The sequence below is a fragment of the Bifidobacterium catulorum genome, assembly GCF_003129925.1.
In the GTDB taxonomy this organism is placed as follows: Bacteria; Actinomycetota; Actinomycetes; order Actinomycetales; family Bifidobacteriaceae; genus Galliscardovia; species Galliscardovia catulorum.
Genome location: NZ_QFFN01000015.1, coordinates 1 through 55,359 on the forward strand (window position 1 = coordinate 1; position 55,359 = coordinate 55,359).

Genomic DNA, 55,359 nt, shown 5'->3' on the forward strand with positions numbered 1-55,359 from the left:
ACAGCTCCCCTCAACCTTGCGGGGAGCCGGTTGGGGTGGGAGCGGCTCGCTGCTCGGCTCCCCTCCGGGGGGGGGGCTATTGGATGGACGCCTCGCACACTGCGGCGGCGATATCGCCTGCGGTGAGACGGTAACGTCGGCATAGGTCCGGCAACGTGATACGGTCCGTGACCTCCTTGCGCGCCCCGAAATTCAGCACGCGCATCGGTAAGCCGTCATGATGCGCGGCATGGTTCGCGTCACCGTGCACATCACTATGCGCGTCACGATTCGCGTCACGATGCACGTCGTTATGAGCGTCACTATGCGCACCATAGTATGCGGCGATCTTGCCGCCCCAGCCACCTTCCAGTTGGCCGTCCTCGACGGTGACGACGAGCGAATGCCCCTCCCGCAGCGCCTCCAACGTGCCATGGTCCAACGTCGAATACTGGTGCGGGTCGATGACCGTGGCATGGATGCCGCGCGCGTCGAGCTCCATGGCGGCGTCCTCGGCCAGCGGATACGCGTTGCCGAGGCCCATGATCGCCACTTGCGAACCGTGCCTTGTGACGGAATACCTCGCCCACGGGTTGCCGGCGTCCGACGTGGCCGCGATGCCGTCGACGCTGATGCGGGCCCCACGATCGCCGCAGGCATCGTCGCCGGCCGTCGCATCGGTCGTCTTATCGGTCGTCGCCCCGTCAAGGTCGCCATCGCCATCACCGCGACCGCAGCCGCCCGCCGTCGCCGTGAACCGCGGATACGCGCCGCCGCGTTCCCCGGCCAGCACCGCCTCGCCCGGCATACGGATCGCCACCGGCCGCTGCGCCGGCCCCGTCGTCCATGCCAGCATCCGCAGCATCTCGTCGCCGCTCGTCGGCGCCAGACAGGTCAGTCCCGGCACATTGCCGAACATGGCCACGTCGCCGGCCCCCGAATGCGTGTTGTCGGCGCCCGCGAGCCCTCCTGCGAACACGAGCAGCGTGCCCGGCACGTTGTTCAACGCGAACTCCTGATGGATCTCGTCGTAGGCGCGCTGGAAGAACGTGGCGCTCGTCGCCAGCACCGGTGTGCCCCCGGCGCGCGCGATGCCGGCCGCCATCGCCACCGCATGCTCCTCGGCGATGCCGGTGTCGAGATAATGCCGTCCGGCCGCGGCACGCCATTGACGCGTGATGCCGTTCGACCCTGGCGTCGCCGGCGACATCACGATCAGCCCGGGTTCGTCGTCGAATCGGGCGGCCAACGCGTCCATCGCCATGCCGCCGTATGTCTTCCGCGCGTTCGGCAACGCGGGCGCGGCGCCGGCCGGACGGTCGGGATCATGCCAATGGTTGCCCTCGACACGTCCCTCCTCGTCGGCAGGCAATCCCTTGCCCTTCAACGTATGGATGTGCACCACCGTCGCATGGTCGCAGCCGCGCACGTCCTCGAACGCCCGCACCAGCGCCGACGTGTCGTTGCCGTCTTCCACATACCGGTAATCCAATCCCATATCCCGGAACAGGTTGTGCGGCGACGTCCCCTTCGTCGCCCGAAGTTCGGCCAATCCCGCATACATGCCGCCATGGTTCTCGGCGATCGACATCTCGTTGTCGTTGACCACGACGATGAGATTGCCTCCCAGTTCCGCGGCCTCGTTCAATCCCTCGAACGCCACCGCGCTCGACAACGACCCGTCGCCGATCACCGCGACCACGTCGTTTTCGCCGCCCATGAGGTCGCGCGCCTTCGCCATGCCGCACGCCAACGATATCGACGTGCCCGTATGCCCCAAAACGAACGGATCGTGGTCGCTTTCGTCGGGATTCGTGAACCCCGTCGCAGACCCGAACAGGGCTTCGTCGGTGAACGCGCGGCGACGGCCGGTCAGCATCTTATGCGCATAGCTCTGATGCGAGACGTCGAAGACGATGCGGTCATTGGGGGAGTCGAACACATAATGTAGGGCGATGGTGGCCTCGACCATGCCGAGATTGGACCCGATATGGCCGCCCTCCGCGGCGCAGTACCGCAGCAGCGCGGCGCGGATTTCCTGGGCGAGATCGGGCAGCTGCGCCACGGAAAGACGTTTCAGGTCGTCGGGCCCGTTGATATGTGCCAGAAAATCGCTCATCGTGCTCCCTTGCGATCGTCCTTCGTATTGCCATTCGTATGGTCATTGTTTCCGATGTTCCAACGGCGAAATCATAGTCGACGATGCGTCACGTCGTCGGATGGGCCGACGAATGCCCTCAACATCTCCGTATAGACGCATGTCGATCACCGTATGGACGCATCGTGCCTCCTGTTGCGCGTGTCCTGTTGCGTGGTCATATGATTCCGCCGCACAATAAGACGGATGGAACAGACGGGGCGGGAACCATACAGCCGGCCGTCACGATCGAAAGGAACGCCGATGAGGGCAGCATACGCAAGCAGCGTGAACCATGACGACCCGATATCCGTGCTGGCCGTGGGGGAGCGGCCCGAACCCGAACCGCGCGAATACTGGTCCACGATATCCGTGAGGTCGGCCAGCGTGAACCACCATGACCTGTGGTCGCTGCAGGGCGTGGGACTCTCCGACAAGCAGACGCCGATGATCCTCGGCACCGACGCCGCCGGCATCCTCGACGAGGACGTGCCCGCGCGCAAGGGACTCAAGGCCGGCGCGGAGGTCGTGCTCTACACGTTCATCGGCACCGACGGCAACGGCGTGGCCCCCGGCGAACGCCGCACCATCCTCTCCGAGAAATACCCCGGCACCATGGCCGAGAAGACGCAGGTGCCCAGCGCCAACGTGTTCGCCAAACCCGCGAACCTGAGCATGGACGAGGCCGCCGCGCTCGGCACCAGCTGGTTGACCGCCTACTCGCTCGTGTTCTCCGCGGCGGGCGTGAAACCCGGCGACACCATCCTCGTGCAGGGTGCCGGCGGCGGCGTCTCCACAGCGGCGATCATGCTCGCCCACGCGGCCGGACTGGAGGTGTTCGTCACCTCCCGCAGTGAAGGGAAGCGCGCCAGGGCGCTCGCCATCGGCGCGGACGGCGCGTTCGAGCCGGGCACGAGGCTGCCGCGCAAAGTCGACGCGGTCATCGAATCCGTGGGCGCGGCCACATGGTCGCATTCCGTCAAGTCGGTGCGTCCCGGCGGCACCATCGCGGTCTGCGGCGCCACCACCGGCGACCAGCCCGGCGCCGAACTCACCCGCGTGTTCTTCCAGGACATCCGCGTGCAGGGCGTGACCATGGGCACGCGCGACGACTTCGCCCGTCTGCTGCGGTTCGTCGAGCACGCCGACATCCATCCCGTCATCGACTCCACGTATGCGCTCGCCGACGCGCCGGCCGCCTTCCGCCGCGTGCTCGACGGCGACGTCTTCGGCAAGGTCGTCCTCCACGTGTGAGCGTGGCGGGGGCGGTTGGTTTTTCTTGGCTCCCCTTCCGTGGGGAAGGGGAGCTGTCCGCGTAGCGGACTGAGGGGATGGGGCCTCCGTTCGGGGTTGTTGTGTTTGGTTTATCGTGTGTGGGCCCCCTCAGTCAGGCTTCGCCTGACAGCTCCCCCACCGTTCGTGGGGGAGCCTTTTGGGTGGGTGTTGCTGGATGGGGCAGCTCCCCTCACATGGCGAGGGGAGCCGATTGGATGGAGGTGTCTCACTAATCGGCTCCCCTTCCGTGGGGAAGGGGAGCTGTCCGCGTAGCGGACTGAGGGGATGGGCCTTCCGTCCGGAATGGATGGAGGGTCGTCATCGTCGTCATCCCTTCGCATTATCTGATCGTCGTCTACAATCCGCGCTTATATCAACGTCGTCAAAACGTTGCAATCACGGTCGCATACGATGACCATCCGTCCGATTCCCACGACGCCTCCACCGACATTCCGGCCGATTCGCTGGAAACGGCCGGAAAAGTGCAATACGCTTGTGAGGCAGTATGGAACAGCGTATGACTGACGACGCCCGGCCGCGTCGACAGGACGGCGGGAGGTAGACGACCGATGACCGATGACATCGAAACGACGCGGGCCGATGCGCCAATGGGCGACGAGCCACGGGCCGATGCGGCGATAACGTTCCGCGACGTCACCAAGACGGTATTGACCGCCGATGGGCCGAAATCCCTGATCAAGAACGTCACCCTCGACTTCGAGGAGGGCGGCGTCTACGGCGTCATCGGACTCGGCGGCGCCGGCAAAAGCACGCTGCTCAAACTCATCGACGGCACCATCACGCCCACGTCCGGCATCGTCGACGTGCTCGGCGAGAACGTGGCCGGGCTCGACGACCGCGGTCTCGCCAGGCTGCGTTCGCGGATCTCGCGCGCCGGCGTGTTTCCCGACTTCGACGAGGAACGCACGATTCTGGAATCCGTGGCAGTCGCCGCCGGCGAGGCCGAGAACGCGGAACGGCCCGATGAGGCGGCCCGTGCCAAGGCCCTGCGGCTGCTGCGCGAGGTGAGCCTGCGCTCGCAGAAGGACGCCCACCCCTCGCAGCTCTCCGGGGGCGAACTGCAACGCGCCGCCGTGGCCCGCGCGTTCGCGTCGGCGCCGCGCATCCTACTGTTCGACGAGGTCACCGCCGCGCAGGACCATATCGAAGGCCGCGAGATCCTGCGGCTCATCCGGCAGTTCGCCAAGGAGTCCGGCGCCACCGTGGTGCTCGCCACGCATGAGATCGCCACCGTGAAGGAGATCTGCGACCATATCGTCGTACTCGACCGTGGTTTCGTGGTGGAGGAGGGACCAACCTATGCCGTCATCTCCGACCCGCAGACCGACCAGACGCGCGTGTTCCTTGAGGCGGCGTCGAGCCTGGGCAAGGTCGATGCGCTGCTCGCCGGTCATGATCCGGTGGTCGACCTGAGGCCCGGGCAGAAGCTCATCGCGCTGCGCTACGTGCATGAGGACGTCTCCGAGCCGCTGGTGTCGCTCGTGACGCGCAAGTTCGGCATTGACGTGAACATCATGCTCGCCGACGTGCAGATCGTGGGCAAGTATCCGATCGGCGGCATCGTCGGCGTGTTCGAGGGGCCGGAGCGCAACATTCGCGACGCCGTCGCCTTCCTGCGTTCCAAGAAGGTGCGGGTGGAGATCCTCTCCGAAAACTGATCCGCCCATACCGTTTCGTGTTCTGTGTTTCGCAGTTCGTATTCCCCGCGTTTTCCCCGCTGTTGCGTACAGTTGTATCTGTTCGGATCAACGGAGGTTAATGATGGCTGAAAACGCACCGCTCGTAGCCGTGGTAATGGGGTCTTCCAGCGATTGGGAGACGATGAAGCACGCATGCGAGATGCTCGACAGATTCGCGGTACCGTATTCCAAGCAGGTGGTCTCCGCCCACCGCACGCCGGAACTCATGGCCGATTTCGCGCATTCCGCACGGAGCAAGGGCATCCACGTGATCATCGCCGGCGCGGGCGGTGCCGCCCATCTTCCCGGCATGATCGCCGCGCAGACCACGCTTCCCGTGATCGGCGTGCCTGTGCGCTCCCACGCCCTGTCCGGCTGGGATTCGCTGCTGTCCATCGTGCAGATGCCCGGCGGCATCCCGGTGGCCACCACCGCAGTCGGCAACTCCGGCGCCACGAACGCCGGCCTGCTGGCCGTGCAGATTCTCTCGACCACCGACGAGCGTCTGGCCAAGGAACTGCAGGAATACCGCGACGAACTGAAGAAGAAGGTAGAGGAGTCCAATGCCCAGCTTGTCTGAGGAAACCAACGGCGCCGTCAAGATGCTGCAGCCCGGCGCGACGATCGGCATCGTCGGCGGCGGCCAGCTCGGCCGCATGATGGCCATCGTGGCGAAATACCGCGGCTTCCGCATCGGCGTGCTCGATCCGACGCCGGACTGCCCCACCGCGCAGGTGGCCGACTTCCAGGTCGTGGGCGAATACGACGACAAGACCGCCATCCATGATCTCGCCGAGAAATCCGACGTGCTCACCTACGAGTTCGAGAACGTGGACGCCGACGCCATCGACGAGGTGCGTCACCTGGTCGCCGCCCCGCAGGGCACCGACCTGCTGCGCGTCACGCAGGACCGCATCAACGAGAAGACGTTCATCAACCGGCACGGCATCGAGACCGCGCCGTGGCGTGAGGTCAACGATTTCGACGAACTTGAGGCCGCCATCGACGAACTGCACTACCCGTGCGTGCTCAAGACTCGTTCCGGCGGCTACGACGGCCACGGCCAGCATGTGCTGCGCAACGACACCGACCTGGAGAAGATTCGCGCCCGCGGCGACCGTGGCGGCGGCTTCCCGCCGAGCATCCTCGAAGGCTTTGTCGACTTCGCGTTCGAGGCGTCGATATTGGTTTCCGGCAACGGTGAGGACTATGTGACGTTCCCGATGGTGCGCAACGACCACCGCAACAACATCCTGCACATCACCGTGGCCCCGGCCGAGGTGAGCGACGAACTGCACCGTCAGGCGCAAGACCTCGCATTGCGGCTGGCCAAGGGCTTCGAACTGGCGGGCACGCTCGCCATCGAGCTGTTCATCACCAAGGACGGCCGCGTGGTTGTCAACGAATTGGCGCCCCGTCCGCATAATTCCGGCCACTACACGATCGAGGCGTGCTCCATCGACCAGTTCGATGCGCACATCCGCGGCATCGCCGGATGGCCGCTGCCCGAACCGAAGCTGCTCAGCCCCGCCGTCATGGTGAACGTGCTCGGACAGCATGTGGCGCCGAGCCGTGCGCTCATCGGCAGCCATCCCGAGTGGAACGTGCACGACTACGGCAAGGCGCAGGTGCGTCACAACCGCAAGATGGGCCACATCACCGTGCTCACCGACGACACCGCGCAGACCGTGGCCGACCTGGAAGCCACCGGCGTCTGGGACGACCTCAAGTAGTCGGCCGGCCGGTGGCCGGTAATCGGTAAATCGGTAAATCGGTAAATCGGTAAATCGGTAATCGGTAATCGGTAATCGGTAATCGGGTAAGTAGCAAGTAACCATGGCGGCCGTGATTGCGCAGATAAGTGCAGCCGTTTCGCCGCAGCGTTCGGCGGGTAGAAGTGGCAGCCGTGACTGCGCAGATAAGTGGCGACGGCTGCCTGATATCCGGCAATCGGTCAAATGATCGATTCGCGGAATCAACTTCAGGATTCCGCATGGCATCACCGCGCTGGTTATAACGCATCCATACGTAAAACCCAGTGCGGGGATCCCCCCCCTGCGCTGGTTATAACGCATCCATGCGTAAAATCCTGCGCGGGGATCCCCCTGCGCTGGTTATTACGCACCTGTGCGTCAAACCCAGTGCGATGATGTCCTCCGTGCTGGTTATTACGCATCCATACGTAAAACCCGGCGCGGAGACCTTCTATGCGCTGGTTATAACGCATTCGTGCGCCAAATCCTACGCGATGATGGCCTTCGTGCTGGTTATTACGCAGCTATGCGTAATAACCAGCACGGGGATCCCCCTGTGCTGGTTATTACGCATCCATCGTAAAACTCAGCGCGGGGGATCCCTCCTGCGCTGGTTATAACGCATCCATGCGTAAAATCCTGCGCGGGGATCCCTCCTGCGCTGGTTGTTATAACGCACCTGCGCGGTAAACCCTATGCGCAGGGTTTTTCAGCGTAGGGTTTGCTGTGCGTGTGCGTATAACCTACGCAAAGCGCATCTAATGAATGAATCCGAAACGGGACCGGGAAGAATCCGGAATGGAGACGGAACTGGTCTAAAACGGGTGCCCCCCAATGAATCCGAAATCCAGAAAATTGGCGTTGCGGAGTTGTGCAGAGCCGGGCGGCGTCTATAAGAAAAACCGCCGCATCGACAACCATATCGATGCGGCGGTGTTCGCTATTGGAAGCTGGAAAATATGCGGTCAGCCCGCGTGTGGTTCAGCCGCGCTTCTTGACGAGGTCCTCGGAATCCTTGTCGAGCGTGGCCATGATGGCCTTCTGCGCGTTCTTCACGTAGGTGAAGCCTTCGGCCTTGGTGAACGCGGCCTTGGCGGCGTCGTCCTCGGAGACGGCGCGAGTTACACGTGCGATGGCGACCAAAACGTTCGGCAGCTGCGAGTCGGGAGCGTCGTTGCCCAGTTCTCCGTAGAAACGAATTGTTTCCACATCGTTCGGATTGGCGCCGTTGGTGGGAGCAGCCTTCAGTGCTTCAACAATGCCGCCGAGATATTGCTTCATTGGATACTCATTTGGAATGCTCATGGCTCCCATGGTAGAAGGGTCCGCAAGAATTGCCAGCCGTCAATCGTTCTATGTGCTGCAAAGGAAAAACGCTGGAATCCTACGGAAAAACGACCTAAAATCATCACGTATTCGTTGCTATCGCCGTTTCGTATCATGCGACGGACGGGAACCGAACACCTCCCGGGATTCCTGTTCGTTCCGTATCATGCGACGGACGGGAACCAAACACCTCCCGGGATTCCCCTTCGTCGGGATTTTCCGAAAATGTGAGTCGTGAGGCTTTGTGGTCGCGGCTGAAGGGATATGGGGGGCGCGAATCGTTGAACCGGGTGCAGCGGTGAAATCCAGGGGAAGGAACCCTAAAAAAGAAAAACCGGACGCCATCGTCCGTTTTCCTGTGCATTTGTCGTTCTGACTGTCATGAACGACTTCCCGGAAGGCATGAATCGCCTTCTGCGCCGGAAGGAACCGGGGTGAACCGTCCGGTCAGCGGTCCTGCGCGATGTGGATGATGGTCTCGTTCATCTCCTTGCTGGAGAAGCCCATAGTGCCGGCCATCCTGGAGCTGCCGTAGAGGGCCATTCCGCGAAGCATCGAATCCTTGAGAGACATGATTGCCACCTTTCCTGGTATTTCTTCATCTGTTTGCTACGGGTAAGGAACTTCCGGACCGTCGATCGGTGGAATCCGTTGGAATCTGGAACCGCCTGATTTCATCCGGATCCCGATTCCCGGTCTTTGTTTCCCCTTCCTGTGATTATCAATATAGACAGTGAAACCGATTTCATTAAGTCGTGCCATGGTTTTCCCGGGCATTCGTCCCGTCGCGGTCATACATGGTTGACGGTATTGCGCTGATGGCATCGGATGTACTGGAGGGTTTCGTCCGGCGTGGCCGGTAAGAAGGATGAGGACCGACGTCAAGCCGTCAGAACGTCGAACGTCAAGACACCAGAACTTCAGAACAGCAAGACGTCAAGACGGCAAGACGTTAGAACGGCAGAACGGCAGAACGTCAAGACGTCAAGACACCAGAACGTCAGAACAGCAAAACGTCAAGACACCAAGACGCTAAAACGTCAAGACGTCAGAACGGCAAGGCAAGGAGAAGACTCGTGACGGCATCTTCGGAACTCTTCGTTGGATCGCATCTGTCGACGTCGGGCGGCTGGGGGAGGCTGCTCCAGCGTTCGCACGACGAGGGCGGAACCACGTTCGCGTTCTTCCCGCGCTCGCCGTATGGCAAGAGGTCGAAGGCGCTGGCCGATACCAGCCCGGAGGCGTTCGCCGGGCGATTGGTCGCCGAGCATTACGGCCCGCTGGTCGTGCACGCGCCATACGTCTACAATTTCGCCGGCAAGGACGCGTCCAAGCGGGCCTTCGCCGTCGATGCGCTCGCCGAGGACATCCGTATGCTCGCGCCCATCGCCCGCGCCGGTCAGACGACGTACATCAACATCCATCCCGGATCGCATGTAGGGCAGGGGAGCGAGGCGGGATGCCGTCTCATCGCCGACGGCATCAATCGCGTCTGCGACGATCTGGCGAAGGACGGCACCGCGGACGCCGGCGTCATGATTCTGCTGGAGACGATGGCGGGCAAGGGCACCGAATGCGGCCGCAGTTTCGAGGAGCTCGCCTCCATCATCGACGGCGTGGAGAACAAGGCGGTCGTGGGCGTCACTTTCGACACATGCCATGTGTATGACGCCGGCTACGACATCGTGAACGATCTGGATGGAGTGTTGCGCGAATTCGACGACGTCATCGGATTGGACCGTCTCAAGGCCATCCACGCCAACGATTCGCAGTTTGGCTTCGGATCGCATAAGGATCGTCATGCCAACATCGGTAAGGGCGAGTTGGGCGTCGATTTCTTTCGTGACATGGTGAACGACCCGCGTCTGGCCGGGCTGCCGATGATTCTGGAGACGAAGGAGCTCACCGAGACCACGCATCGTGACGAGATCGCCCTGCTGCGAAGCCTGAGACGGTAACAAAAAAGCGGCTTCGCGCCGCCGACAATCACTGCAAAAACTGCATAATCATTGAAAAATCATTGAAAAATCACTGCAAAAACACTATAAAGACCACGAATACGCGGACGCCGTTGGCCGCATATCGTTGTTCTCTTCTTCTCCATGCCGGGGAATATCCTCTGGGATTCCCCATGCCTTGCTGTCTACGTCTATACCGTGGGAGCGTATTGTTCCACGGTAGCCTTGACTTAGACTGCCTTGACTTGTGTCAGCGGGCGTCGTTCTCGATGCTGCGGATGGTGTCGAGCATGTGCTTGCTCATCGCCGGGGTGGTGGTCATGGTGGAAGCGCCGTAGAGGGCCATGCCGCGCAGGATGCTCTTCTTGATGTTCATGTTGTTCTCCTTGAAATGACGTTGATCGAATTCGTCAGTTGTCGATCATTGGTTATTGGTTATTGATTCGGCGAATCTCGCCGAGGGGGTATCGTATCGGGGCCGCGGGACTAAATCCGTGGCCGGCCGATTGGTCGGTTTGGGATCAGCGGGCGTCCATGTCGACGTGGAAGTTGGCGATCTCCTTGGCGGAGTGCGGGGCGACGACCATGTTGTCGGCGGCGTAGGCGGCGAGGTTGCGAAGTGCCTTGGTGAAGTTCATTGTTATGCTCCTTGGTTGGAATCGATTTGTGGATTATGTGGTAAGTCTTGCGCGCTCAGCGCTCGTCCCCGTGGATTTCGAGGATGGCTTCGTTGAGCTTCAGGTTGGAGATGCTGGTCATGGTGGAAGCGCCGTACAGCGCCAGACCGCGCATCATGGATTGCTTCATGTTCATGTTCTCTCCTTGTTCGGCTGTTTGCCTTGCATGTGTTTGGCTTGTAGCCTTGTTCGGCTGTTTGCCTTGCATATGTTCGGCTGACTGCCTTGCTTGGCCGTTCGCCTTGCTTTGTTGTCCGCCTTGCTTGGCTGACATGATTAACGATAGACCATGGATGCAATTTGCGCAAGCGCTGGCGCAACAGCACCTACCGATTGGTTGGTATTATGCCGTTTCGTCGGCGTGTCACATTCTGTGAGATTGTGATGTATCTTGACTGTTTCATCAGATTTTTCGGGCATGTGAGCGTTATTCAGACGATATGAAAAAGCCGGTGCACGGAGTTTTCGTGCGCCGGCTTGGGGAGTGGGGGTGTTCGTCTTCTTGGAATGCGTCGTCGCTGGCTGGTATGGCGGTTTTGTGCGCAAGCGCGGTCATCAGCGATTCGCTGCGGTTCGTCGTGATTTTGCCGGTTTTCTTGACGGGGTGCTTCCGCCGCTTGCATGCGCGCCGGTCGTGATATTCCACGGCCTTAAACATGGCCGCACGGATGGAAACGAACATTAGACAGGTTGATACCGGTCATGGTTACCCACTTTCCTTATGGGCGTGATACGATAAACACGCCTCAAATTGGTTGATATGTTTTGAAGCACGCGGGTAGAGGTTGCCGCCTCTACCCGCATTCTCTTATTTCAGGAACTCACGCGGCTCACAATCCAGCACATCGGCCAAACGGTAAGCCATTTTCAAAGACATGTTCTCAGGGTTAGTCGCCCCTGTCTCATACTTTGAAATCGTCACGCGGGGTATCCCCGCAAGTTCCGCCAATTGCGTCTTGTTGAGTCCGCGCCGTTCCCTGATTTCGGTCAGCCCCATATACCGCCTCGCTTTCGCTAGGCGATATTGTACCTTAATTGGTACAGTATGGGTAAATCAAATCACTGTTGAGTTGTCAAGGTATCGTGCCCGATCGGGCTTGATGCCCCTCGCTGTACCTGAATTGGTACAGCGAGGTAAAATTCTTTGGCGTGTCGCTTGGAATATCAACGATTACAAGCAACACGCCCTATTCAAAGACTCACGAATACTAGCCATAAACTCGGTCTTGGACCGATACCGGCGTACACCCGTGGGCAGTTCCGCACCCAAGTTGGCATCCTCGGCCATCATGGACGCCTTACGCAACCGCGTATTGGCGATGCGTCGAGCGCGACGACGTTTAACAAGAGAGGACATGACACCATCCCGCTTTCCACCAATCAGCCACGCGGCCACTCCCTATGAAAACGACCAGTACGCAACTCGTCATGCGTAAGAATCGCCAACATACGAACAAACGAATCGGGATCAGGGGGATAGTAAACAACCAGAACATCATCAGCCAAATGAAATTCCATGCAATTGTTGTACAATCCACCCGGATTACTCAACACATGAGGCCGATACATCTCAGGCACACGCCCAGTCGTCTGCAAAGCCTCATACATCAGAGAGACCAATTCCTCCGCAAGACTCGCATCGTACCGGGCAAGCCGTTTGAAATGCTTGTCAAACCTCTTGGATTTAGCACGAATCTCAAACACCATGCCGCACCTCGTCAAGCAACCCCATGAAATGCGCCCGAGTATCATCAGGCGTCGCATACACGGATTCACCCGGCAGGACGCGCGAATCCGTGTAATCGTCATCGTCGTCCAAGGTTTCGTCGCTACTGGCACCAGCGGCGAACCCGGCAAGATACGCATTCACCAAATCGGTGATATTCACTCCCTTCAGGCGTGCCGCCGACTCGGCTTGCGCATACGCTGGCAAACTCTCAAGAGTGGTCATAACATCACCTCGCTTTCTGATTTCAAGCATACCCGGCTTCGGGTATGCTAAAAATGATAACTTTTACTTGGTTTGTTTTGGTCACGGGACTTTCCTGCAACCTATCCCATGGAACGCTTCGGATAATCCACTATCCGAAGCGTTTCGTAATCCCGCGGGACAACCAAGCGCACACGATGAATCGCATGCGAAGACTAAAAACCTAGGGTACAAGCCCGTTCATTGAGCGTCTTTTTCTTTCGACGGCTTATCGTCGTCTAACAATTTGCGTGGATTAGAAACACGCAAAGCATCACAAAACCTAAGCGCCAAATCAAGGGACATGTTCCGCACGTCGTAGAATCCGGTTTCGTACCCGGCGATCCTCGCTCGATTCACGCCCTCGACCTTGTCGGCTAACTGTTGCTGAGTTAGTCCGCGCTTAAGCCTAAGTTCCTTAAGACTCATGATGACCCACCTTCCCAAACGATATGGTGGGTCCGATTGTACGTTACGCATCATGGGTCCTCGCCCATCGTCTGATCGTTCCGCAGGGGCGACTGCATCGACAACGCCGCCACCGAGCAGGTGTTCGGCCACCTCAAGGACGAGTTCTACACCGGACGCGAGTTCGCCTCCTACGAGGAGTTCAAGACCGGACTGGACGCGTACATCATCCACTGGAACACCAGACGACGCCAGGAACGGCTGGAGGGACGCACCCCGGAGGAATTCCGGAACATGTCCCTCACAGCCTGATCAGGTACCCTTAATAAACAACGTCCACCAATCAGGGCGCAGTTCCCTTTGCCGACCGCTCCCCTCATCTTGAGGGGAGCCGATTGGGTGGGGGTATTGCCGATTAGCTCTCCGCCGTTCGTGGGGGAGCCGGTTGGGTGGGAGGTCTCGCTAATCGGCTCCCCTCCGGGTGGAGGGGAGCTGGCGGCCGCAGGCGGTCTGAGGGGCGGGGCGGCTTGGCGACCTATAACCCATAAACCAAAACGTAATAAGGGATTGGTTACGATCGATGCAACCGATTACACAACCGCAACCGTGTCTGGTTTTGCTGAAATAATTGGCTGTTGTCCTATCGTCGTCATGGGTTCTGAAACGATTTCATGCCGACGGATCTCATAGCAGTACACGCAAGGAGTGCTCATGCCCAGGAACGCGCGACGCAGCACGCCGGTGATCAAGGACGTCGCCAAACTGGCCGGGGTCTCGGCGGCCACGGTGTCACGATACCTCAACGGCACCGCCAATGTGAACGAGGAGAAAAGCGAGCGCATCGCCCAGGCCATCAAACTGCTCGGCTACAAGCCGAGCATCGTCGCCCGCGCATTGGCGAACAGGGAGATGGACTCCGTGATGGTGTTCGCCACCGATTCCGGCTCGTTCTCCACCAATATGACCAACGTCGGCGTGGAACGCGGCGCGCAGTCGAAAAGCTATCTGTTCGGCGTGACCACGCTGAGCGAGCATCGTCTCGGCGACGTGCGGCAGATGGTGCAGATGGCGCTTGGCGCGAACCCGGCCGGCGTCATCGTCTACGAATACGACCGCGCCGGAGCCGAGGCCCTGAGGTACATCCCCGACGACATGCCGTTGGTCATCGTCGGCGGCAACGTGGGGGAGGGGGCGTATCAGGTCATCAACTCGGAGCGCGAGGGTGGCCGTGCCATGACCGAATATCTGCTGGGCCTCGGTCATCGTACCGTGTATCACGTCGCCCGCTCCGAAGGGCCGAGCGACAACACGCGCACGAACGGCTGGCGTGACGCGCTGACGGAGGCGGGGGCGCCGGTCCCCGAGATACTCCATGTCTCCGCGACTGATCTGGAGGAGTCCGTCGAGGTCGGTCGCGTCCTCGGCCGCCGCAGCGACGTGACCGCCGTGTTCGCCGGCAACGACGAGACCGCCATCGCCGTGATCAACGGTCTGCGCGAGGAGGGGCGCCGCGTTCCCGAGGACGTGAGCGTGGCGGGTTTTGAGGACCGTCAGTTCGCGCCCATGTGGAAGCCGGCGCTGACCAGTTATCGCCAGAACTTCATCGAGATGGGCGAGCGCGCCTTCGCCATGCTCTACGAGCAGATCCAGGCCAGGCGCGCCGGCGAGCGGCCGCCGCAGTCGCGTCTTGAGACCGTGCAGGGGCGCATGGTCGTGCGCGACTCCGCCTGCGCCCCGCGCTGAGCCGGCTTACGGCGGTGGGGCGGGCCGTAAGGGACGAAATCTGCGATTCACGGTGGTTGACGGACGTTTTGCAGCCCAAAACCGTCCGTCAACCACCGTGAATCGGTCGGAACGTCTTTTCCGGCCCGTGTTTTTCGTCGCCGCTGAGGCATGACCGGGGGATGCGGCGGCATGGATGGTCGCTGTCGCATCGCATCGGTCATGGTGCCGGAATCGTGTGCGCCTATGGTGTGCCTATAGTGGTTGTGAATTCGCTGGACTGTCGATGGAGGGGATGTTCGTCATGGAATTCATGGATGTCGTTCGCAAACGGTACGCATGTCGGAAATACGCCGATTGTCAGGTCTCGCAGGCCGATCTCGACGCGATCCTGGAGGCGGGGCGGCTGGCGCCCACGTCGACCGACCAGCAGGAGCAGCATGTGTACGTCATCCGGTCGGTGGACGGGCTTGCCAGGGTCGATGAACTGTCGGAATGCCGGTATGGCGCTCCCACGGTGCTGATGGTCACATACGATACGACCGATGTCTACGAATATCCGGGCGGCGAATACGATTCTGGCGTGGAGGACGCCTCCATCGCGCTGACGCATATGATGCTCGCCGCCGCCGATTGCGGCGTCGGCAGTTGCTGGGTCAACGTGTTCGACCCGGACAGGGTGCATGAGGCGTTCGGATTGAAGGAGCGCGATCGGGTCGTCGCCATGCTCGACCTCGGCTATCCAGCGGCGGACGCGGAACCGTCCGCGAAGCATCTGCGCCGCAAGGACATCGCCGACTTGGTCACGTATCTGTGAAGGCGTGCGCCTGCGTCGCTGCCTATCTACGCAATCGGCTATCGGAATACGGGCCGAGAACACCGGAATCGCCGGTTCGCAGAGTATTTCGGACGGTTTGGGGCTTCTGAACGTCCGAAAGACTCTGCGAACCACGGGAAACGGGTTTTTGGCCCGTATTTCGTAGGGGCGTTTTGGTCATCGGCGTGCGTATCCTATATGAGTACGTAATGAGTATGTGAACGGGCGGATGGCCCGCGGTGGATTGCGACGGACGGGGAGCAGGGCATGGTCGAACATATGACGAGAAGGACGGTCCAGAAGGAGACGGTCCGTGAGGCGTTGCGGCGGACGGATGATTTCATCTCCGCGCAGAACCTCCACCGCCGTCTGCAGGACGCCGGCTCGCGCATCGGACTCGCCACCGTGTACCGCCAGCTCAACGCCATGGCGGCGACGGGGGAGGCCGACACCATACGCATGGGCGGCGAGCAGCTGTTCCGCGACTGCGGCGAGGACGCCACACGCCATCACCACCATCTGGTGTGCGAGCGCTGCGGCAGGACGGTCGACATCGAGCCACCGAGCGAGGCATGGTTCCGCAAGGTCGCCAAAGACAACGGGTTCACCGTGAGCCATCATATTCTGGAGATCTTCGGCCTGTGCTCCGACTGCGCCGCCGAGGAGAGCGCGGGTGCGGACGACGGTACCGGCGCGTGATGCCGACCGGCGCGTCGGGTCGCCTGACGGCATCCGGATCCATGGACGGGAACGCCCGCCGATGACGATATGTCACGGCGGGCGTTCCCATGTCTGATCTCACCGACTGGTTCAGTGCGCCAGCATTTCGGTGGCCACCTCGTCCTTGGTCAGGGACGCGGGGTAGTAGGTGGGCCAGTTGTCCATCTCCTTGAGTGTCTCCTCCTGGGAGTCGTCGCCCATGAAGATGTGGAAGTGGGCGGACTCGCCCGGTGCGATGCCGTGGTCGGAGAACTGCACGATCTTCGGAGCGCCCTCCGGCACGTCGCCGGTGGCGGTGAACAGGTAGCGCACGCCGCGGTTGCCCTTCTCGTAGTCGAGGATCCTGAATCCGTCGTACTTGTAGGTGGCGGTCGCGGTCTTGTCGCCGCGGGTGAAGCTCATCCGGTCGCCCTTGATGACGATCTTCTCCACGTCGGTCCGGTATCCGGTGTCGTAATACTTTTTGTATTCCTCGGCGGTCATGCCTCCCTTCTTGGCCTTCGCCTCCATGACGGAATCCAGTGTGCCGTCCTTGAGATACGGGTATACGGACTGCCATTCGCCCTCGTAGTCGGCGAGCGTGCGGTCCTTCACGTCCTGCGTGAGGAAGTATCCGTTTGTGGTATCGGTGGCTAGGGCCTGGTTGGTGATGGAGGTCAGCCATTCCAGCAGGGTCTTCTTGTTTTCGGGCAGCTGCTCGGTCACCGAGATGATCGTTTTGTTGTGGCTTTTCGCCGCGGATTCCAGCTTCTTGGCGAATTCGCCCATCTCCTGCGGGTTGACGACGAGGATGTCCACGTCCTTGCCTTCGACCACGCCGATGGCGTTCTTCAGGTCGGATGCCGAAGGCTCCGCCTCGCTGTTCATGGCGTTGGTGTAGGTGGCGGGCGTCTTGTCCACGGCGCCGATGTAGTCGAGCAGATAGTTCGCCACGGATTCCGTCGCCGCATAATGCCGTTCGACGCCTGCGGTGCGGCCCTTGTTCACCAGTGCCACGAACTGCGCGTAGTCGCCGTTCCATGTGTTGGAATGGCGCTGCACCGTGGCCTCGGTGTCGCCGCCGTCGGGGGCCGAGTCGGAGTATGCCTTCGTGATGGCCTGCGATGCCTTGAGTACGGCGTCGGGGCTGAACCACAGATGCGGATTCGTGGAACCGTGGTGGTGATGGTGGTGCCCTTCCCCACCTTCGGCGCTGTCTTCGTGCTCGTGCGAGTGCTCCTCGGCGGCGGTGACGCCCATGAGGTCGCCGACGTTCACGATCTTCTGTTTGGAGGGGTCGAGCTGCGCCTTTTCCGCCCATCCGTCGTATCCGGCGCCGTTGAGCACCACGATCTGCGCCTTCGAGAGCTCCGCGAGATCCTGTGGCGTGGCCTCATAGTCGTGCGGGTCGGCGGAGGTGGAGTTGATGAGCGAGGTCACCTTCACGCAGTTGCCGCCGAGTTCCTCGGCGAGCGAGCCCCACTGGTTCACGGATGCGACCACATTGAGCGTGACGTCGCAGGAATCGGCCCCGGTTGTCGTTTCGGCGGCGGCAACGGCGTTCCCGCCGTTCAGCGGGTGTCCGGCACGATAGGCGCTGCCGGCGACGAACGAGCCGACGATCAGTGCGGCGGCAAGGAATCCGCCGCCGATGACGTACACGGGGCCGCGTCGCCTGCGGGGTGAGGCGGTGTTCTCCGTGGGGCCGTCGAGGCCGTTGGAATCGCCGGCGATATGGGAATCATGCGTTGTTTCGTCGGTCATGAGTGTCTTTCTACTTGTGTCGATCCTTCGCCATTATCATATCTAATGATAATCATTATCACAAATTGGATGGAATCGAATAATGCAGACCGTTGGAAAATCAATGTTCCGCGGGTTTCCGTCCGGCGGGTCGTGACATGCGGTCTGGCGTCGCGGCCGCCCCCGGTCGCACGGCATCGGCTCCGGGCTGGCGGTCCGGCTTGCTGTCGTCCCCTCCGATGACGGAGGGCCGTGTCTTTGGTTTCGGGAGGGGTGATTCGGCCGGATTGACACGTGCGCGGCATGAGGCGATGCCGCGCACCGATGACTTCGCCGAGAAGTCAACGGCAACGACTGAAATGGGAGTATGCGCAGGAACAGGATCATCGGGCTGGTAGCACTCATCGTCGTCGTCGCGGTCATCTGCGGGTTCGCGGTATGGCGCACGACGACGCCCGAATCCAAGCCGGCCGAGCCGAAACAGTCGGTCACCGGATATCTCGGCGGCGAGAAGACCGGCCTGTTCGACGACCCCGAATTCGCGAAGCTCGCATCCGACGCCGGATTGAAGGTCGACTACCGCAAGGCCGGCTCGCTCGATATGATGACGGCCGACCGGACGGGCATGGACTATCTGTTCCCCTCGTCGCGCACCGCGGTCGAATACGGCGCGGGCAAGGGCGTCAAGGCCACGAGACAGGACATCGTCTTCAACTCGCCGATCGTGGTGTATACGCATAAGCCGGTGGCCGAAGGGTTGGCGAAATCCGGCATCATGACCCATGACGGCAACGTCTGGCGTCTCGACATGGCCAAGGCCGTCGCCGCCATGAAGGCGGGACGCAGCTGGGCCGACGTCGGATATGCGGGCGGATACGGCGTGTTCCACATCGAAAGCACCGACCCGGTGAAATCCAATTCCGGCAACGAATATGCGGCCCTACTGGCGAACACGATGAACGGCGGGCAGCCGGCCACCCGTGCCACGGTGAAACGAGACGCCCCCGTCATCCGCGGCATCTTTGAGAAATCCGGATGGATGGAGACCAGCAGCGAGGACAGCTTCAACCAGTTCCTCACGCTCGGCGTGGGATCCAAGCCGATGATGGTCGGCTACGAAAGCCAGATCCTCGACCTCGCCGTCAACAATCCCGACGCCTACGCGCAGGTGAAGGACGACCTCGTCATCGCCTATCCCACACCCACGGTGTGGAGCACGCACACGCTCATGGCCCTGGACGCCAGGGGGGAGAAGCTGTTGTCGCTGTTGGAGTCCAAGCCGGTGCAGAAGCTCGCCTGGGAGCGGCATGGTTTCCGCAGCGTGGACTTCTCCGGCACCGACTCCGTCAAGCGTTTCGGCGTGCCCGGTGCCGAGGAGACGGTGCGGAACGTTGTGGAACTGCCGCCCAACGACGCCATGCAGGACCTCATCGCCGTGCTGCGGCAGTAGACTCCGGCCGCGTATGCCGCATATGCGAAAGCGGGGAGGGAACCGGTTCCCTCCCCGCTTGTCCGTCGTAGCCGTTCGTGGCCCGCGCCCTGGAGATATCAGGCGGCGAGCTCGGCCTTCAGCTCCTTGAGATCGGCGAGAATCTCCTCGTGGCACTTCTCGTTGGTGTCGAAGGCGAGGTGGCAGAAGGCGCACTCATGGCCTTCGCGGTTCTCGTGGCAGGCGTGTGCGCAGTGCTTGCCTTCGCAGTGCTTGCAGTCGGCGTCGTTGCAGCAGTCGCCGGTGAAGCAGCAGCCGCAGCAGCCGCAGACGGCCACGCCGTGCTCGTGCTTGGTCGCGTCGAACTTGGCCAGGTCGTCCTTGCAGACCGCGAAGGTGCCCTCTTCGGTGACGATTTCGTAGGCGTGCTCGTCGTAGTTCCTGATGGTCATGATATGAATCTCTTTCCGTATGATGCCGCGGCCGCTGCCGATGTCGTCGGCCTGTCGTCGTGGCGTTCCCTTGTGACGTATGCCAATATACGTGCGCGGCCATGCTGGCGAAAATTAGTGAAAGCGATTATCAATCAGATAGTTCATTGCCGTGCGAATGCGTTTCCGCGCATTGTTCGCACAGGCCGAATATCTCAAGATTGTGGTTGATCTCGGTGAAGTGCACCTTGTGGGCCGCCTGCCTGATCCACCGCTCCAGTCCGGGGATTTCGATCTCGATGGTGCGGCCGCATTCCCGGCATACGATGTGATGGTGATGGCCGTGGTCGGAGCATTCGCGGTAGAGCGTCTCGCCGTTGAGGTGCAGGGTGTCGAGTTCCCCCGACGAGGCCATGAGCTGGAGGTTGCGGTATACGGTGGCCGTGCCGATGCCGGTGCCCTGTTCGCGCAGTATGCCGGCGATCTCCTGGGCGGTGGCGAACCGGGCGAGGCCGGCCATGGTCCGGGAGAGCAGTATACGTGGCCGTGTCACGCGTTTTGTCGGCATCCTGCGTGGTTCGTCGTTCATATGGGCCTCGGTCAACTTCGTATATTAAACGAAAATCGTTATCATAATCATATATGTGATGGACAATAAGGATGCCGACTCCGATGGCGTGCTGCGGGCCCGTCGTTAGTCGTTCGTGGGACGCCTGCGCTCTCAGACCTCGACGTACCCCTTGCGCACGGCGGCCGACAGGTGTTGTGGCACCTGGACCGTGCGTCCGTCCGGCGTGGTCACCGTGGCGAGGTCGACGGGCTTCGCCTTCCAGTTGGCGCGGCGCGAATGCATATTCGCGCGTGATTTCCTGACTTTCGGATGCGCCATCAGCCCTGCCTCGCCTTCCAACGGGGGTTCTTCTTGTTGATCACATAGGTGTGGCCGCGCCTGCGCACAACCACCGATCCCGGCTTTCTGGCCATGGATCGGATGGAGGCCTTGACCTTCATGGAGTCTTCCTTTCTGTGTCTTTCTGTGCGGTGATGTCCGCGCCGTTCATGATTTGCGGCCGTAGCGCGCATTGAATTTCTGCACCTGGCCGGCGGTGTCGAGCACCACGCTCCTGCCGGTGTAGAAGGGATGGCTGTAGGCGGAGATCTCGGTGACGACCAGCGGATAGGTATTGCCGTCCTCCCATTCGGTGGACGGCAGCATGTCAGCCTTGGCCGCAAGCGTGGACCGGGTCAGGAACGTCTTGCCGCAGGAATTGTCCCGTACGACGATCGGCCCATAGGCGGGATGAATGCCTCGTTTCATGAGATATGCCCTTTCTTATACATTGTTCGGTTGGCCGAACGGCTTGTTTTCGCGGCTCCCCTCACCAGCTCGACTTGGTGACGCCGGGAAGGTTGCCGGCGTGGGCGAGTTCGCGCATACGCACCCGCGAAACGCCGAACCGGCGCAGATAGCCGCGCGGGCGTCCGTCGATGGAGTCACGGTTGCGCAGTCTGGTGGGGCTGGCGTTTCGCGGCAGGGCGTGCAGCGCCTTCATCGCGGATTCGCGCTCCGCCTCGCTGATATGGGGGTCGACGCTGGCCTTTTTGAGCTCGGCGCGTCGTTCGGCGTACTTCGCCACGATGCGCTCGCGCTGGCGCTGCCGCGCGATCTTGCTGGTCTTGGCCATGGATGTTGATGCTCCTTATGGGTTGTGGGTTGTGGGCCGTGTTGTTTGGAGTGCCGGACCTGCCTTGTGTCGGCTCGCCCCGGTCGGCCGTCGAGGCTCCGCCGGGCTGCGTTCACCGCGTTTCGCGGAAGATGACGCGCTTCTTGACGACCGGATCGTATTTCATGAGTTCCAGCCGGTCCGGCGTGTTCCGCCGGTTCTTCCGCGTGGTGTAGGTGAATCCGGTGCCTTCCGTAGACCGCATCGTGATGACCGGGCGGATGTCGGATGATTTGCTTGCCATGGTGGTGTCCTTCAATGAAGATGCCGACCGTGGAAGATGGAGAAACGCGGCCGGCAAGACTGTGATTGTGCCGTTTCGGTCCGTTGCCGGCCGATTGCGGCGGGTGGTGTCGTCGGGTGGCGTCGGATGCCGTCAGACCTTGATCTCGTTGCGGCGGATTAGTTCGGCGACCACCGCGTCGATGCCCCGACGGTCGATGGTCCGGATGCCACGGGCGGAGACGTCCAAGGTGATTCGGCGTCCAAGCGAGGGGACCCAGTAGCTCTTGCGCTGTAGATTCACGTTGAATCGTCTGCGCGTTTTGCGGTGTGAGTGGGAGACGCTGTTGCCGACCCCGGCGCGGCTCCCCGTGACTTGACAATGTTTGCTCATGGCTGCCATCATAGCTAATGATAATCATTATCACAAATTGGCGATCGGAAAATCGTCGGTCAGGCAATATTGACAGCGTCTTGCGGGGAATGCGCTTCGGCGTGTCGCAGCGGGCGTCGGTCGTGATGCCGCGTCGATGGCGGTCCGGTCATGCCGTGGAAAAGGACGATATGAACAACGATGATGTCGACCGTGAGGCGCAGTGGGATGCATTGCTTCCGGATCGGGTGATTCTGCTTACGGGTGCGGAGCGGTTGCCGAGGGACCTGTCGGCGTTTTGCGCCGAAGACGAGAAGGGTGTGTGCGTCATCCGCTATCGCGTGGAGCGTTTCGATGCCGCGGACGGCGGTGTCTGCATCATACGGTCGGTGCAGGGGTGCGGTCTGGTGCCGCATGGCGAGGAGCGGTTGCCGATGCGTGAATGCTGTGTCACCTGCGCCATCAAATCCGATGCCGAACGCATGGTCGTCGGCTTGGGCGGGGCCGTTCGCCGGTGCGGTGTGCGGTCGGGTGTCACGTTTGTCGTGGTGCTGCCCGTCGGTCTGCAGGCGTTCCCGATCGCCCGATATATGGAGGACTGCTTCGCGTTCGCCGACGATATCGGGGACCATGGTGAGACGATGCCGACTCCGCGTGTGTCTTCCGTCGTCTCCGCGGTGGATGAGTCGGGGCTGCGGACCTGTCTGTTCGATGATGCGCCGTTCTCCGTGCGGGCCGACGGTGACGGGGCTGTGGATGTGTCGGTCGATGACGGTCGGAGTGTCGGGGAGGTTCAGGCGGCGTTGCTGCGTGAGGCTGATCGATTGCTGGTCGTCTCCGTCGTTCCGGGTCCGGGCGAGTCCGCCGCGGATTGCGGGTTGACGTGGATGGGGGAGCTGGCCACCCAGATTCGTGGAGGCGAGGCCGCGGACATCGCACGTGCCTGCGATGCCGATTGGGGTGCCATCGCCGGCGGGCGGTATGACTCCGGCGCCGCGCAGCGGCGTCTTGACGCGCTGGCGTTGCATGCGGAATGCGGCGAGGTGAGTCGGGTGCATGAGCCGGTGCGACTGATCTGCGCGTCGGATGGATTCGAGTCGACGATGGTTCACTCGGTCCGGCCCGTCCATCCGGGGCGGCTGTCCGCTTTGCTTGGCGGATTGGGGGAGAACGGATCGGCGTCCCGTGTGCATATTCGTGGTCATTTCACCGTGCCCACGCGTCCGTTCTCGGTGTTCGTATGGGATGGCGGCCCCGGCGGCGTCTCCATCGAGGAACTGGATAACGCCGATGGCAACCTGCCGTGCATGACCGTATTGCAGGTGGTGGCCGAAGGGCATGTGGATATTCCATTGCGATTGGAGTGGTTGCTGTTGACCGATGAGGAAATGCGTGTGCCGGCTACGTCATGGTTCGATCAGACCGATGAATTCACGTTGTGGAGTGTGTCGGGAAGTCGATGAACGACACGCTGATGATAATGAATCTCATTTACTGGGTATACTAATCATCGGAATTATTGATATTGGATATCAATAACGATATGAAGGATTTCGACTATCGCGTCGTATATCACAAAACAATGGAGCAGACAATGGAGCATCAGATGAACATGACAACCAAGGTCAAGCGTGTTGCGGCCGGTGTAGCCGCATTGTTGATGGTCGCAGGACTCGCGGCCTGCGGCAGCTCGAACGCCGGCGGCGCGTCGTCGTCGCAGGACGCCGACGGCAAGATCACCGTGGTGGCGAGCATCAACCAGTGGGGATCCGTGGCCAAGGATCTCGGTGGCGACAAGGTGAACGTCGAATCCATCATGAAGGCCACGAACGTCGAGGCGCACGATTACGAGCCGACCTCCACCGACGTCGCCACGTTCAACAAGGCGCAGGTGGCCGTCGTCAACGGCGCCGACTACGACCCGTGGGCCAGCAAGGCCACCGAAGGTACCAAGGCCACCGTGGTCGACGCCGCCGAAACCGCGGGCAAGGCGGAAGGCGACAACCCGCACGTCTGGTTCTCCAAGGATGTGCGCGAAAAGACCGCCGACGCCATCACGGCGGCTTATGAGAAGGCCATGCCCGACCAGAAGGACTACTTCGAACAGCAGCACAAGGCCTGGGAGGAGAAGGAGAAGGCCGTCGAAGACAAGATCGAATCCGCCAAGGCCAAGACCAAGGGCGTGCCGTACGCGGCCAGCGAGTCCGTGGCATGGTATCTCGCCGACGACCTTGGCATGACCGATGCCACGACGAGCGGCTACAAGAACGCCAGCGCCAACGAAAGCGAACCGTCGCCCGCCGACATCAAGCAGTTCTCCGACGCCCTGAAGGCGGGGAAGATGAAGGTGTTCGTGCTGAACACCCAGGAGGAGGATTCCACCACCAAGCAGCTGATCGACGCCGCGAACAAGGGAAATGTGCCCACGGTCGACCTTACCGAGCAGATGCCGCAGGAATACGATGATCTCACCGACTGGATGAGCGCACTGGTCGACGATTTCGCCGATGCGGTGAAGTGATCGCCTGATTTGCGTGATCTACGGCGAGGTCCTTCCCACACACAGAAGCTGCGGGAAGGACCTCGCCGTATTTATTTACCTGGACTTATTGGCGTTGAGGGGAGCCGACGAGACGAAACCACTCACCACAATAGGCTCCCCTCGTTGAGGGGAGCCGATAAGACGCGCAACGACTCACCAATAGGCTCCCCTCAGCGAGGGGAGCCTATGTCTACGCCTCAGTGTAGGGCCGTCGTCAGCGGCCCAACTGCTGGGCGTTCTCGATGAGCGCGTTCTTCAGGTCGCCCTCAAGCTGGCGCATCTTCACCTCGGCGGCCTGACGGCTGGCCTTGCCCTCCTTCTGGATCTGCACGGTCTCGCGCAGTGTGGCGATCAGCTCGGAGTTCACCTTCTCCAACGTCTCGATGTCGACCACCGAACGCTGGTTCGCCTTCTCCGCATCCACCGCGCCCTGATGCAGCGCGCGGGCGTTGGCCTGGATGAGCTTGTTGGTCACGTCGTCGGTCTTCTTCTGCAGTTCGAGCGCCTGACGCTGGTTCTCCAGACCGAGTGCGATGACCATCTGGCTCTTCCACACGGGAATCGTGGTGGAGATCGTGGTGTCGATCTTGTCGCACACCATCTGGTCGGCGTTCTGGATGATCTTGATCTGCGGCGCGGTCTGCAGGCAGATCACGCTCACGCGGTCGAGGTCGTCGAGACGCTTCGCGAAGCGTTCCAGCTTGGCCTTGAAGTCGGAGAGGATCTGCGCCTGCATCGGATCCTGCGAGGCGGCGGCCTCCTGTTCGAGCTTCGGCAGCTGGTTCGCGTTGAAGTCGGCCAACGCCTTCTTTCCGGCGAGCACGGTGATCTTCAGGTCGCGGTACTGCTCGGCGTTGCGGTCGTACATGGTGTTGAACATCGAGATGTCGGAGATGAGCTGGCTCTGCGAGCTTTCCAGCTTGGCGATGATGTCGTCGATCTGCGAGGAGACCTTCTCGTAGCGGCGGCGCAGCTTGTTGATGTTCACCGCAATGGTGCCGAGGATCGGCACCTTCTTGATGCCGCTGAGCTCCGCCTCGTCCACGGTGACGAGCAGCCCCTGCAGCAGCTCGCCCGCCTGCCCGGCGTCCTTGGAGCGGGTCTTGGCGAGGATGTCGTCGGCGAACGTGGAGGTGGCGCGCTGCACGTCCTTGCCGTACGCGGACTCGATGCCCGCCTTGGTCAGGTCGAGCGAGCCGGCCAGCTGCGTCACCTTGGCCTGGTCGGCGGGGCTGAGGTTCGCGATCTGCTGGTCGGGCGTGGCGTTGGCGGCCAGCGCCTGGTCGTTGCCCGTGGTGGCGAGGTCCACGGAACTGGTGGTCTGCGTGCCCCCGGAGAGGTCGCTGAGGCTGATTTCCTTCATGGTTCATTGTCCTTTCGAGAGCGTGGTGATGATCGCCTGCATGGCGTCGTTGCTGGGCAGTTCCGATACCGCCGTGATCTGGTCGACGGTGCCGGGCACCTTGAACCGCTTGATGCCGTCGGTGCCGGTGAAGTTCGCGGAACGGAACCCGTGGCGCTGCCAGGCCAGCTTCTGCATGTCGTCGCTCTTGAGCAGCGTCAGCAGTTTGCGGCCCTTGTCGTCGAGCGGGATCAGCATGTGCGTGGACCACACGGTCGGCGTCGGATAGACGATGACGATGTCGTCCTTGACCTGGTTCCACGCGTCGGGCTGGTTCACGGCCACGTCGAGCACCTGGCTCTCATAGCCGATCATCATGGGTTTCGATCCGACGCCGAGCGTGAGGAACTGGTTGAAGCTGTCCTCCGAACTCGTCTCCATCCAACCGGATTTCGAGAAGATCGACTGCAGGGTGGCCTGGTCGCGTTGCACGGACTGCACGGTCGCCGGCTGCCCGCCGTTCAGCACCGTGGCCACGAGGGCCGCGTATTCGTTGCCGGAATTCGACTTGACCGGGTCGGTGGAGTCGATGCGGAACTGTCCGTAGCCGCCCGACCAGCCGACCTGCGCCCATGTCTTGTTGGTCTTCAGCGCGTCGACGGCCTTGGCCATGTCCATGCGGTAGACGCCGTCGGTCTTGCTCATGATGCCGGATTTCACGAGACCGTCCGCCACCTGCTTATGCGTGTAGACGACGATGGGGGAGTTGAAGACGATATCGGCTCCCGACGTATCGATCTTTTTCGACTTGCCGTATTCGACGGCGACCTTGGAGGACGGGAAGAGATAGTCCATGCCGTTGTTGTCGGCGTCCATCATGGCGAGGGAGCCGGCCTTGCGGTAGTCGATCTTGAGGCCGTTCTTTGCGGCGAGGTCCTTGAACTCCTGGTCCTCGAACAGGGTGATCTTCTCGCCGCCCAGATAGCCGGTCACGCTTTCGGTCTTCACGGGCTTGGGCGCGGTGCTGGTCTTCCAGTTGCGGAACACGGTGACGCCGCCGAGCACCAGCACCACGACGAGCAGTGCCGCCAGTCCGATGACCTTGGATTTGGAGAGTTTCACGACCTGACTCCTTTCTGAGTCGTTGCGTCGTAAGCCGATGCGTCGTATGGGGGGACGTTGGACGTGGATTGCCTTGCGGGCTGCCCGTTCGGCGTTGCGTGCGTGGGCGCGGACCGGTGGATGCCGCTCGCAGGAGAGCCGGACGGCGACGTCGTGGGGGTCTCATAGGGAATCGGCGACACGTAGGAGGATTCCGGCTGCTTCCGTCCGCCGCCTGGAAGGGTGTCCCGTGCCGTCTCCACGCTGTAGCCGTCCATGCTGGCGAGGCGGGCGATGGCCTCGGAGTCGGCGGAAAGGGCGAGGGTCTTCGCTTCGACGGCGTGGGAGAGTTCGCCTGCCGCGGTCTGTTCGAGCACCTGCATGGCGTTGATGGTCTCGATGCGCGCCTTGGCTATCTGGTCGCGGGCGCCGGAGCGTTCGACCTCCACGTAGCCCTGCAGCAGGCTTTGCGTCTGGTCGCCGTATACGTTGATGAAGTGGCGGAGGGTTTCGTATGATCGGGGGTTCTCCTCGACGAACGCCGTGAGCGCGCGCGTGGCGACGACGATGTCGTTGACCTCCTTGCGTACCGCGGGGTCCCTCACCTGCGCGATCAGGGCGGAGATGGCCTTCATGCGCGCGTTGGCCGCGTCGATGGCCTCGACGGCCTTCTGCCCGTTGGGCACGGCGGAGGCGAGCACCTTGCCGAGCTTGCGTTCCGGCTGGGTGAGGTAGGAGACGCCGATGTATCCGACGGCGGCCACGACCACGGCGCCGACGAGGCCGACGATTCCGCCTCCGGCCACCCAGAACGTCAGGGCGGCGAGGCCCAGACCTGCGATGAAGCTGACGATGGTGCTGATCATCCGTTGAATCCCTTCACCTGACGGAAGATGGAGGCCAGGTCCTCGGATCGTCCGTCGAACACCTTCGCGTTGGAGAGCTTGGCGAGTTCGTTGAGCTGTGCGGGATCGGCCTCGCCGAACATGATGGAGAACACGGGGATGTCGTGGCCGGACGCCTTGTACTGCTTGGTGAACGCGTCCTTGTTGCCGGTCTGGGAGACGCCGTCGGTCATCAGCACGATGGCCGTGGTGTAGTCGCCGGTGTTGGCGGGCAGGTTCTGCAGGGCCTTTTCGAGGCCGGCGTAGATGTCGGTGCCGCCGATGGTGTCGGTCTGCTGTCCGCGCTGGAGGAGCGGGGTGGTGGCTGCGCCGGTGGCCTTGGTCGGGTCCTGCGCGTCGCCGGAGAACGGGATGAGGATGTTCACGTCGTTCTTGCCGGCTTCGAGATGCGACTGCTTGGCCTGGTTCTGGTCGAGTGCGGCGTTGAGTCCGCGCACCACGCCATCCTTGCCGGCGCCCTGCATGGAACCGGAGTAGTCGACCACCCATACCGTCCAGCTGGCCTTGCGCAGATTGGACTGGTAGACGTTCAGGGATTCGTTGATGACGTCGGCCGCGGGCAGGGGGATGGTCTTCAACGCGTCGGCGCCGGTGTTGATGCCCCATTCGGTGCGGAACGATTCCTTGACCTTGGCGTCGTTCTTATAGGTGAGCACGCCGGCGAGGCCGGTGCGGCGTCCCGCGCGCTCGAACAGCAGCTTGGCGTCCTTGGACTGGAGCGCCTTGGCGAAGGAGCCGAAGGCGTCGTCGAGGTTCTGGCCGCGGTCCACGTAGCCGAGCGGGGAGTCGGAGACGGCGATGCCGTCGGACGTGTAGACGGCGAGCAGCGGGTCCTTGTTCTTGGCGGTCAGGGCCTTGTCGGCCTGGATGACGAGGCTTTCGTAGTTGACCATGGCGTCGAACCGGTCGGGGTTGGCCACGACCATGTCCTTGAGCCAGTCGCTTGACCCGGAGGAGCGGTCCACTCCGGAGAGCAGCGTGTGCACGGACGTCTGCACGTTCGCGTTGTTGAGGTCGGCCTTGGTGAGTGCCTGGTTCTTGCCGGCGATGGCGGTGAGGAACGCGAGGTAGGCGCTGGCGCCGGAGTTCGACTGGGTGGCGCTGGTCATGGAGAACGTGAGTTTCCTGGCCTTCACGGCGTCGATGATGTCCTGGGTCTTGACGGGCTTGGTGGTGCCGTCGGCGTTGGCCCAGCCGAGTTTTTCGGCCTTGGATTTGGCGATGCCGAAGACGACCGGCGTGGTGGAGGTGCTTTGCGCGTTCTTGACGATGTGTTTGGTGTCGCCCATGGTGATCCACATGCTGGAGGCCGGCCAGACGGCGTCGTACTTGCCGCCACCGTCCTGGAGGAGCTTCATGATGTCGAGGGAGCCCATGTAGTCGATGGTCACGCCGATCTTGGAGTCGTCGACGGCGCGTTGTATGGCCGTGGAGACCTCCTTGTTCTCGGAGCCGGAGGCGATCTTCAGCGTGGCCGTGGCGTTGCCGTCGGCGGGTTTGTAGGTCTCGGTCTTGCCGTTGTTGGAGCTGGCGGGCTTGGCGGATGAAGTGGGGTCGGTCTGCGAGGTGTCGGGCGACGTCGATGCCCCGCCTCCGTTGTTCTGCTGCGAGTTTGTGCCGCCGGCGCAGCCGGCGAGCATCATCACCATCGCGAGCACGGCGGCGATGGCCGCGATCGTCCAGGTTTTCATCGACGAATGTACTGCCCTGAACATCTCATCTCCTGTTATCCGAGTCTTTCCGCGTCGCATGATTCGCTTGGTGAATATCGACGAAAAGACACTGTTCCGTATATCCATTGTCGTTCGGCGACGTTGCCGAGGGCGGATTTAAAAATGAACGAAGAATGAACAGGAGGTTACGTTTTGGTGTGTATTTTCGGGGGTGTTGAAACTGTGCTGTCTGAAAGGCGTTGTTTGGCAGGGTGATGCCGACGTCAATCATTATACGGGGGTATGGTGATGTTATCGGAGATTAATGGGAAAACGTCGATGGAACGTGGGGATGGCGGCGCTTTCTTTGGTGAAGGACTCCCCTCAGTCCGCCTTCGGCGGCCAGCTCCCCTCAAGGAGGGAAGCCGATGAAGAAGGTGCATGTCCTAGTTGTGTGGATGATGATGGCTCCCCTCAGCGAGGGGAGCTGGTAAGGAAGGGGTGTGCCTTGACGGTATGCATGATTCGGCTCCCCTCGCTGAGGGGAGCCGTCGGCGTCAGCCGACTGAGGGGAGTGACACTTTGGACGTTCATCTCCCCTCAGACCGCCTACGGCGGCCGGCTCCCCTCAAGGAGGGGAGCCGGAAGAGATGCCCCGTCGTTGCTGCTGAAGTGAAATAACGTGTGTGGCCGCAAGGCGTGGGGGACGAAGGCGTACGATGGTACGTCGAGTTCCGTGCCCCGTCGTTGCTGCTGAAGTGAAATAACGTGTGTGGCCGCAAGGCGTGGGGGACGAAGGCGTACGATGGTACGTCGAGTTCCCCACAACGCAGCGGACACTCCGTTATTTCACTTCAAGGCTTTGGCACCGATGTCGTGTCGATAAAACATCCCCTCCGTATCGAGCGAGTCGATGATTGCGTAGACTTTGTCCTGCGCGGCTTGGAGGGTGTCGGCGGTGGTTTCGACGAGAAGGACGCGGCCGGAGTTGGCGATGAGCTGGCTGCTGCCGTCGTTGGTGGTGACGCCGGCGTAGTAGACGTGGGAGTCGGGGTCGACGGCGATGTCGGGGACCTTGGCGCCTTTGACGACGTTGGTGGGGTAGCCGTTGGAGGCGAGGACGACGCCGAGGGTGGCGCGCTGGTCGTCCCAGGTGAAGGTGGGGGTTTCGCCGTTGAGGATGGCCCAGATGCCGGCGCCGAGGTCGGAGGTGAGTTTGGGGAGGACGACTTCGGTTTCGGGGTCGCCGAAGCGGGCGTTGAATTCGATGACCTTGGGGCCGTCGGCGGTGGCGATGAGGCCGGCGTAGAGGATGCCGGTGAAGGGGGTGCCTTCGTCGACCATGGCCTGGGTGACGGGTTTGACGATGGTGTCGATGGCCTGGTCGACGACGGTCTGGGAGATCTGGGGGACGGGGCTGTAGGCGCCCATGCCGCCGGTGTTGGGGCCTTCGTCGTTGTCGTAGGCGCGCTTGTGGTCCTGGGAGATGGGCATGGTCCAGAATTCGTTGCCGCGGACGAAGCTCATGAGGGAGAATTCCTGGCCTTCGAGGAATTCCTCGATGACGACGGATGCGCCGGCGGCGCCGAATCGGTGGTCGATGAATATTTCGTCGAGGGCTTCGATGGCTTCGTCTTCGGTCATGGCGACGGTGACGCCTTTGCCGGCGGCGAGTCCGTCGGCCTTGATGACGATGGGGGCGCCGTGCTCCTTGACGTAGGCGACGGCGGGGTCGAGGCTTTCGAAGGTGGCGTAGGCGGCGGTGGGCACGTCGTGACGCTGCATGAGTTCCTTGGCGAAGGTTTTGGAGCCTTCGATCTGGGCGGCTTTTTTGTTGGGGCCGAAGGCTTTGACGCCGGCGGCCTCGTAGTCGTCGACGAGTCCTTCGATGAGGGGGACTTCGGGGCCGATGAACACCCAGTCGATGTCGTTCTGCAGGGCGAAGTCGATGAGGGCGGCGTGGTTCTCCTCGTTGAGCTGGACGACGTGGATGCCGTCGGCGCTCATGCCGGGGTTGCCGGGCGCGACGTACACTTCGCTGACGGTGTCGCCTTTGAGGAGGGTGTGCGCGATGGTGTGTTCGCGGGCGCCGGATCCGATGACCAGTACTTTCTGACCCATGGGTGAAGTCCTTTCTGGGGATTGCTGGGGAATGGGTTCGGCCGGCGCCCGCCGGTGCGGGGCGCCGGCCGAACCCTTGGTTCTTTTGCGATGCTGGGGATGATTGGTTGCGCGTTGGCGCGGGGTCACAGGCCCTTGTGCAGCTGGACGCGGGTGCCGTCGATGTCCTTGACGATGCGGCCGACGGTGTGGTGCTCCTCGCCGTGCTCGTCGAGGATGCGTTCGACTTCGGAGGCCTTGTCGGGGGAGACGATGAGCACCATGCCGATGCCCATGTTGAAGATGTTGTACATCTCAAGCTCGTCGATGCCGCCGAGGTTCTGCAGCAGACGGAAGATCGGCGGGACGTCCCAGCTGGTGATGTCGAACGCGGCGGCCAGACCTTCGGGGATGATGCGCGGGACCTTTTCGATGAAGGCGCCGCCGGTGATGTGGGCAACGCCGTGCAGCAGGTCGTCGCCGTCGAAGAGGGGCTTGAGCGCCTTGGCGTAGATGCGGGTGGGCTTGATGATCTCCTCGCCGAGGGTTTCGCCGCCGAGTTCCTCCGGCTTGGAGTCGATGGCGAGGTCATGGTCCTTGAAGAGGACCTTGCGCACCAGCGAGTAGCCGTTGGAGTGAATGCCGGAGGAGGGGAGGCCGATGAGCACGTCGCCTTCGGCGATCTTCGTGCCGTCGATGACCTTCGACTTCTCGACCACGCCGACGGTGAATCCGGCCAGGTCGTATTCGTCGGCGTCGTACATGTCGGGCATTTCGGCGGTTTCGCCGCCGACCAATGCGGCGCCGGCCTGCACGCAGCCGTCGGCCACGCCCTTGACGACCTGTTCGAGCAGGGAGGGATCGTTCTTGCCGCAGGCGATGTAGTCGAGGAAGAACAGCGGTTCGGCGCCCTGGGCGAGGATGTCGTTGACGCACATGGCCACGCAGTCCTGACCGATGGTATCGTGCTTGTTCATCATCTTGGCGACCATGAGCTTGGTGCCGACGCCGTCGGTGCCGGAGACCAGCACCGGTTCCTTGTAGCCCAGGGAGGCGAGGTCGAACAGTCCGCCGAATCCGCCGATGCCGCCGGCACCGGGGCGGGCGGTGCGCGCCACATGGGACTTGATGCGATTGACGACCTCGTACCCGGCCTCTACGCTGACTCCTGCCTTCTCATACGCTTCAGGCATGATGTTCCTTTCTTGTTTCCGCAAGTTCGCTTGCGACGTGTTCGTGCTGTCGTATATGTCCGTGTTCCGGACGCCGGCCGCGGCTCAGGCGTCCACGCTGGCGTATTCGTTGCCCTGGTAGTCGCTGTCGTGGGCGGCGAACCGGGGGAGGCGCTCGCGGTCCTCGGGGGTGAGGGACCTGAGGAAGTCCTGCTCGTAGTCGTCGAGCGCGGTCGGGTAGTCGCCGTTGAAGTAGGCGACGCACAGGCCGCCATAGGGGGCGTCCTCGTGCAGTCCGATGCATTCGACGAGTCCGTCGAGCGAGAGGAAGGCGAGGGAGTCGGCGCCGATGTATTCGCGGATCTCCTCCACGCTTTTCTTGCCGGCGATGAGCTCCTTGGTGGTGGAGATGTCGATGCCGTAGAAGCAGGGGTATTTGAGCGGCGGCGAGCTGATGCGCATGTGGACCTCGGCGGCACCGGCCTCCTTGAGCAGCTGCACGATGCGCTTCGACGTGGTGCCGCGCACGATGGAGTCGTCGATGACGACGACGCGCTTGCCCTTGACCACGCCGCGCACGGCGGAGAGCTTCATGCGCACGCCCTGTTCACGCAGCTCCTGCGTGGGCTGGATGAAGGTGCGGGCGACGTACTGGTTCTTGATGAGGCCCATCTCGTTGGGCAGGCCGGCCTTCTCCGCGTAGCCGGATGCGGCGGAGAGCGAGGAGTTGGGCACGCCGATGACCATGTCGGCGTCCACCGGGGACTCCTGGGCGAGGCGGGCGCCCATGCGCTTGCGCGCGGAGTGCACGTTGACGCCGTAGATGTTGGAATCGGGGCGGGCGAAGTAGATGAACTCCATGGAGCAGATGGACAGCTGCGTGTGGTCGGTGTAGGTGTCGATGGTGTATCCGTCGTCGTTGACGACGATGATCTCGCCGGGTCGGATGTCGCGCACGAGTTCGGCGCCGACGATGTCGAGCGCGCAGGTCTCGGACGCGAGCACGTAGGCGCCGTTCTTCATGCGACCGAGGGAGAGGGGACGGAAGCCGTTCGGGTCGAGCGCGCCGATCATGGCGTCCTCGGTCATGAGCAGGTAGGCGAAGCCGCCGTGCACCTTGCACAGCGACTCCTTGAGCTTGTCCATGAAGGTGGGCTGGTCGGAGCGTCGGATGAGGTGCATGAGCACCTCGGTGTCGGAGTTGGAGTGGAAGATCGCGCCTTCGTCTTCGAGGTTGCGGCGCAGGGTGCGGCAGTTGGTGAGGTTGCCGTTGTGGCACAGGGCCATGTCGCCGTCGTGGAAGCGGAAGATGAACGGCTGGATGTTGTCGGTGGATCCGGAGCCCGCCGTGGCATAGCGCACGTGGCCGATGGCCTTGTCTCCGGAGAGTCGGGTGATTTCGCGTTCGTCGCCGAACACTTGGGTGAGTAGGCCCAGACCGCGGTGGCCGATGAGATGGCCGTCATCGTTCGAGACGATGCCGGCGCCCTCCTGGCCGCGGTGCTGCAGGGCGTGAAGACCGAAATAGGTGAGGCGCGCCGCGTCCGGATGACCCCAGACGCCGAAGACACCGCATTCCTCGTGAATTTCTTCCAGTTCGGCGGACAAGCCACTCGCTCCTTCATATAGAGTTAACGCAGGATTCAATCGTCCCCACGATACCAATCGCTCGCTACAATCCCCATTCGTCGTGGCGGCGTGCGCTTCGAATTTGATGAAACATTTGTTCTATATTACAATGGTGGTTATTCGAAAAATCGAACATTTGTTTTATTGATGTTGGGTGCAATGCCGGTCAGGATTGCAGTGGGCGGAATTGCAGTGGCCGGGATTGCAGCGGTTGCGATGAACGTGGTTGCGATGAAAGGAGGTGTATCGCGATGTCGCAAGGTGGGGGCGACGTGGCGTGTGCCGCCGGTGGCGTGCGCGGGCCGGATCGCGGACGCCACGGCGGGCGCACGTACATTGCGATTGATCTGAAGTCGTTCTATGCGTCGGCGGAATGCGCGGAACGGGGGCTGGACCCGTTGGATACGCATCTGGTGGTGGCCGACGTGAGCCGTACCGAGAAGACCATCTGCCTTGCCGTGTCGCCGTCGTTGAAGGCATACGGCATTCCCGGGCGCGCCAGACTGTTCGAGGTGGTGCGGAAGGTGCGGCAGATCAACGCCGAGCGGCGTATGCGGGCACCCGGCCATCGTCTGACGGGGGAGTCGTGCGTGGCGTCCGAGCTGAAGGCGAATCCGCGTCTGGCGTTGTCCTATGTCGCGGCGAAGCCTCGGATGGCCCTGTATCTCGAACGCAGCGCACAGATATACGGCATCTATCTCAAATACGCCGCCGCCGAGGACATCCACGTGTATTCCATCGACGAGGTGTTCATGGACGTCACCCGGTATCTGCGTGCTGCTGGCATGACGCCTCGCCGACTGGCCATGACCATCGTGCGCGACATCCTCGCGAACACGGGCATCACCGCCACGGCGGGCATCGGCACGAACATGTATCTCGCCAAGGTGGCCATGGACATCGTCGCCAAGCACATGCCCGCCGACCGCGACGGCGTGCGCGTCGCCGAACTCGATGAGATGTCGTATCGGCGGCTGCTGTGGGGGCATCGTCCGCTCACCGACTTCTGGCGGGTCGGCCGCGGCTATGCACGCAGGCTGGAGGCCCATGGCATCACCACCATGGGCGACATCGCACGCTGCTCGCTTGGCGGTGCGACGGACTATCCCAACGAAGACCTGCTGTACCGGTTGTTCGGCGTGAACGCGGAACCGCTCATCGACCATGCGTGGGGCTGGGAGCCATGCACCATCGCCGACATCAAGGCGTACCGTCCGGAATCCAGCAGCATGAGCTCCGGACAGGTGCTGCACGAACCCTATGATTTCACGCACGCACGCGTCATCGTCAAGGAGATGGCGGACCAGCTCGCGCTGGACATGACGGGCAAGGGGCTGAGGACCGACCATGTGTCGCTCATGGTGGGCTACGACATCGAGAACCTCGGCGGGCGGAAGGACGACTGCGGCATGGGGAAGGCGCCGGGAACCGACGCCTCACGGTATGCGGGGGTCGTGGCCACTGACCATTACGGGCGCAAGGTGCCGAAAGCCGCTCACTCCTCGGCCGATCTGGAGACGTGCACATCGTCCTCCAGACGTCTCGTCGACGCCGTCGTAGGCATCTACGACCGCATCGTCGATCCGGATCTGACCATACGCCGCATCACCGTCGTCTTCGGACGGCTCCGCCCCGCGTCAACGGCCGAGTCCGGCGTCCGCTACGAACAGCCGGACCTGTTCACCGACGCGGACAGGGAGGAGCGGCGCCGGAGAACGGCGGAAGCGGAGGAGGAGAGGGAGCATGATATGCAGATGACCCTGCTGAACATCAAACACCGGTTCGGTAGAAACGCCGTCATCAAAGGCATGAACCTTGAAGAAGGCGCCACCGGCATCGAACGCAACAGCCAGATCGGCGGCCACGCAGCCTGACCCCATATCCTGGCCCCATATCCCGCTCTCATATGAAAAATTGGGAAACACGTGAAAGGAGAGACCATGCCGTTGACTCCGACCAGCCGCTACGACGACATCATCACCATGCCACACCACCAGTCATATACGCGGCCGCGCATGTCCATGCACAACCGCGCCGCGCAGTTCATGCCGTTCGCCGCCCTCAACGGCTACGACGCCATCATCATGGAGACCGCGCGGCAGACCAGGCGGCGTGTGGAACTCGACGCCGACGCACGGCAAACACTGGACGAACGACTCCGAGGCATCATCGGAAACGCATCGGACCATCCACGCATCGAGGTCACGTTCTTCACACCCGACCAGCGCAAGGACGGCGGCACATACGTCACCGTTTACGGCGAACTGCGTCGCATCGACGAAGCACGCCGTCTCCTCATGCTCGCCAACGGCAGGTCCATTCCATTGAACGACGTCATCGACATCCGGGAAACCGACTGCAAGAACAGTGCTGATGAGAACAGTGCCGACGATAGCACGCGATAGACAACGGTTATGACCACGATGCGTTCCCGACGATCGGCCCACGACGCGGGAACTGTATATTCGGGCATGACCGCACCGTCAGGAGAAACCATCACCATGCTCGCCACCGATTCCGTCATCCGACATCATGCAAGCCCTGTACCATTCGCACCCATCGCACAGGCCATACCGCCCAACGTGTTCGCCGTCATGGACGGCAAGGTCGCCCAGGCCGTCGCCGCGGGAGCCGACGTCATCGACCTCGCCAAAGGCAATCCCGACGCCTATCCCGCAGCATTCATCCGTGACGTCGCCAAACAGGCCGTGGACGATCCGGCCAACGCGAGATACACCCCGTTCGACGGCAAGCCCACATTCCTCGACGCCGCCGCCGACTGGTACCGCAGCGTGCACGGCGTCGTCCTCGACCGGCGCACACAGCTCTTCGCCGTCGAAGGCGCCGTAGACGGGCTCGCCGGACTGTACGCGGTGCTTATCGACCGGGGCGACGCCGTCGCATTCGTCGACCCCTACTATCCCTCCTACCACTGCATGGCCGTCATGCACGGTGCCGACGAGATACTGCTGCCCGCGCTCGCCGACCGCCGATTCCTGCCAGACCTCGACGCCGTGCCGGCGGAGACATGGGACAGGGTGAAGATGCTGGTGCTCAACTATCCCAACAACCCCACCGGCGCACAGGCTCCATCGACGTTCCTGCGCCGTGCCGTCGAACTGGCGCATGAACATCGCTTCGCCATCGTGCACGACTATGCGTATGCCGGCCTCGGCGTCGACGGACCGGACGCCCAGCAGCACAGCATCCTTGAGGTTCCGGGCGCGTTCGACGTGGCGGTGGAGGTGTGCTCGCTATCGAAGATGTATGCCATGGCCGGATGGCGCGCCGGCTTCGTGGCGGGCAACGAGGCGATCATCCAGCGGCTCAAGCTCTACCACTATCAGATGGGATCCATGATCACCGGCAGCATCCAGGACGCCGGCGTTGCCGCATTGCGCTCCGACCAGTCATGCGTCGCGGAACTCGCGCGACGGTATGCGACACGCCGCCGCATCGTGGCCGAAGGGCTGCGTCAGACCGGCCTCGACGTGTTCGACTCCGCCGGCGGCATCTACGTGTGGGCGCGCGTGCCGGACGGCTGGACGGGGGAGGGACTCGCCGACCATCTGCTCGACCACGCCGCCGTGGCCGTGCTCCCCGGCACCTGTTTCGGTCATGTCGGCGGCGGACACGTGCGTCTCAGCCTGCTCAAATCCGAGCCGGAGCTCGCCGAAGCCGTCCGTCGCATACGAAACGCACTGCGTAAAATGTGAAATCCGCGGTTTCCTCGTGCAAATCGTCGAAATCAGGGCCGTTCTGCGACAAGTTGGACGGGTAAAGACGGGATATCGACGATTCGGGTATGGAAAAGGGCGGGAAACAGGCCGGATAACCGGTTGTTTCCCGCCCTGGCACCAAGGCATCGGACGATGCTTTGGGCGGCGTCAGGCGGTGAAGTACTCGACGCCGGCCTCGAAGATCGGCTGGTACTTGTCGCCCGGCACGTTCACGTACAGACCGTTGCCGCTGCGCTCCGAATGGCCCATCTTGCCGAACACGCGTCCGTCGGGGCTGGTGATGCCCTCGATGGCGAGCAGCGAGCCGTTCGGGTTGATGCTGAGGTCCATGCCCGGCACACCGTCCTCGCCGACGTACTGCGTGGCGATCTGGCCGTTGGCCTTCAGCTGCGCAAGCACGTCGTCGTTGGCGACGAAACGTCCTTCGCCATGCGAGATGGCGACCGTGTGCACGTCGCCCACGGAGGTCTTCGCCAGCCACGGGGAGAGGTTCGAGGCCACGCGGGTGCGGACCAGACGGCTCTGGTGGCGGCCGATGGTGTTGAAGGTCAGCGTCGGGCATTCGGCGGTCATCGGCACGATGTCGCCGAACGGCACCAGACCCAGCTTGATGAGCGCCTGGAAGCCGTTGCAGATGCCCAGCATCAGACCATCACGGTTCTGCAGCAGGTCGCACACCGCCTCGGTGACGACGGGGGCGCGGAAGAACGCGGTGATGAACTTGGCGGAACCGTCCGGCTCGTCGCCGCCGGAGAAGCCGCCCGGAATCATCACGATCTGGCTGCGGCGGATCTCGTCGACCAACGCCTGCGTGGACTCGGCCACGGCCTCGGGCGTGAGGTTGTTGACGATCAGCGTGGTGGCGTCGGCCCCGGCGCGCTCGAACGCGGCGGCCGTGTCGTACTCGCAGTTGTTGCCCGGGAACACCGGGATGACCACATGCGGCTTCGCCACCGCGGCGCCCGTGTACACGGTCTTCTTCGGAGCCTCGAAGCTCACCGTCTCGACGGCGTCGCCCTTGCCGCGGTAGGGGAACACATCCTCGATGCCATGCTCCCAGGCCTCCTGTACGTCGGCCAGGTCGAGCGTCTCGCCGCAGGCCGCGAACTCGTAGGCCTCGGTGGTCTCGCCGATCCTGCCCATGCACACCAGATTGGAGACCGCGGGAAGCTTGCCCTTGTCGGCCAGCTCCACGATGAAGCTGCCGTAGGCCGGGGCGAACAGGTCGTCGAGGGCGATGGCGTCGTCCAGCCTCACGCCGATGCGGTTGCCCAGCGTGTCCTTGAACAGCGTCTCGGCCGTGCAGCCATAGCCCGGAGTGGACACGGCGGCCACCTGACCGTCGTCGATGAGGTCCTCGATGACGGACAGCACCTCGATGAGGCTCTCCGGCTCCGGGGTGAGGCCGTCGGCCTTGTAGCGCGGAGCGATGCGGACCACGTCGTGGCCGGCCTCCTTGAACTCCGGGGATGTGGCGCGGTCCATCGGGCCCACGGCCACGGCGAAGCTCACCAGCGTGGGCGGCACGTCGAGGTCCTCGAAGCTGCCGGACATGGAGTCCTTGCCGCCGATGGCGCCGACGCCGAGGTCGACCTGAGCCATGAGCGCACCCAGCACGGCAGCGAGCGGCTTGCCCCAGCGCTTCGGATCCTCACGCAGCTTCTCGAAGTACTCCTGGAAGGTAAGGTAGGCATCCTCGCGGCGGAAGCCGGCGGCGACCAGCTTGGAGAGGGATTCGACCACCGACAGGTAGGCGCCGGTGAACTGGTTGGCCGACATGATGTACGGGTTGAAGCCCCACGCCATCGCGGAGGCGGTGGTGGTCGCGCCGAACACAGGGAACTTGGCGACCATGGCCTGGGCCGGGGTCAGCTGCTCCCTGCCTCCGAACGGCATGAGCACGGTGGCCGCGCCGATGGTGGAGTCGAAGCGTTCCGACAGTCCCTTGTTGGAGGCCACGTTGATGTCGGTGACCAGATCGTTCATGCGCTCGGCCAGCGTGGAACCCTTCCACGGCGTCTCGTACGTGCCGCCCTTCTCCACATGGGCGTCCATGAACTTCGGGGCGCCGTTGGAGTTGAGGAACGCGCGGCTCAGATTCACGATGACGTCGCCGTTCCACGTCATGACCATGCGCGGATCCTCGGTGACGGTGGCGATGACCGTGGCCTCAAGATTCTCCTCGCGGGCATAGCCGAGGAACTCGTCCACGTCGTCGGCGGCCACGTCCACGGCCATGCGCTCCTGGGATTCGGAGATGGCGAGCTCGGTGCCGTCGAGACCCTCGTACTTCTTGGTGACCTTGTCGAGGTCGATGGTCAGGCCGTCGGCGATCTCGCCGGTGGCCACGGACACGCCGCCCGCGCCGAAATCGTTGCAGCGCTTGATCAGACGGCAGGCGTCGCCGCGGCGGAACAGGCGCTGCAGCTTGCGTTCTATCGGGGCGTTGCCCTTCTGCACCTCGGCGCCGCACTCCTCAAGGGAATCCACGTCAAGCTGCTTGGAGGAGCCGGTGGCGCCGCCGATGCCGTCACGGCCTGTGCGTCCGCCCAGCAGGATGATCTTGTCGCCGGGGGCGGGGGTCTCACGGCGCACATGGTCGGCGGGGGTGGCGCCCACGACGGCGCCGATCTCCATGCGCTTGGCCACATAGCCCGGATGGTACAGCTCATCGACCTGGCCGGTGGCCAGACCGATCTGGTTGCCGTAGGAGCTGTAGCCGGCGGCCGCGGTGGTGACGAGCTTGCGCTGCGGCAGCTTGCCCTCAAGCGTCTGCGAGACCGGCACGGTCGGATCGGCTGCACCGGTGACGCGCATCGCCTGATACACGTAGGAGCGGCCCGACAGGGGGTCGCGGATGCAGCCGCCGATGCAGGTGGCCGCGCCGCCGAACGGCTCGATCTCGGTGGGGTGGTTGTGCGTCTCGTTCTTGAACAGGAACAGCCAGTCCTCGTCCTCGCCGTTCACGTCGACCTTCACCTTCACGGTGCAGGCGTTGATCTCCTCGGATTCGTCGAGGTTCTTCAGCACGCCGTGGGCCTTGAGGTACTTGGCGCCGATGGTGCCCACATCCATCAGGCACACGGGCTTGGAGTCGCGGCCAAGCTCGTGGCGGATGGCGAGATACCTGTCGAACGCGGCCTTGACCACGTCGTCGTCGATCTCGACGTTCGTCAGCTGCGTGCCGAACGTGGTGTGGCGGCAGTGGTCCGACCAGTACGTGTCGATCACCTTGATCTCGGTGATCGTCGGATTGCGCCTCTCCTCGGCGAAGTACTCCTGGCACACCTTGATGTCGGCGAGGTCCATGGCGAGCCCACGGTCGGCGATGAACTTGGACAGGCCGGCCTCGTCCAGATCGAGGAATCCGTCGATGACCTCCACCTTGCCCGGCACGGCGACGTCCATCTTCAGGGTGTCTCGGGTGGCGAGCGAAGCCTCGCGGGCCTCCACTGGGTTGATGACGTAATGCTTGATGGCGGCCACTTCGGCGTCGGACAGCGCACCCTCCAGCACGTACACCTTGGCGCTGCGCACGTCCGGGCGCTCGCCCTGGCTGATCAGCTGGATGCATTCGCTGGCCGAATCCGCCCGCTGGTCGAACTGGCCGGGCAGGAACTCCACGGCGAACACGACGGCGTCACCGGTGTCGGGCAGCTCGTCGGTGGCCACGTCGGTCTGCGGCTCGCTGAACACGGTGGGCACGCAACGGCGGAACAGGTCCTCGCCGATGCCCTCCACGTCGTAGCGGTTGATGATGCGCAGCCCCGTCAGTCCCTCGACGCCGAGGATGGTGCGCAGCTCGTTGTCCAGCTGACGCGCCTCCACGTCGAAGCCGGGCTTCTTCTCAACATAGATGCGAAAAACCACGTGCAGTTTTCCTTTCTCAACTCGTGCGGATCCCCTCCCGGAGGGGAGCTGTCGCCATAGGCGACTGAGGGGAGGATGCCATGATGCGGCAACACCTCCCCTCACCCAGCTGACGCTGACAGCCCCTCCCGGAGGGGAGCCATATAAACGACTTACTTGACTTCGATGCCTTCGGACTTGGCCAGCTCGGCCAGGCGGGATTCGATCTCCTCGTAGGCGGGGATGATCGAGCCGAGTCCGCGGCGGAACAGATCCTTGTCGAGATGCTCGACCTTGCCGCTGTGGTCCTTCTGATCCCACAGGCGGCAGGAATCCGGGGTGATCTCGTCGGCCAGCAGCAGCGTGCCGTCGTCGGTGCGGCCCATCTCGATCTTGAAGTCCACGAGCTTGACGTCGATCTTCGCGAAGATCTCGATCAGGGCCTCGTTGATGCGGCGGGCCAGCGGCGCGATCTCGGCGAGATCCTCACGTGTGCACACGCCGAGTGCCACCAGGTCGTCGTCGTTGACGAACGGGTCGTGCAGGTCGTCGTTCTTGAGGAAGTATTCGAGCACCGGCTCCTTGAGCGGCAGGCCCTCCTCGACGCCGAGGCGCGAGCAGAAGTGGCCGGCGGCGGTGTTGCGCAGCACGATCTCCAGCGGGAACATGTTCACCTTGCGCACAAGCTGGGCGGTGTCGTTCACGCGTTCGATGAGATGGCTGTCGATGCCGCGATTCCTCAGCAGGTCGAAGATGATGGTGGTGATGAGGTTGTTGAGACGCCCCTTGCCGGTGAAGTCCTCCTTCTTCTCGCCATCGCCGGCCGTGGCCGTGTTCTTGTACTCGACCCAGAAGACCTCCGGATCGTCGGTTGCGTACAGCTGCTTGGCCTTGCCCTCGTAGAGCTTTTCCAGTTTCTCCATCATTACCTTTCTCACGACGTGATCTCACAGCGTTATCGGAGTGGAAATTCGGGGTGAATAATCGAGCCTAGGATATCAAGCGCCGACTACAAAACACGATGCGTCCGGGCGATGGGGAACGTCCGGACGCATCATCATGAAAGAAGCCGGGTCCGAGACCGGCGACAGGCCTCGGCGAAGTGGTTCAGCCGAGCTCCGAAACCGTTGCCGTGAGCCGTTCGGCGACGTCCGCGGCCTTCCTCCGGGCCTCCGCCTCCGTGGGGGCGGACGCCAATGCCACGGCCATGCGGCGGTGGCCGTCCACGCCCGGCTTGCCGAAGACGCGCACGTCCGTGTCGGGCAGCGACAGCGCGTCGGCCAGATGACGGAACGTCACCGCGCCCCTGCCGGACACGACGATCGCGTGGCTGGCGCAGACCATGGACGGGTCGCGCAACGCGACCGACCGTTCGGACACCGGCACGCCGAGCACGGCGCGCGCATGGAGGGCGAACTCGCTGAGATTCTGGGAGATCATCGTGACCATGCCCGTGTCGTGCGGGCGGGGGGAGACCTCGTTGAACAGCACGCGGCCGTCCTTGAGCACGAACAGCTCCACGCCATACACGCCCCAGCCGGTCTCGCCGTTGGCATGGGCGAGGTCCACCAGTCCGGAGACGATGGCCGTGGCGATGTCGGCGGCCTGACGGCGGACGTCGTCGTCGATGGCCGCACGCTGCCACGATTCGCGGTAGTCGCCGTCCTCCTGACGCTGGCCGATCGGCTCGCACGTGACGATCCCGGACGACGAACTCACCGTCAGCACCGTCAATTCGTAATCCATGGGAACGAACGCCTCGACGACCACGCGGCTGACCACATGCTCCTTGGCCGTGCGCCCCTCGGTCTGCGCGATGTCCCAGGCCCGGGCCACGTCGTCGGCCGACCTCAGCACGGACTGGCCATGGCCGGACGAGCTCATCACCGGCTTGACCACGCAGGGGAAGCCCACGGCGGCCGCACCCTCGGCGAGCTCCGACTCTGATCCGGCGAAACGATACGGCGACGTGGGCAGGCCAAGCGTCTCCGCGGCCAGACGGCGCAACCGCTCACGGTCCATGCATATCTGTGCGATCCGGCAGCCCGGCACCACCTGGACGCCCGCGTCGACGGCCTTCGACAGCTCCTCCGTGGCGATGGCCTCCACCTCGGGGATGATGATGTCGGGCCTCACCTCGGCGATCAGCGCGTCCAGCTCTCCGGGCTGGGCCATGTCGAGCACGCGGTACTCGTTCGCCACATGCTGCGCCGGGGCGCCCTCGTAGGAGTCCGCGGCGCAGACCCACACGCCCAGACGCATGAGCTCGATGGCGATCTCCTTGCCCAGCTCGCCGGAGCCGAGCAGCAGCGCGCACGTGCGGGACGCGTTTCGAAGGTCGCCGAGCGGGCGGTCCGGCACGACGGTGGGGTCGTAGGTATTGACTGCGGGATTATCAGACTTGCTCATGCCATTCATTGTGGCATCAACGCTACCCGTCGCGACCGTGACGGCGGGAACGGCCCACGCGCGTCGGTGTCCGTATGGCGGGCGGATGCGCGGCGGGAGACCGCACGGCCACGAATGCGACACGCCGATATGACAGGTGTGAAAAATCGTGTATAGTATTCACCTGTTGCGCTCATTCAGTTCGCTGAATGGCAGACATGGTGGCTATAGCTCAGTTGGTAGAGCATCTGATTGTGGTTCAGAAGGTCGCGTGTTCGAGCCACGTTAGCCACCCCGAAGTCAAGGGTCTCCCGAAAGGGAGGCCCTTTTTCGTTATGTCGTCATGTTCGTTATGTCGTCATGTTCCGAAAGGAATTTGGTCAATCCGGTCATAAGGACCCTCAATCCAAGGTCTTCATGACCGGATCTGCCAAATTCGGGATTTTCGAGACCGGATCGGCCAAAGAAAGACGGGTGATTTGGTCAATCCGGTCACGGAATCGGCCGTCGGTCCGGTCCGACCCGGCCTGTCTACCATCCGATGCGGGGCACCGCGTAGACGACCGACGCGAACACCATCAGACTCGTCGCGCATTCCACCAGACCGGTCACCATCGGCCCGACCGTCCGGTTGCGGGCCAGCAGCGGCAGGACGACCGACCGGGCCAGCAGCGTCGCACCGCCCGCTCCCAACGTCGGCTGCGCCGCGAACCCGAGACACGTCAGCACGATATTCCAGATGACCGAGGCGCGAAGATACGACCGTTTGCCGCGCTCCCGGATCATGGTCTTCACGAACAGCACGGAACCGAACTGCGTGAACGCGAAGATCGCCGCCGCATAGCATCCCTCGCGGAAGAGGGGCACATGCATGCCGAACACGTCGAAGCCGGCCACCGCGCCGCCAGCCGCGGGATGCTCTCCGAACAGCGGCATCACCGTGGCCATGGTGGCCGTGGCGAGCACCGCCGCCGCGTTCGCCCACAACGAGCGTTCGCGCCGCTGCCACGACGCCATCAGCGACACGGCGAGCAGCACGGCGAACACCGGCGCCCACGCCAGCACCTCGGGATGCAGCAGCACGAACGGCACGCCGGCCACGGCGGTCAGCGCGCCATAGACGAGCACCGGCCTGCGGTAGCGTTTGCGGAACTTTGATTTGACCCAGCGGGCGGTCGAAAACTGCAGGAAATAGCACAGCATCCAGGCGGCGAGCAACCACAGTTGCGTCGGCGTCGCGCCGCTGAGCGTCATGCCGGCCATGGCAGGCAGCAGCACCATGGCCCATGCGCCGTGCTGGTCGGGGATCCACCGCCGCAGGGCGCGGCTCATGATCGGCGGGGTCGATGGCATGGAACGTCCGTTCGGTGAATACTGGGTGTATTGGGTCATAACGGACCATCGTACGGCACGTCGCTCGCGCCGCGCGTCACAAGCGTATGGGAACATGGGGGTGTTGGAATGGATCGCCCGGACATCCACGCGGATGTGGAGCCTCCCGGGGATCATGAAATGAAGGGAAGGGAAATGCCATGGCATTCATCGGTTTCGGAACGACGTTCCTGTTCTTGATACTGGTCATCGTCGTCGTGCTGCTGTTCTTGAGTTTGTACATCGTGCCGCAGCAGAACGCATACGTGATCGAGCGTCTGGGCAAGTTCCACGCGGTCACCGTGGCCGGTCTGCACATGAAGATACCGTTCATCGACCGCATCGCGCAGAAGATGAACCTGAGGGTCAGCCAGCTGGACGTGAAGCTTGAGACGAAGACGCTCGACAACGTGTTCGTCACCGTGGTGGCGTCCACCCAGTTCCGCGTTGACGCGCGGCATGTGGACGTGGCCTACTACGAGCTGCAGAACCCGGCCGCGCAGCTGCGCAGCTACATGGAGGACGCCCTGCGTTCCGCCATCCCGGCCCTTACGCTCGACGACGCGTTCGCCCGAAAGGACAACGTGGCCCTCGACGTGCAGCAGACCGTCGGCAACGAGATGCAGCGGTTCGGATTCAACGTGGTCAAGACCCTGATCACCGCCATCGACCCCTCGGCGCAGGTCAAGCAGGCCATGGACTCCATCAACGCCGCCCAGCGCGAGAAGGAGGCCACCCGCCAGCGTGCCGAGGCGCAGCGCATCGCCATCGAGACGCAGGCGCAGGCCGACGCCGAGAAGACCAGGCTGCAGGGCGAGGGCCAGGCGAACTACCGCCGCGAGATCGCCAACGGCATCGTCGACCAGATCAAGAGCCTGCACGCCGTGGGCATGGACATCAGCGAGGTCAACCAGGTCGTCATGTTCAACCAGTACCTCGACGTCATGCGTTCGATGAGCGAGTCGAAGAACGCCAAGACGGTCGTGCTGCCCGCCTCCACGCCGGCAGGGTTCAAGAACATGTACGACGAGGTGACCAACGCGCTGCTGACCGGACAGGCCGTCGGGGAGCCCGGCGTCCCCATGCCGGGGTCTGAATCGCGCCCGAACCGTGGATGAAATCCGCATGCGAAACGTTTGACGTGTTTTTTGCCTGATACTGTAGAAAACCGTGCAAATAGGGAATCGTCATATTCGGCTCGGTGTGCTCGACATCGGGTCCAACACCGTCCACATGCTGATCGTAGACGCCGCTCCGGGCGCGCGCCCGGAGCCGGAGGCGTCGAGTCGTTCCGTCGTCCGCATGATGCAGTACCTCAAGGAGGACGGCACCATAAGGAAGTCGGGCGTCAAGGCCATCCTCGCCGCCGTGGACCAGGCGATGAAGCTCGCCGAACAGTACGAGGTCTCGCAGGTCGTGCCCATCGCCACGTCCGCGTTGCGCGACGCGCCCAACGGCCCCAAGATCCTCGTGCAGATCGAGCAGCGCATCGGACAGGGCGTGTCCGTGCTGTCGGGCCCGGACGAGGCCCGTCTCACCTTCCTCGCCGCGCGTCGTTGGTACGGCTGGGGCGCCGGCCGCCTGCTCGTGCTCGACATCGGCGGCGGCTCGCTGGAGGTCGCGTCCGGCGTGGACGAGGAGCCGGACAAGGCCATGAGCGTGCCGGCGGGTGCCGGGCGCGTCACCCACTCCTACCTGCCGGAGGGCACGGCCGACTCCAAGCAGCTCGCCCACCTGCGTAAGAAGGTCGACCATATCATCGAGCCCATCGTCAAGGAGTTCGCCGATTCCAAGCGTCCCGACCATGTGGTCGCCACGTCGAAGACCTTCCGTTCGCTGGCACGTCTCGCCGGATCCAAGGTCAAGACCATCGGCTCCGATGAGAGCTGGCGTATGAACCGCGCCCAGCTGGAGGACTGGATTCCGCGTCTGGCGTCCATCGAACCCGCCCAGAGGGTCGCGTTGCCGGGCATCACGCCGGAACGCACCAACCAGATCGTCGGCGGTGCCGTCGTGGCCGACGAGATCATGAAGGCCCTGAAGATCGACGAGATCGAGATCTGCCCGTGGGCGTTGCGAGAGGGTGCCATCCTGCGCTGGCTCGACCAGTTCGGCCGCACACGCTTCGGATTCTGAACGATTCCGAACGATTTTGCAAACGGGGAACGGTACGGTATACTGAATCGCTGTTGCCCGGGTAGCTCAGGGGATAGAGCACCGCTCTCCTAAAGCGGGTGTCGTGCGTTCGAATCGCATCTCGGGCACATATGGCCTTGAAACGCAAACGTTTCAAGGCCTAGTTACTTTTTAGAGCTATCGATCCGGGGACAATGGGGGACGATGAAGGATTCAGCTCCTCCATCTCGGAGGGATTATTCTCTGCCCGACATTAACCCAAATCCCCCGCTTTTAAATTGATGCTTTCGGTTCTTTTCGGAAACTTTCGGGTAGATGCCGAAAGCATCGGTAGAAGAAAATGTTGAAATTTCAACGATTCCATGCCGTTTTCAATAATTTCAATACTTTCGGTAGATACTGGGGTATTCCGAAAAACTAGCCCAACTCCTGACGCCGGTCTTTCTCCAGCGCGTCCGATACCTCGTCTAGCCGATCAGGCCACAATCCGGCATATTGGTTCAATGTTATGGATACATCGACGTGGCCCAATGCTGCAGCAAGAGTGACGACGTCGCAACCAGCCTTGATGCTCAATGATGCAAACGTATGTCGAAGTGAATGCGGGCGAAGGCCCTCGATGTCTCCCAAGCCGGCCGATTCAACGGCCTTGTAAAAGACCCGCCATCTCCAGTTGTCCTCGCTGATTCCTCCATCTCCACGCCTTGGCCGAAATAGATAATCGTCGATGGAGCGCCCCTCCATGAGTTCTTCCAGCTCCTCCATGAGGAAGTGCTGAATGACCACCTGTCTGGATTTTCGGCCCTTGGTGGGGCCTTCTTTCCGCCCATCCTTGGACAGGGTCTTGTTGATCGTCACACGACGTGTTTCCGTGTTGATATCTCCCACCCGTAAGGCCCAGGTCTCTCCCGGTCTGGTGCCCACGTAGGCCATGAATCGTATGGCCGTGGCGCTGACGATGTCCTTGCGGTCCCTCTCATATTTTCCCAGAGCCGGCAATTCCTTAGCAGCCTGAGCCAGTGCTTCGACCTCTGTGTGGGTCAGAAAGACCTTGTTGCGTTCCTCTCGCTCCGGATCCTTGCGCGAGACATGGATATCCCGCATGGGGTCATGCTGTATCCAGCCTCTTTTCAGGGAATACCGGATAACGCCGCCGAAAACGGAATTAACTATCTGGCAGAGATAGGCGGGCCGGGGAATTGCGGGCTTCTTATGGGCGTGCTCCTTGAAATGGAACGGAGCCTTTCCCTCTTTCAGTTGGTTGACCCATTCGTTGATGGCGCTTTCGTCGATTTTCGTCAGGGGCGTCGCGCCCCATTTCGGCAGGACGTATGCGCGGAGAGTATCATCGTATTGCTTGGCTGTTGAATCGCCTAGATTGTGCTGGCTGCTGCGCCATTCCGTAGATGCCTCGGCAAAGGTCCTCCTGGCATCGTCTTGGTTAATGTATTTGCCGCTGAGCTGTTCGTCGCTGATTGCCGTCTGGTATAGTTCGGCATCCTTCTTTTTGGTGAAGCTCCGCGATCTTACCCGGCGTCTGCCGTAGGCGTCTGTCTCGAACCATTTGATTTGCCAGCGTTTTCCCCTGCCAAAGTCGGCGGTCTTGTATTCGTCCGGAACATTGGCTTTGGACGAATCCTTGGAGTTCGCTAGGGCGCGTGTCACGGCCGCGGGAGGTGCGGCGTGGATAACGGTCCCGTCGGGCATCGTCATCGTCTTCTTTTTGAGCCAGCGGTCAACAATCCAAGCTTTCGCCATTGTGGCGGCTCCTTTCGATTATCGCAGCCAGTGGAGCGCGTTGTCTTTGTGGTGAGAGGTCAAGCGTTCTTATTGGGGGAATTGCCCAGAATGAGGTCGATGTCGTCCTCCGTGAGGAACTTCTCTAGACTTTCAGTCAATGCTTTTTTTATTTCCGGCTGTTCGGCGAGAACCTGCAAGCCGTGATTCTCTCTTGTTCGTTTGAGGACGCGACGTATGAGGGTGATGTAGGACTCGGGGCTGAATGTTGCGAGGATGGTTTGGCTTGCCTCCCGTTGGGATTCCGAGAGATGGGAGTAGGTGCAGAAATAATTGATGAGCGCGTCGAAATAGCATTCGGCCCACTTCTCAATATCTTTCCGGGGTGTTACTGCGGCGGAAAGAGCCTGGTCTTTACTGAACTGATAGCCGTCGGGGGAGTAATCCATGAGTAGTTTGTCTATCTCGCCCTCCCAAGGCAGGTTCAGAGCCTTGAGGATATCCCGTGCCTCGAATAGTTTGAGGGTCCTTTCCCCGGTCTCAAGGGCCCAAATGGTTGCTTGGGACCAGTTGTACCCATAGTCTTCCATGGCGCGGGCGAGCTCGCTTTGGGTCATTCCTGCGGCAATTCGGAGTTTTTGCAACTCCTTGCCGGTGTACTCGTTATCCACTGTTGCTGCCATGTCATCGAATATACCAATAGCCAATTCAGCTCGCCTTTCTTTGTCCTGCACAAGGTTGATGATAATGAAAAATCGTATTAAAATCCATTAATACTAAATAATCAATTATTTTGTGGGAGCTGTTATGAGCGTTAATCGGAGAGAAGGTCAAGACAATTCCGTCGAATGGCTGAAGGACCTTCCTGAAATTTCGACCCCGGGCGACTTGGCAAGGGTGAGCGGGATTTCGTTGGGTACGCTCGCCTACTGGAGGCACAGTGGAACGGGTCCTCGATATATGAAGCTAGGAAGGTTAATCAGATATCGGAAGAATGACGTAGTGGTGTTCTTTGAGTCTTCTTTAAGGACTTCCACTGCCGAGACGGCCTGAAAGACATACTCTTGCCGATAAAAATGGGGCGGCCCCGCCGATACGGTTCCGCCCTGCCCGTTGCCGGGAACAGCCACTCCAATTCTACTCTAGGAATAGGCATCGGGTTTTACTATTCCAGTAGGCGGAACCATGACGCGTGTTCAAAATGTATCCGATGAATCCCTGGGATGGGACTGTCTATCCACCGCTATTACGGGCAGTCAATTGGCGAATAGGGAGTTTTCCCCGCCTGAAGAGTTCATTCCGGGAATCATTCCTACAGGGTTGGTGATGCTGGTGGGCAAATCCAAGATAGGAAAATCATGGCTTGCCCTGCACCTGGCCTCGGCCGCCGCGTCTGGATCGCCCGTGTTAGGTGGGATCCCCGTGGAATCGCGGCCTGTACTCTATCTGGCTATGGAGGACAGCCTGCGGCGGCTGCAAAGCAGACAGCGGCGTATGGGCGGACCATGTTCCGACCTGTTGTATCTGATGTGCGATCTACCTAACAATCCCGAGGACCCCGACAGAAAGATTTCGCCATTGAGCGTGGTGGAGTCGTTCATCGAGAAATTTGATGGCCGGTCTCCCGTTGTCATCATTGACACCTGGGGAAAGGTATTGCCCCATTATCCTCCCCGTCGTAAAGAAGGGGCCTTCGAGCGAGACTACCGACTCATGGGAATGATTCAGGACATGTCGAGGAGACGTCCTGATGCCACCATCATCGTTCTTCACCATGCTCGCAAGGCAGCGGTAGATGATTTTGTGGACGCCGTCAACGGTACGACCGGGCTGGCAGCGGCTGCGGACGCCATTGTGGTGTTGGACCGCAATCGAAAAAGCACTGAGGGGCGTCTCAGCATTACAGGTCGTGACATCCGAGGAGCGGAATACAGCGTACGGTTCGATGAGGATGCAGGGTTGTGGTCATTGTATGGTGACTCCCGTTCCGAGGCGGAGAAAAACGCGCGCGAATCGCATATTCGGGAAGCTCTGTCGGATACGAAGTACCGAGTGATTGACTTGGTGAATCAACACCCGGAGGGAATCGGACCAAAGCAGGTGGGTGAAACGTTGGGCATAGATAACAAGATGGCGTCGGAATATCTGCGTGACGGTGTGAGGAAAGAACTCATTCGAAAGATTTCCCGGGGTTTTTATGGGCCCGTGGAATAGCTTTCGATGTCGGTGTGGAAGGGCTTTGTGCCTCCCCACACCGAACCGGCTATGGTTCCTGAACTAGCTTTGCGTAATTCCTGAAGAGAATGCGAAGGCGTTCGTCGTCGTTCTTGCATGGTCTGTCCGCACCGAAAGCGACGTCCACAATGCGGTCGAGGGCCTTGTGAGCATTAATGATGTCGGGATGCATCATGAGTGGACTATACAGTTTGGCAAGGCTTTCACCGGGGTGATTGGCCCGGGCTTTGAGAATGTCCTGCCCAGCTTTTGCGATTCTGCTTCGTGTTTCTTCGGGTATTGCGGGCAGGGGAATATTGTTCCATACGACGGTATTAGAGAATTGGCAGTCGCTTTTTAACCGGCCGCCAACGGCTTTTTGCCACGTGATGAACATTTTGGATTCTGCGATTGCGAAGGCGAACCCGTCTGGATCAGCCCCAGTGTGGAGTTTTTGCCCTGCTATTACGCACTTAGGCAGTATCGTACAGGTCGCGTAGTCGCGTTGGCTACTGAAGACGACGGGGATGGCCAGATAGTCTTCTGATGGTTGGTGAATCTCTCCAAACAGTTGTGGCGTGGCGGCGCATTCCACTGTTTTCCGGCGTTTTGTCGCAAGACGCATGGCCTTGACTGCTTCGACTCGTTTACGCAGAAAAGGCGATTGCAGGATGTCGGAGGATGGAGCATCCACAAGCCATAGGCACCATCTTTCTTTGTCATTAATAAGTTCTCTCCCATTACGGTATTTTCGTACGTATTTGGCGGCTATGGGATCACTGATGGCTTCATCGTATGCTTCACGGGTATCGATGGTGAGATTTCCGCCATCCAGGGACAGTGATCCAAAGGAGACCCGGGGGAGCATCGGCGAGAGCGGTCCGAGTTTCTGGCTGCGTTTCTGCACGTAGATGTCGGGGGCGTCGAGCAGGTATCCGTTGATGTGCTGTGGGTATGTGGTCTTAGGGTCCCCGTTGATGTCGTCGTAGGTGAACAGGACGGGTGGGGTATCGTCGTCGTTCCGGTCCATGCCGATGATGACGACATGCACGTTAGCGTTGTCGGTCGATTGCGCGTCCCATGCGAAGGTGCGATGTGCGAACGCGATACGCCACCCGTCCGCGATGATTGGCTTGAACAGTGCCGGGACCGGCTGCCCCTGGGTGATGGAGTTCGTGGATACCAGAGCGAACGCGGACGTCGGCTTGGTCAGGTATTGCGAGGCCTTGCGGTACCAGCCGGTCGCATAGTCGAGGTAGCCGTCATAGTCCCTGCCCCATACGGTCCTGAGATCGTTCGTCTGTTCGGGGGATTTGCTGATGTGTCCGAGGAACGGCGGGTTGCCCATGACGTAGTCGCATCGTTCTCCGGGCAGAACGGTGTTCCAGTCGGTTTGGAGGGCGTTGGCCTGGACAATGTTGCCGGAGTCGTGCAGGGGAAGCCGGTCGGGCGCGTAGCCGGCGATCTTAAGGGTGTCGGCAAGGGCCTGCTGTTCGGCTATCCACAATGCGGTGCGTGCCACGGCGCAGGCGAAGTCGTTGATTTCTATGCCGTGGAACTGGTCGATGTGGACCTTGACCAGCTCGTCGTCGCTCAGGAGCGTGCCCTGGCCGCCGAGCTCGGCTTCGAGAGCCTTGTTCTCCAGTTCCCTTAGCCGCAGGTAGGATTCGGTCAGGAAGTTGCCCGACCCGCACGCGGGATCGAGGAAGTTGAGATTGCCGAGCCGCTCGCGGAACCGGTGGAACGGGTCGGTCTCGTCAAGACGCTTGCCGCGTTTGCGGAACTTGGTGTAGTCAGCGTTGTACCGTGCTTTGCGCTCCTTGCGCTCCTGTTCGATACGTGCTTTCTCCTGCCGCATCAGGTCGTCGAGCTCTTCGTTGAGCCGGTCGAGGAACAACGGGTCGATGACGCGGTGGATGTTCCTCACTGTGGTGTAGTGCATGCCGCCCTGCCTCCGCTGGTCGTGGCTCAGTGTCTCCTCCATGAGCGAACCGAACACGACGGGACTGACGCTGCTCCAGTCGAAGCCTCGTGCGGCTGCTATGAGCTGCTCGCGAGTCTCGTCGGTGAACCGTGGCAGACGGATGGACTCGGCGAACAGGCCGCCGTCCACATAGGGGAACTGGGCGAACTCGGATTCCAGATCGGGATCGCGTTGTTCCTTCGGCGTCTCCAGCGTAACGAGCAGGGTCTTCAGGTCACGGCGCAGGTGCCGGGTGTCGGTCTGTTCGAGCCATCGGCTGAACATATCCACGCCGGAGAACAGGCCCGCGTCCTCCGCGTACATGAGGAACACGAGACGGACGGTGAGGATCGCAAGGTCGTGCCGCATCTCCGGGGAGTCCGTACCTCCCTCATATCCCTGGCATAGGGCGTTGTGCAGGTCGGCGACCAGCAGGCCGGCCTTGCGGCTGACCTGCTCCTGCAGGTAGATGCGGCTGTTCTCCCGGCTGAAGATCTGTGTGAGCACGTCCGTGTGTCTTATCAGGTCGGCAAGAGGGAACTCGATGAACGGCTTCGAGGCGACGGCGTCCTCGTCGAGGTCATAGAAGCGGAATACGCGGAAGTTGCTGGTGCACAGGAACCGGGGCTTCTGCGAGGCCGGCAGATCGTTCGCGTATCGTAGCGCCTGTTCGAGGGGAGTGACGTTCTCGGAGCGACGCGGCTCCTTCCTGTCGAGGCTGACGTCACGGCTCTTCTGCTCGACAAGGAGCCGGGCGTCAGGACAAAACACGTCGATGAAACCGCCGTTGACCGGATGCTCGAACTCCAGACGGTCCCGCGCCTCTGCCGGCGACCACCCGAACACCGTGGACAGTAGCTCGCGCCAGAAGGATTGTGCCTCCTGCTTCTCATGTCCTCTGCCCTCTTGAGACCAGTTCTCCACGAATCCGGCAAGCTGCTTCTCCACTAATGAATCCATGACTCATCATCATTCCACGAAAAGTGGCAGCTCAGTAGTTTTGTATGAAAAAACGGAGAGCTTTATGCATCTGACGACACGAAAACGATTGAGAAAACTCCTTTATCTAGTTAAAGTTAGATTTTAACTACATTATCTAATGTGCTCTGCCTACCGGTGGTAGGTGGGTGGTGTCGTGGCTGGTTTCGGTCGGGTGGTGGTGTGTCGTGGCGTAT

The 55,359-nt window shown here is 61.8% G+C and carries 51 protein-coding genes, 2 tRNA genes and 1 pseudogene; 22 read left to right on the forward strand and 32 right to left on the reverse strand.

Annotated elements, in window-relative coordinates; all coding sequences use genetic code 11:
* Positions 1 to 76: 76 nt before the first annotated feature.
* Positions 77 to 2,098, reverse strand: a complete 2,022-nt coding sequence (locus tag DF200_RS06280) for a 1-deoxy-D-xylulose-5-phosphate synthase (protein WP_109137435.1) — start codon at positions 2,096 to 2,098, stop codon at positions 77 to 79.
* A 282-nt stretch (positions 2,099 to 2,380) separates the two neighbouring features.
* Between DF200_RS06280 and DF200_RS06285 the strand changes: the two genes are divergently transcribed.
* From DF200_RS06285 to DF200_RS06305, 5 genes are all read left to right on the forward strand, one after another.
* Entirely contained in the window at positions 2,381 to 3,370 is a 990-nt protein-coding gene (locus DF200_RS06285; RefSeq protein ID WP_109137436.1) for a zinc-binding dehydrogenase, read from the forward strand.
* Positions 3,371 to 3,960: 590 nt separating this feature from the next.
* The gene (locus DF200_RS06290) at positions 3,961 to 5,070 is read left to right on the forward strand and encodes an ATP-binding cassette domain-containing protein (protein WP_109137437.1); all 1,110 of its coding nucleotides are present in this window, start codon (positions 3,961 to 3,963) and stop codon (positions 5,068 to 5,070) included.
* Positions 5,071 to 5,173: 103 nt separating this feature from the next.
* Positions 5,174 to 5,671 (forward strand): 5-(carboxyamino)imidazole ribonucleotide mutase, encoded by a 498-nt coding sequence (purE, locus tag DF200_RS06295; RefSeq protein WP_109137472.1) that lies wholly within the window; start codon positions 5,174 to 5,176, stop codon positions 5,669 to 5,671.
* Entirely contained in the window at positions 5,655 to 6,824 is a 1,170-nt protein-coding gene (purK, locus tag DF200_RS06300) for a 5-(carboxyamino)imidazole ribonucleotide synthase (RefSeq protein ID WP_109137438.1), read from the forward strand. Before purE ends, purK begins: the two co-directional genes overlap by 17 nt.
* Positions 6,825 to 7,168: 344 nt before the next feature.
* Positions 7,169 to 7,465, forward strand: a complete 297-nt coding sequence (locus DF200_RS06305; RefSeq protein WP_109137439.1) for a hypothetical protein — start codon at positions 7,169 to 7,171, stop codon at positions 7,463 to 7,465.
* A gap of 361 nt (positions 7,466 to 7,826) precedes the next feature.
* On the opposite strand, the gene DF200_RS06310 is transcribed toward DF200_RS06305, so the two are convergent.
* On the reverse strand, positions 7,827 to 8,150 hold the full coding sequence (locus DF200_RS06310) for a hypothetical protein (protein ID WP_146192032.1): 324 nt from the start codon (positions 8,148 to 8,150) through the stop codon (positions 7,827 to 7,829).
* A gap of 468 nt (positions 8,151 to 8,618) precedes the next feature.
* Positions 8,619 to 8,744, reverse strand: coding sequence for a hypothetical protein (locus tag DF200_RS11240; RefSeq protein ID WP_277725128.1), 126 nt, complete (start codon positions 8,742 to 8,744; stop codon positions 8,619 to 8,621).
* A gap of 503 nt (positions 8,745 to 9,247) precedes the next feature.
* Here DF200_RS11240 and DF200_RS06315 point away from each other — a divergent pair.
* On the forward strand, positions 9,248 to 10,129 hold the full coding sequence (locus DF200_RS06315) for a deoxyribonuclease IV (RefSeq protein WP_109137441.1): 882 nt from the start codon (positions 9,248 to 9,250) through the stop codon (positions 10,127 to 10,129).
* A 250-nt stretch (positions 10,130 to 10,379) separates the two neighbouring features.
* Here the strand turns inward: DF200_RS06315 and DF200_RS11245 are convergent, their stop codons facing one another.
* The 6 genes from DF200_RS11245 to DF200_RS06335 all read right to left on the reverse strand — a co-directional run bounded on the left by DF200_RS11245 (position 10,380) and on the right by DF200_RS06335 (position 13,204).
* Positions 10,380 to 10,505: a hypothetical protein gene (locus DF200_RS11245; RefSeq protein WP_277725129.1), complete on the reverse strand. Its 126-nt coding sequence runs from the start codon at positions 10,503 to 10,505 to the stop codon at positions 10,380 to 10,382.
* A 728-nt stretch (positions 10,506 to 11,233) separates the two neighbouring features.
* Complete coding sequence (locus DF200_RS06320) at positions 11,234 to 11,488, reverse strand: hypothetical protein (protein WP_109137442.1); 255 nt, start codon at positions 11,486 to 11,488, stop codon at positions 11,234 to 11,236.
* Between the two features lie 126 nt (positions 11,489 to 11,614).
* On the reverse strand, positions 11,615 to 11,803 hold the full coding sequence (locus DF200_RS06325) for a helix-turn-helix domain-containing protein (protein WP_109137443.1): 189 nt from the start codon (positions 11,801 to 11,803) through the stop codon (positions 11,615 to 11,617).
* Between the two features lie 383 nt (positions 11,804 to 12,186).
* Positions 12,187 to 12,513 (reverse strand): type II toxin-antitoxin system YafQ family toxin, encoded by a 327-nt coding sequence (locus tag DF200_RS06330; protein WP_158275797.1) that lies wholly within the window; start codon positions 12,511 to 12,513, stop codon positions 12,187 to 12,189.
* Positions 12,503 to 12,757 carry a hypothetical protein gene (locus DF200_RS10805; protein ID WP_158275798.1) on the reverse strand — a complete coding sequence of 85 codons (255 nt, stop codon included), beginning with the start codon at positions 12,755 to 12,757 and terminating at the stop codon, positions 12,503 to 12,505. Before DF200_RS10805 ends, DF200_RS06330 begins: the two co-directional genes overlap by 11 nt.
* A gap of 219 nt (positions 12,758 to 12,976) precedes the next feature.
* The gene (locus DF200_RS06335) at positions 12,977 to 13,204 is read right to left on the reverse strand and encodes a helix-turn-helix transcriptional regulator (protein ID WP_109137445.1); all 228 of its coding nucleotides are present in this window, start codon (positions 13,202 to 13,204) and stop codon (positions 12,977 to 12,979) included.
* Positions 13,205 to 13,285: 81 nt separating this feature from the next.
* On the opposite strand from DF200_RS06335, the pseudogene DF200_RS06340 reads away from it, so the two are divergent.
* From DF200_RS06340 to DF200_RS06355, 4 genes and pseudogenes are all read left to right on the forward strand, one after another.
* A pseudogene (locus tag DF200_RS06340) lies at positions 13,286 to 13,495 on the forward strand (IS3 family transposase); the annotation flags it as partial.
* Positions 13,496 to 13,894: 399 nt separating this feature from the next.
* Positions 13,895 to 14,926: a LacI family DNA-binding transcriptional regulator gene (locus DF200_RS06345; protein ID WP_109137446.1), complete on the forward strand. Its 1,032-nt coding sequence runs from the start codon at positions 13,895 to 13,897 to the stop codon at positions 14,924 to 14,926.
* A gap of 283 nt (positions 14,927 to 15,209) precedes the next feature.
* Complete coding sequence (locus DF200_RS06350) at positions 15,210 to 15,722, forward strand: nitroreductase family protein (protein WP_109137473.1); 513 nt, start codon at positions 15,210 to 15,212, stop codon at positions 15,720 to 15,722.
* Positions 15,723 to 15,989: 267 nt separating this feature from the next.
* Complete coding sequence (locus DF200_RS06355) at positions 15,990 to 16,421, forward strand: Fur family transcriptional regulator (RefSeq protein WP_109137447.1); 432 nt, start codon at positions 15,990 to 15,992, stop codon at positions 16,419 to 16,421.
* Between the two features lie 111 nt (positions 16,422 to 16,532).
* On the opposite strand, the gene DF200_RS06360 is transcribed toward DF200_RS06355, so the two are convergent.
* Positions 16,533 to 18,185, reverse strand: coding sequence for a metal ABC transporter substrate-binding protein (locus DF200_RS06360; RefSeq protein WP_109137448.1), 1,653 nt, complete (start codon positions 18,183 to 18,185; stop codon positions 16,533 to 16,535).
* 346 nt (positions 18,186 to 18,531) lie between these two features.
* Between DF200_RS06360 and DF200_RS11145 the strand changes: the two genes are divergently transcribed.
* Complete coding sequence (locus tag DF200_RS11145) at positions 18,532 to 19,614, forward strand: hypothetical protein (RefSeq protein ID WP_241520165.1); 1,083 nt, start codon at positions 18,532 to 18,534, stop codon at positions 19,612 to 19,614.
* Positions 19,615 to 19,712: 98 nt separating this feature from the next.
* Here the strand turns inward: DF200_RS11145 and DF200_RS06375 are convergent, their stop codons facing one another.
* The 8 genes from DF200_RS06375 to rpmB all read right to left on the reverse strand — a co-directional run bounded on the left by DF200_RS06375 (position 19,713) and on the right by rpmB (position 22,364).
* Positions 19,713 to 20,045 (reverse strand): lectin-C, encoded by a 333-nt coding sequence (locus DF200_RS06375; RefSeq protein ID WP_170112491.1) that lies wholly within the window; start codon positions 20,043 to 20,045, stop codon positions 19,713 to 19,715.
* A 130-nt stretch (positions 20,046 to 20,175) separates the two neighbouring features.
* Positions 20,176 to 20,613: a Fur family transcriptional regulator gene (locus DF200_RS06380; protein WP_241520166.1), complete on the reverse strand. Its 438-nt coding sequence runs from the start codon at positions 20,611 to 20,613 to the stop codon at positions 20,176 to 20,178.
* Between the two features lie 132 nt (positions 20,614 to 20,745).
* Positions 20,746 to 20,913 carry a 50S ribosomal protein L32 gene (locus DF200_RS06385; RefSeq protein WP_109137450.1) on the reverse strand — a complete coding sequence of 56 codons (168 nt, stop codon included), beginning with the start codon at positions 20,911 to 20,913 and terminating at the stop codon, positions 20,746 to 20,748.
* The gene (locus DF200_RS06390; protein ID WP_109137451.1) at positions 20,913 to 21,035 is read right to left on the reverse strand and encodes a ribosomal protein bL36; all 123 of its coding nucleotides are present in this window, start codon (positions 21,033 to 21,035) and stop codon (positions 20,913 to 20,915) included. Before DF200_RS06390 ends, DF200_RS06385 begins: the two co-directional genes overlap by 1 nt.
* A 46-nt stretch (positions 21,036 to 21,081) precedes the next feature.
* On the reverse strand, positions 21,082 to 21,342 hold the full coding sequence (locus DF200_RS06395) for a type B 50S ribosomal protein L31 (protein WP_109137452.1): 261 nt from the start codon (positions 21,340 to 21,342) through the stop codon (positions 21,082 to 21,084).
* Between the two features lie 61 nt (positions 21,343 to 21,403).
* Positions 21,404 to 21,709, reverse strand: coding sequence for a 30S ribosomal protein S14 (gene rpsN / locus DF200_RS06400; protein ID WP_109137453.1), 306 nt, complete (start codon positions 21,707 to 21,709; stop codon positions 21,404 to 21,406).
* 112 nt (positions 21,710 to 21,821) lie between these two features.
* Complete coding sequence (rpmG, locus tag DF200_RS06405; protein ID WP_109137454.1) at positions 21,822 to 21,992, reverse strand: 50S ribosomal protein L33; 171 nt, start codon at positions 21,990 to 21,992, stop codon at positions 21,822 to 21,824.
* A gap of 132 nt (positions 21,993 to 22,124) precedes the next feature.
* Positions 22,125 to 22,364: a 50S ribosomal protein L28 gene (gene rpmB / locus DF200_RS06410; RefSeq protein ID WP_109137476.1), complete on the reverse strand. Its 240-nt coding sequence runs from the start codon at positions 22,362 to 22,364 to the stop codon at positions 22,125 to 22,127.
* A gap of 170 nt (positions 22,365 to 22,534) precedes the next feature.
* Between rpmB and DF200_RS06415 the strand changes: the two genes are divergently transcribed.
* Both DF200_RS06415 and DF200_RS06420 read left to right on the forward strand, forming a co-directional pair.
* Positions 22,535 to 23,806 (forward strand): hypothetical protein, encoded by a 1,272-nt coding sequence (locus tag DF200_RS06415; RefSeq protein WP_146192034.1) that lies wholly within the window; start codon positions 22,535 to 22,537, stop codon positions 23,804 to 23,806.
* Positions 23,807 to 23,949: 143 nt separating this feature from the next.
* On the forward strand, positions 23,950 to 24,864 hold the full coding sequence (locus DF200_RS06420; RefSeq protein WP_109137477.1) for a metal ABC transporter solute-binding protein, Zn/Mn family: 915 nt from the start codon (positions 23,950 to 23,952) through the stop codon (positions 24,862 to 24,864).
* A 235-nt stretch (positions 24,865 to 25,099) separates the two neighbouring features.
* Here the strand turns inward: DF200_RS06420 and DF200_RS06425 are convergent, their stop codons facing one another.
* From DF200_RS06425 to purF, 7 genes are all read right to left on the reverse strand, one after another.
* Positions 25,100 to 26,248, reverse strand: coding sequence for a toxic anion resistance protein (locus DF200_RS06425; RefSeq protein WP_109137456.1), 1,149 nt, complete (start codon positions 26,246 to 26,248; stop codon positions 25,100 to 25,102).
* Positions 26,249 to 26,251: 3 nt separating this feature from the next.
* Entirely contained in the window at positions 26,252 to 27,349 is a 1,098-nt protein-coding gene (locus DF200_RS06430; protein WP_158275799.1) for a substrate-binding domain-containing protein, read from the reverse strand.
* On the reverse strand, positions 27,346 to 28,194 hold the full coding sequence (locus DF200_RS06435) for a 5-bromo-4-chloroindolyl phosphate hydrolysis family protein (RefSeq protein WP_109137458.1): 849 nt from the start codon (positions 28,192 to 28,194) through the stop codon (positions 27,346 to 27,348). Before DF200_RS06435 ends, DF200_RS06430 begins: the two co-directional genes overlap by 4 nt.
* Positions 28,191 to 29,948 carry a vWA domain-containing protein gene (locus tag DF200_RS06440; protein WP_241520167.1) on the reverse strand — a complete coding sequence of 586 codons (1,758 nt, stop codon included), beginning with the start codon at positions 29,946 to 29,948 and terminating at the stop codon, positions 28,191 to 28,193. The genes DF200_RS06435 and DF200_RS06440 overlap by 4 nt, the downstream gene beginning before the upstream one ends.
* 786 nt (positions 29,949 to 30,734) lie before the next feature.
* On the reverse strand, positions 30,735 to 32,006 hold the full coding sequence (purD, locus tag DF200_RS06445; protein WP_109137459.1) for a phosphoribosylamine--glycine ligase: 1,272 nt from the start codon (positions 32,004 to 32,006) through the stop codon (positions 30,735 to 30,737).
* Between the two features lie 125 nt (positions 32,007 to 32,131).
* Positions 32,132 to 33,178 carry a phosphoribosylformylglycinamidine cyclo-ligase gene (gene purM / locus DF200_RS06450; RefSeq protein WP_109137460.1) on the reverse strand — a complete coding sequence of 349 codons (1,047 nt, stop codon included), beginning with the start codon at positions 33,176 to 33,178 and terminating at the stop codon, positions 32,132 to 32,134.
* 84 nt (positions 33,179 to 33,262) lie between these two features.
* The gene (purF, locus tag DF200_RS06455) at positions 33,263 to 34,765 is read right to left on the reverse strand and encodes an amidophosphoribosyltransferase (protein WP_109137461.1); all 1,503 of its coding nucleotides are present in this window, start codon (positions 34,763 to 34,765) and stop codon (positions 33,263 to 33,265) included.
* 272 nt (positions 34,766 to 35,037) lie between these two features.
* On the opposite strand from purF, the gene DF200_RS06460 reads away from it, so the two are divergent.
* The 3 genes from DF200_RS06460 to DF200_RS06470 all read left to right on the forward strand — a co-directional run bounded on the left by DF200_RS06460 (position 35,038) and on the right by DF200_RS06470 (position 38,502).
* Entirely contained in the window at positions 35,038 to 36,660 is a 1,623-nt protein-coding gene (locus DF200_RS06460; RefSeq protein WP_109137462.1) for a Y-family DNA polymerase, read from the forward strand.
* A 66-nt stretch (positions 36,661 to 36,726) separates the two neighbouring features.
* On the forward strand, positions 36,727 to 37,191 hold the full coding sequence (locus tag DF200_RS06465; RefSeq protein ID WP_109137463.1) for a hypothetical protein: 465 nt from the start codon (positions 36,727 to 36,729) through the stop codon (positions 37,189 to 37,191).
* Positions 37,192 to 37,287: 96 nt separating this feature from the next.
* The gene (locus DF200_RS06470; protein ID WP_109137479.1) at positions 37,288 to 38,502 is read left to right on the forward strand and encodes a pyridoxal phosphate-dependent aminotransferase; all 1,215 of its coding nucleotides are present in this window, start codon (positions 37,288 to 37,290) and stop codon (positions 38,500 to 38,502) included.
* A gap of 171 nt (positions 38,503 to 38,673) precedes the next feature.
* On the opposite strand, the gene DF200_RS06475 is transcribed toward DF200_RS06470, so the two are convergent.
* The 3 genes from DF200_RS06475 to purT form a co-directional block, all read right to left on the reverse strand.
* Positions 38,674 to 42,396: a phosphoribosylformylglycinamidine synthase gene (locus DF200_RS06475; protein ID WP_109137464.1), complete on the reverse strand. Its 3,723-nt coding sequence runs from the start codon at positions 42,394 to 42,396 to the stop codon at positions 38,674 to 38,676.
* 152 nt (positions 42,397 to 42,548) lie between these two features.
* Complete coding sequence (purC, locus tag DF200_RS06480; RefSeq protein ID WP_109137465.1) at positions 42,549 to 43,298, reverse strand: phosphoribosylaminoimidazolesuccinocarboxamide synthase; 750 nt, start codon at positions 43,296 to 43,298, stop codon at positions 42,549 to 42,551.
* Positions 43,299 to 43,482: 184 nt separating this feature from the next.
* Positions 43,483 to 44,784 carry a formate-dependent phosphoribosylglycinamide formyltransferase gene (gene purT / locus DF200_RS06485; protein ID WP_109137466.1) on the reverse strand — a complete coding sequence of 434 codons (1,302 nt, stop codon included), beginning with the start codon at positions 44,782 to 44,784 and terminating at the stop codon, positions 43,483 to 43,485.
* Positions 44,785 to 44,984: 200 nt separating this feature from the next.
* Here purT and DF200_RS06490 point away from each other — a divergent pair.
* Positions 44,985 to 45,057, forward strand: a tRNA-His gene (locus DF200_RS06490).
* A gap of 237 nt (positions 45,058 to 45,294) precedes the next feature.
* On the opposite strand, the gene DF200_RS06495 is transcribed toward DF200_RS06490, so the two are convergent.
* Positions 45,295 to 46,155: a YwiC-like family protein gene (locus tag DF200_RS06495; RefSeq protein ID WP_241520168.1), complete on the reverse strand. Its 861-nt coding sequence runs from the start codon at positions 46,153 to 46,155 to the stop codon at positions 45,295 to 45,297.
* A gap of 140 nt (positions 46,156 to 46,295) precedes the next feature.
* Between DF200_RS06495 and DF200_RS06500 the strand changes: the two genes are divergently transcribed.
* The 3 genes from DF200_RS06500 to DF200_RS06510 all read left to right on the forward strand — a co-directional run bounded on the left by DF200_RS06500 (position 46,296) and on the right by DF200_RS06510 (position 48,398).
* Complete coding sequence (locus tag DF200_RS06500; RefSeq protein ID WP_109137467.1) at positions 46,296 to 47,252, forward strand: SPFH domain-containing protein; 957 nt, start codon at positions 46,296 to 46,298, stop codon at positions 47,250 to 47,252.
* Positions 47,253 to 47,304: 52 nt separating this feature from the next.
* Entirely contained in the window at positions 47,305 to 48,270 is a 966-nt protein-coding gene (locus DF200_RS06505; protein WP_439098320.1) for a Ppx/GppA phosphatase family protein, read from the forward strand.
* 55 nt (positions 48,271 to 48,325) lie between these two features.
* A tRNA-Arg gene (locus DF200_RS06510) sits at positions 48,326 to 48,398 on the forward strand.
* A gap of 289 nt (positions 48,399 to 48,687) precedes the next feature.
* On the opposite strand, the gene DF200_RS06515 is transcribed toward DF200_RS06510, so the two are convergent.
* Both DF200_RS06515 and DF200_RS06520 read right to left on the reverse strand, forming a co-directional pair.
* Positions 48,688 to 50,028: a tyrosine-type recombinase/integrase gene (locus DF200_RS06515; RefSeq protein ID WP_109137468.1), complete on the reverse strand. Its 1,341-nt coding sequence runs from the start codon at positions 50,026 to 50,028 to the stop codon at positions 48,688 to 48,690.
* Between the two features lie 59 nt (positions 50,029 to 50,087).
* Entirely contained in the window at positions 50,088 to 50,741 is a 654-nt protein-coding gene (locus tag DF200_RS06520) for a helix-turn-helix domain-containing protein (protein WP_109137469.1), read from the reverse strand.
* A 73-nt stretch (positions 50,742 to 50,814) separates the two neighbouring features.
* On the opposite strand from DF200_RS06520, the gene DF200_RS11320 reads away from it, so the two are divergent.
* Positions 50,815 to 51,060: a helix-turn-helix domain-containing protein gene (locus DF200_RS11320; RefSeq protein WP_369126286.1), complete on the forward strand. Its 246-nt coding sequence runs from the start codon at positions 50,815 to 50,817 to the stop codon at positions 51,058 to 51,060.
* Positions 51,061 to 51,192: 132 nt separating this feature from the next.
* On the forward strand, positions 51,193 to 52,221 hold the full coding sequence (locus DF200_RS06530; protein ID WP_109137470.1) for an AAA family ATPase: 1,029 nt from the start codon (positions 51,193 to 51,195) through the stop codon (positions 52,219 to 52,221).
* A gap of 49 nt (positions 52,222 to 52,270) precedes the next feature.
* On the opposite strand, the gene DF200_RS06535 is transcribed toward DF200_RS06530, so the two are convergent.
* Positions 52,271 to 55,144, reverse strand: a complete 2,874-nt coding sequence (locus tag DF200_RS06535) for a DNA methyltransferase (RefSeq protein ID WP_109137471.1) — start codon at positions 55,142 to 55,144, stop codon at positions 52,271 to 52,273.
* Positions 55,145 to 55,359 lie beyond the last annotated feature (215 nt).

Excerpts from the sequence above, each read along its gene's own strand:
- DF200_RS06280 (WP_109137435.1), bottom strand. The coding sequence starts at position 2,098 with ATGAGCGATTTTCTGGCACATATCAACGGGCCCGACGACCTGAAACGT.
- DF200_RS06285 (WP_109137436.1), top strand. The coding sequence starts at position 2,381 with ATGAGGGCAGCATACGCAAGCAGCGTGAACCATGACGACCCGATATCC.
- DF200_RS06290 (WP_109137437.1), top strand. The coding sequence starts at position 3,961 with ATGACCGATGACATCGAAACGACGCGGGCCGATGCGCCAATGGGCGAC.
- purE (WP_109137472.1), top strand. The coding sequence starts at position 5,174 with ATGGCTGAAAACGCACCGCTCGTAGCCGTGGTAATGGGGTCTTCCAGC.
- purK (WP_109137438.1), top strand. The coding sequence starts at position 5,655 with ATGCCCAGCTTGTCTGAGGAAACCAACGGCGCCGTCAAGATGCTGCAG.
- DF200_RS06305 (WP_109137439.1), top strand. The coding sequence starts at position 7,169 with ATGCGTAAAATCCTGCGCGGGGATCCCCCTGCGCTGGTTATTACGCAC.
- DF200_RS06310 (WP_146192032.1), bottom strand. The coding sequence starts at position 8,150 with ATGAGCATTCCAAATGAGTATCCAATGAAGCAATATCTCGGCGGCATT.
- DF200_RS11240 (WP_277725128.1), bottom strand. The coding sequence starts at position 8,744 with ATGTCTCTCAAGGATTCGATGCTTCGCGGAATGGCCCTCTACGGCAGC.
- DF200_RS11245 (WP_277725129.1), bottom strand. The coding sequence starts at position 10,505 with ATGAACATCAAGAAGAGCATCCTGCGCGGCATGGCCCTCTACGGCGCT.
- DF200_RS06320 (WP_109137442.1), bottom strand. The coding sequence starts at position 11,488 with ATGTTCGTTTCCATCCGTGCGGCCATGTTTAAGGCCGTGGAATATCAC.
- DF200_RS06325 (WP_109137443.1), bottom strand. The coding sequence starts at position 11,803 with ATGGGGCTGACCGAAATCAGGGAACGGCGCGGACTCAACAAGACGCAA.
- DF200_RS06330 (WP_158275797.1), bottom strand. The coding sequence starts at position 12,513 with ATGGTGTTTGAGATTCGTGCTAAATCCAAGAGGTTTGACAAGCATTTC.
- DF200_RS10805 (WP_158275798.1), bottom strand. The coding sequence starts at position 12,757 with ATGACCACTCTTGAGAGTTTGCCAGCGTATGCGCAAGCCGAGTCGGCG.
- DF200_RS06335 (WP_109137445.1), bottom strand. The coding sequence starts at position 13,204 with ATGAGTCTTAAGGAACTTAGGCTTAAGCGCGGACTAACTCAGCAACAG.
- DF200_RS06345 (WP_109137446.1), top strand. The coding sequence starts at position 13,895 with ATGCCCAGGAACGCGCGACGCAGCACGCCGGTGATCAAGGACGTCGCC.
- DF200_RS06350 (WP_109137473.1), top strand. The coding sequence starts at position 15,210 with ATGGAATTCATGGATGTCGTTCGCAAACGGTACGCATGTCGGAAATAC.
- DF200_RS06355 (WP_109137447.1), top strand. The coding sequence starts at position 15,990 with ATGGTCGAACATATGACGAGAAGGACGGTCCAGAAGGAGACGGTCCGT.
- DF200_RS06360 (WP_109137448.1), bottom strand. The coding sequence starts at position 18,185 with ATGACCGACGAAACAACGCATGATTCCCATATCGCCGGCGATTCCAAC.
- DF200_RS11145 (WP_241520165.1), top strand. The coding sequence starts at position 18,532 with ATGCGCAGGAACAGGATCATCGGGCTGGTAGCACTCATCGTCGTCGTC.
- DF200_RS06375 (WP_170112491.1), bottom strand. The coding sequence starts at position 20,045 with ATGACCATCAGGAACTACGACGAGCACGCCTACGAAATCGTCACCGAA.
- DF200_RS06380 (WP_241520166.1), bottom strand. The coding sequence starts at position 20,613 with ATGAACGACGAACCACGCAGGATGCCGACAAAACGCGTGACACGGCCA.
- DF200_RS06385 (WP_109137450.1), bottom strand. The coding sequence starts at position 20,913 with ATGGCGCATCCGAAAGTCAGGAAATCACGCGCGAATATGCATTCGCGC.
- DF200_RS06390 (WP_109137451.1), bottom strand. The coding sequence starts at position 21,035 with ATGAAGGTCAAGGCCTCCATCCGATCCATGGCCAGAAAGCCGGGATCG.
- DF200_RS06395 (WP_109137452.1), bottom strand. The coding sequence starts at position 21,342 with ATGAAACGAGGCATTCATCCCGCCTATGGGCCGATCGTCGTACGGGAC.
- rpsN (WP_109137453.1), bottom strand. The coding sequence starts at position 21,709 with ATGGCCAAGACCAGCAAGATCGCGCGGCAGCGCCAGCGCGAGCGCATC.
- rpmG (WP_109137454.1), bottom strand. The coding sequence starts at position 21,992 with ATGGCAAGCAAATCATCCGACATCCGCCCGGTCATCACGATGCGGTCT.
- rpmB (WP_109137476.1), bottom strand. The coding sequence starts at position 22,364 with ATGAGCAAACATTGTCAAGTCACGGGGAGCCGCGCCGGGGTCGGCAAC.
- DF200_RS06415 (WP_146192034.1), top strand. The coding sequence starts at position 22,535 with ATGAACAACGATGATGTCGACCGTGAGGCGCAGTGGGATGCATTGCTT.
- DF200_RS06420 (WP_109137477.1), top strand. The coding sequence starts at position 23,950 with ATGAACATGACAACCAAGGTCAAGCGTGTTGCGGCCGGTGTAGCCGCA.
- DF200_RS06425 (WP_109137456.1), bottom strand. The coding sequence starts at position 26,248 with ATGAAGGAAATCAGCCTCAGCGACCTCTCCGGGGGCACGCAGACCACC.
- DF200_RS06435 (WP_109137458.1), bottom strand. The coding sequence starts at position 28,194 with ATGATCAGCACCATCGTCAGCTTCATCGCAGGTCTGGGCCTCGCCGCC.
- DF200_RS06440 (WP_241520167.1), bottom strand. The coding sequence starts at position 29,948 with ATGTTCAGGGCAGTACATTCGTCGATGAAAACCTGGACGATCGCGGCC.
- purD (WP_109137459.1), bottom strand. The coding sequence starts at position 32,006 with ATGGGTCAGAAAGTACTGGTCATCGGATCCGGCGCCCGCGAACACACC.
- purM (WP_109137460.1), bottom strand. The coding sequence starts at position 33,178 with ATGCCTGAAGCGTATGAGAAGGCAGGAGTCAGCGTAGAGGCCGGGTAC.
- DF200_RS06460 (WP_109137462.1), top strand. The coding sequence starts at position 35,038 with ATGTCGCAAGGTGGGGGCGACGTGGCGTGTGCCGCCGGTGGCGTGCGC.
- DF200_RS06465 (WP_109137463.1), top strand. The coding sequence starts at position 36,727 with ATGCCGTTGACTCCGACCAGCCGCTACGACGACATCATCACCATGCCA.
- DF200_RS06470 (WP_109137479.1), top strand. The coding sequence starts at position 37,288 with ATGCTCGCCACCGATTCCGTCATCCGACATCATGCAAGCCCTGTACCA.
- purC (WP_109137465.1), bottom strand. The coding sequence starts at position 43,298 with ATGGAGAAACTGGAAAAGCTCTACGAGGGCAAGGCCAAGCAGCTGTAC.
- purT (WP_109137466.1), bottom strand. The coding sequence starts at position 44,784 with ATGAGCAAGTCTGATAATCCCGCAGTCAATACCTACGACCCCACCGTC.
- DF200_RS06495 (WP_241520168.1), bottom strand. The coding sequence starts at position 46,155 with ATGACCCAATACACCCAGTATTCACCGAACGGACGTTCCATGCCATCG.
- DF200_RS06500 (WP_109137467.1), top strand. The coding sequence starts at position 46,296 with ATGGCATTCATCGGTTTCGGAACGACGTTCCTGTTCTTGATACTGGTC.
- DF200_RS06515 (WP_109137468.1), bottom strand. The coding sequence starts at position 50,028 with ATGGCGAAAGCTTGGATTGTTGACCGCTGGCTCAAAAAGAAGACGATG.
- DF200_RS11320 (WP_369126286.1), top strand. The coding sequence starts at position 50,815 with ATGAGCGTTAATCGGAGAGAAGGTCAAGACAATTCCGTCGAATGGCTG.
- DF200_RS06530 (WP_109137470.1), top strand. The coding sequence starts at position 51,193 with ATGACGCGTGTTCAAAATGTATCCGATGAATCCCTGGGATGGGACTGT.
- DF200_RS06535 (WP_109137471.1), bottom strand. The coding sequence starts at position 55,144 with ATGGATTCATTAGTGGAGAAGCAGCTTGCCGGATTCGTGGAGAACTGG.